Annotated in this window: 50 protein-coding genes, 3 tRNA genes and 1 pseudogene; 28 read left to right on the top strand and 26 right to left on the bottom strand. The window is 65.5% G+C overall.

Going from position 1 to position 51,126, the window contains the following annotated elements:
- The 3 genes and pseudogenes from EPN51_RS28380 to EPN51_RS28370 all read left to right on the top strand — a co-directional run.
- Positions 1 to 199 (top strand): annotated as a pseudogene (locus EPN51_RS28380) (thioredoxin-disulfide reductase); the annotation flags it as partial.
- Positions 196 to 549 (top strand): thioredoxin, encoded by a 354-nt coding sequence (gene trxA, locus EPN51_RS28375; protein WP_293049199.1) that lies wholly within the window; start codon positions 196 to 198, stop codon positions 547 to 549. The pseudogene EPN51_RS28380 and the gene trxA, both read left to right, overlap by 4 nt.
- Positions 550 to 681: 132 nt before the next feature.
- Positions 682 to 1,902, top strand: coding sequence for an N-acetylmuramoyl-L-alanine amidase (locus EPN51_RS28370; RefSeq protein ID WP_293049198.1), 1,221 nt, complete (start codon positions 682 to 684; stop codon positions 1,900 to 1,902).
- A gap of 7 nt (positions 1,903 to 1,909) precedes the next feature.
- On the opposite strand, the gene EPN51_RS28365 is transcribed toward EPN51_RS28370, so the two are convergent.
- The 9 genes from EPN51_RS28365 to rpmH all read right to left on the bottom strand — a co-directional run bounded on the left by EPN51_RS28365 (position 1,910) and on the right by rpmH (position 8,350).
- Positions 1,910 to 2,662 carry an acetyltransferase gene (locus EPN51_RS28365; RefSeq protein ID WP_293049197.1) on the bottom strand — a complete coding sequence of 251 codons (753 nt, stop codon included), beginning with the start codon at positions 2,660 to 2,662 and terminating at the stop codon, positions 1,910 to 1,912.
- A gap of 264 nt (positions 2,663 to 2,926) precedes the next feature.
- Positions 2,927 to 3,913, bottom strand: a complete 987-nt coding sequence (locus tag EPN51_RS28360) for a ParB/RepB/Spo0J family partition protein (protein WP_293049196.1) — start codon at positions 3,911 to 3,913, stop codon at positions 2,927 to 2,929.
- Between the two features lie 23 nt (positions 3,914 to 3,936).
- Entirely contained in the window at positions 3,937 to 4,950 is a 1,014-nt protein-coding gene (locus EPN51_RS28355; RefSeq protein WP_293049195.1) for a ParA family protein, read from the bottom strand.
- Positions 4,947 to 5,681 (bottom strand): 16S rRNA (guanine(527)-N(7))-methyltransferase RsmG, encoded by a 735-nt coding sequence (rsmG, locus tag EPN51_RS28350; RefSeq protein WP_293049194.1) that lies wholly within the window; start codon positions 5,679 to 5,681, stop codon positions 4,947 to 4,949. The genes EPN51_RS28355 and rsmG overlap by 4 nt, the downstream gene beginning before the upstream one ends.
- 78 nt (positions 5,682 to 5,759) lie before the next feature.
- The gene (locus EPN51_RS28345) at positions 5,760 to 6,326 is read right to left on the bottom strand and encodes a R3H domain-containing nucleic acid-binding protein (RefSeq protein ID WP_293049193.1); all 567 of its coding nucleotides are present in this window, start codon (positions 6,324 to 6,326) and stop codon (positions 5,760 to 5,762) included.
- An 82-nt stretch (positions 6,327 to 6,408) separates the two neighbouring features.
- Positions 6,409 to 7,497: a membrane protein insertase YidC gene (yidC, locus tag EPN51_RS28340; RefSeq protein ID WP_293049192.1), complete on the bottom strand. Its 1,089-nt coding sequence runs from the start codon at positions 7,495 to 7,497 to the stop codon at positions 6,409 to 6,411.
- A complete protein-coding gene (yidD, locus tag EPN51_RS28335; protein ID WP_293049203.1) occupies positions 7,481 to 7,828 on the bottom strand; it encodes a membrane protein insertion efficiency factor YidD in 348 nt (115 codons plus the stop codon). The genes yidC and yidD overlap by 17 nt, the downstream gene beginning before the upstream one ends.
- Positions 7,825 to 8,184 (bottom strand): ribonuclease P protein component, encoded by a 360-nt coding sequence (gene rnpA, locus EPN51_RS28330; protein WP_293049191.1) that lies wholly within the window; start codon positions 8,182 to 8,184, stop codon positions 7,825 to 7,827. The genes yidD and rnpA overlap by 4 nt, the downstream gene beginning before the upstream one ends.
- Before the next feature lie 22 nt (positions 8,185 to 8,206).
- A complete protein-coding gene (rpmH, locus tag EPN51_RS28325; protein ID WP_003874369.1) occupies positions 8,207 to 8,350 on the bottom strand; it encodes a 50S ribosomal protein L34 in 144 nt (47 codons plus the stop codon).
- 600 nt (positions 8,351 to 8,950) lie between these two features.
- On the opposite strand from rpmH, the gene dnaA reads away from it, so the two are divergent.
- The 9 genes from dnaA (at position 8,951) to EPN51_RS28280 (ending at position 20,201) form a co-directional block, all read left to right on the top strand.
- Positions 8,951 to 10,483: a chromosomal replication initiator protein DnaA gene (gene dnaA / locus EPN51_RS28320; protein ID WP_293049190.1), complete on the top strand. Its 1,533-nt coding sequence runs from the start codon at positions 8,951 to 8,953 to the stop codon at positions 10,481 to 10,483.
- Positions 10,484 to 11,018: 535 nt separating this feature from the next.
- On the top strand, positions 11,019 to 12,218 hold the full coding sequence (gene dnaN / locus EPN51_RS28315; RefSeq protein WP_293049189.1) for a DNA polymerase III subunit beta: 1,200 nt from the start codon (positions 11,019 to 11,021) through the stop codon (positions 12,216 to 12,218).
- Positions 12,219 to 13,376, top strand: coding sequence for a DNA replication/repair protein RecF (gene recF / locus EPN51_RS28310; RefSeq protein WP_293049188.1), 1,158 nt, complete (start codon positions 12,219 to 12,221; stop codon positions 13,374 to 13,376).
- Positions 13,373 to 13,936, top strand: coding sequence for a DUF721 family protein (locus tag EPN51_RS28305; protein ID WP_293049187.1), 564 nt, complete (start codon positions 13,373 to 13,375; stop codon positions 13,934 to 13,936). Before recF ends, EPN51_RS28305 begins: the two co-directional genes overlap by 4 nt.
- A gap of 257 nt (positions 13,937 to 14,193) precedes the next feature.
- Complete coding sequence (gene gyrB / locus EPN51_RS28300; protein ID WP_293049186.1) at positions 14,194 to 16,227, top strand: DNA topoisomerase (ATP-hydrolyzing) subunit B; 2,034 nt, start codon at positions 14,194 to 14,196, stop codon at positions 16,225 to 16,227.
- 52 nt (positions 16,228 to 16,279) lie between these two features.
- Entirely contained in the window at positions 16,280 to 18,799 is a 2,520-nt protein-coding gene (gyrA, locus tag EPN51_RS28295) for a DNA gyrase subunit A (RefSeq protein WP_293049185.1), read from the top strand.
- Between the two features lie 147 nt (positions 18,800 to 18,946).
- Positions 18,947 to 19,822: a DUF3566 domain-containing protein gene (locus tag EPN51_RS28290; RefSeq protein WP_293049184.1), complete on the top strand. Its 876-nt coding sequence runs from the start codon at positions 18,947 to 18,949 to the stop codon at positions 19,820 to 19,822.
- A 70-nt stretch (positions 19,823 to 19,892) separates the two neighbouring features.
- Positions 19,893 to 19,966: transfer RNA gene (locus EPN51_RS28285), tRNA-Ile, on the top strand.
- A gap of 162 nt (positions 19,967 to 20,128) precedes the next feature.
- Positions 20,129 to 20,201: transfer RNA gene (locus tag EPN51_RS28280), tRNA-Ala, on the top strand.
- A 25-nt stretch (positions 20,202 to 20,226) separates the two neighbouring features.
- Here EPN51_RS28280 and EPN51_RS28275 read toward each other — a convergent pair.
- Positions 20,227 to 20,790 carry a TetR/AcrR family transcriptional regulator gene (locus EPN51_RS28275; protein WP_293049183.1) on the bottom strand — a complete coding sequence of 188 codons (564 nt, stop codon included), beginning with the start codon at positions 20,788 to 20,790 and terminating at the stop codon, positions 20,227 to 20,229.
- Between the two features lie 196 nt (positions 20,791 to 20,986).
- Between EPN51_RS28275 and EPN51_RS28270 the strand changes: the two genes are divergently transcribed.
- On the top strand, positions 20,987 to 22,201 hold the full coding sequence (locus EPN51_RS28270; RefSeq protein WP_293049182.1) for a cytochrome P450: 1,215 nt from the start codon (positions 20,987 to 20,989) through the stop codon (positions 22,199 to 22,201).
- A gap of 2 nt (positions 22,202 to 22,203) precedes the next feature.
- On the opposite strand, the gene cwsA is transcribed toward EPN51_RS28270, so the two are convergent.
- The gene (gene cwsA, locus EPN51_RS28265; protein ID WP_293049181.1) at positions 22,204 to 22,638 is read right to left on the bottom strand and encodes a cell wall synthesis protein CwsA; all 435 of its coding nucleotides are present in this window, start codon (positions 22,636 to 22,638) and stop codon (positions 22,204 to 22,206) included.
- 172 nt (positions 22,639 to 22,810) lie between these two features.
- Between cwsA and EPN51_RS28260 the strand changes: the two genes are divergently transcribed.
- The gene (locus tag EPN51_RS28260; protein WP_293049180.1) at positions 22,811 to 23,359 is read left to right on the top strand and encodes a peptidylprolyl isomerase; all 549 of its coding nucleotides are present in this window, start codon (positions 22,811 to 22,813) and stop codon (positions 23,357 to 23,359) included.
- A gap of 22 nt (positions 23,360 to 23,381) precedes the next feature.
- Here the strand turns inward: EPN51_RS28260 and EPN51_RS28255 are convergent, their stop codons facing one another.
- Together EPN51_RS28255 and crgA are read right to left on the bottom strand one after the other, a co-directional pair.
- Positions 23,382 to 23,807 carry a PH domain-containing protein gene (locus EPN51_RS28255; RefSeq protein WP_293049179.1) on the bottom strand — a complete coding sequence of 142 codons (426 nt, stop codon included), beginning with the start codon at positions 23,805 to 23,807 and terminating at the stop codon, positions 23,382 to 23,384.
- A 155-nt stretch (positions 23,808 to 23,962) separates the two neighbouring features.
- Positions 23,963 to 24,244 carry a cell division protein CrgA gene (crgA, locus tag EPN51_RS28250; protein WP_067257170.1) on the bottom strand — a complete coding sequence of 94 codons (282 nt, stop codon included), beginning with the start codon at positions 24,242 to 24,244 and terminating at the stop codon, positions 23,963 to 23,965.
- Positions 24,245 to 24,374: 130 nt separating this feature from the next.
- On the opposite strand from crgA, the gene EPN51_RS28245 reads away from it, so the two are divergent.
- The gene (locus EPN51_RS28245; RefSeq protein WP_293049178.1) at positions 24,375 to 25,118 is read left to right on the top strand and encodes a DUF881 domain-containing protein; all 744 of its coding nucleotides are present in this window, start codon (positions 24,375 to 24,377) and stop codon (positions 25,116 to 25,118) included.
- Between the two features lie 48 nt (positions 25,119 to 25,166).
- Positions 25,167 to 25,853 carry an aminodeoxychorismate/anthranilate synthase component II gene (locus tag EPN51_RS28240; RefSeq protein ID WP_293049177.1) on the top strand — a complete coding sequence of 229 codons (687 nt, stop codon included), beginning with the start codon at positions 25,167 to 25,169 and terminating at the stop codon, positions 25,851 to 25,853.
- On the opposite strand, the gene pknB is transcribed toward EPN51_RS28240, so the two are convergent.
- The 7 genes from pknB to EPN51_RS28205 form a co-directional block, all read right to left on the bottom strand.
- On the bottom strand, positions 25,831 to 27,708 hold the full coding sequence (gene pknB, locus EPN51_RS28235; RefSeq protein WP_293049176.1) for a Stk1 family PASTA domain-containing Ser/Thr kinase: 1,878 nt from the start codon (positions 27,706 to 27,708) through the stop codon (positions 25,831 to 25,833). The two genes, EPN51_RS28240 and pknB, sit on opposite strands and share 23 nt — an antisense overlap.
- Positions 27,705 to 28,985 (bottom strand): serine/threonine-protein kinase, encoded by a 1,281-nt coding sequence (locus EPN51_RS28230; protein ID WP_293049175.1) that lies wholly within the window; start codon positions 28,983 to 28,985, stop codon positions 27,705 to 27,707. Before EPN51_RS28230 ends, pknB begins: the two co-directional genes overlap by 4 nt.
- A complete protein-coding gene (gene pbpA / locus EPN51_RS28225; protein WP_293049174.1) occupies positions 28,982 to 30,460 on the bottom strand; it encodes a D,D-transpeptidase PbpA in 1,479 nt (492 codons plus the stop codon). The genes EPN51_RS28230 and pbpA overlap by 4 nt, the downstream gene beginning before the upstream one ends.
- Positions 30,457 to 31,866, bottom strand: coding sequence for an FtsW/RodA/SpoVE family cell cycle protein (locus EPN51_RS28220; RefSeq protein WP_293049173.1), 1,410 nt, complete (start codon positions 31,864 to 31,866; stop codon positions 30,457 to 30,459). Before EPN51_RS28220 ends, pbpA begins: the two co-directional genes overlap by 4 nt.
- Positions 31,863 to 33,338 carry a protein phosphatase 2C domain-containing protein gene (locus EPN51_RS28215; RefSeq protein ID WP_293049172.1) on the bottom strand — a complete coding sequence of 492 codons (1,476 nt, stop codon included), beginning with the start codon at positions 33,336 to 33,338 and terminating at the stop codon, positions 31,863 to 31,865. The genes EPN51_RS28220 and EPN51_RS28215 overlap by 4 nt, the downstream gene beginning before the upstream one ends.
- Before the next feature lie 64 nt (positions 33,339 to 33,402).
- A complete protein-coding gene (locus tag EPN51_RS28210; RefSeq protein ID WP_293049171.1) occupies positions 33,403 to 33,870 on the bottom strand; it encodes an FHA domain-containing protein in 468 nt (155 codons plus the stop codon).
- A gap of 123 nt (positions 33,871 to 33,993) precedes the next feature.
- Positions 33,994 to 35,610 carry an FhaA domain-containing protein gene (locus tag EPN51_RS28205; RefSeq protein WP_293049170.1) on the bottom strand — a complete coding sequence of 539 codons (1,617 nt, stop codon included), beginning with the start codon at positions 35,608 to 35,610 and terminating at the stop codon, positions 33,994 to 33,996.
- 253 nt (positions 35,611 to 35,863) lie between these two features.
- Here EPN51_RS28205 and EPN51_RS28200 point away from each other — a divergent pair.
- A tRNA-Leu gene (locus tag EPN51_RS28200) sits at positions 35,864 to 35,946 on the top strand.
- Positions 35,947 to 36,028: 82 nt separating this feature from the next.
- Here the strand turns inward: EPN51_RS28200 and EPN51_RS28195 are convergent.
- Positions 36,029 to 36,388 (bottom strand): nuclear transport factor 2 family protein, encoded by a 360-nt coding sequence (locus EPN51_RS28195; RefSeq protein WP_293049169.1) that lies wholly within the window; start codon positions 36,386 to 36,388, stop codon positions 36,029 to 36,031.
- A gap of 250 nt (positions 36,389 to 36,638) precedes the next feature.
- On the opposite strand from EPN51_RS28195, the gene mbtM reads away from it, so the two are divergent.
- The 3 genes from mbtM to EPN51_RS28180 all read left to right on the top strand — a co-directional run bounded on the left by mbtM (position 36,639) and on the right by EPN51_RS28180 (position 40,930).
- Positions 36,639 to 38,201, top strand: a complete 1,563-nt coding sequence (mbtM, locus tag EPN51_RS28190; protein ID WP_293049168.1) for a long-chain-fatty acid--ACP ligase MbtM — start codon at positions 36,639 to 36,641, stop codon at positions 38,199 to 38,201.
- A gap of 438 nt (positions 38,202 to 38,639) precedes the next feature.
- A complete protein-coding gene (locus tag EPN51_RS28185) occupies positions 38,640 to 40,499 on the top strand; it encodes a hypothetical protein (protein ID WP_293049167.1) in 1,860 nt (619 codons plus the stop codon).
- Positions 40,496 to 40,930 carry a hypothetical protein gene (locus EPN51_RS28180; protein ID WP_293049166.1) on the top strand — a complete coding sequence of 145 codons (435 nt, stop codon included), beginning with the start codon at positions 40,496 to 40,498 and terminating at the stop codon, positions 40,928 to 40,930. The genes EPN51_RS28185 and EPN51_RS28180 overlap by 4 nt, the downstream gene beginning before the upstream one ends.
- Before the next feature lie 67 nt (positions 40,931 to 40,997).
- On the opposite strand, the gene EPN51_RS28175 is transcribed toward EPN51_RS28180, so the two are convergent.
- The 4 genes from EPN51_RS28175 to EPN51_RS28160 all read right to left on the bottom strand — a co-directional run bounded on the left by EPN51_RS28175 (position 40,998) and on the right by EPN51_RS28160 (position 44,267).
- Positions 40,998 to 41,327 (bottom strand): GNAT family N-acetyltransferase, encoded by a 330-nt coding sequence (locus EPN51_RS28175; protein ID WP_293049165.1) that lies wholly within the window; start codon positions 41,325 to 41,327, stop codon positions 40,998 to 41,000.
- Positions 41,324 to 42,310 carry a pirin family protein gene (locus tag EPN51_RS28170; RefSeq protein WP_293049164.1) on the bottom strand — a complete coding sequence of 329 codons (987 nt, stop codon included), beginning with the start codon at positions 42,308 to 42,310 and terminating at the stop codon, positions 41,324 to 41,326. Before EPN51_RS28170 ends, EPN51_RS28175 begins: the two co-directional genes overlap by 4 nt.
- Before the next feature lie 61 nt (positions 42,311 to 42,371).
- The gene (locus EPN51_RS28165) at positions 42,372 to 43,754 is read right to left on the bottom strand and encodes an acyl-CoA dehydrogenase family protein (RefSeq protein ID WP_293049163.1); all 1,383 of its coding nucleotides are present in this window, start codon (positions 43,752 to 43,754) and stop codon (positions 42,372 to 42,374) included.
- A gap of 96 nt (positions 43,755 to 43,850) precedes the next feature.
- Entirely contained in the window at positions 43,851 to 44,267 is a 417-nt protein-coding gene (locus EPN51_RS28160) for a WhiB family transcriptional regulator (protein WP_293049162.1), read from the bottom strand.
- A gap of 144 nt (positions 44,268 to 44,411) precedes the next feature.
- Here EPN51_RS28160 and EPN51_RS28155 point away from each other — a divergent pair, with 144 nt between their 5' ends.
- The 6 genes from EPN51_RS28155 (at position 44,412) to EPN51_RS28130 (ending at position 48,705) form a co-directional block, all read left to right on the top strand.
- On the top strand, positions 44,412 to 45,200 hold the full coding sequence (locus EPN51_RS28155; protein ID WP_293049202.1) for a helix-turn-helix transcriptional regulator: 789 nt from the start codon (positions 44,412 to 44,414) through the stop codon (positions 45,198 to 45,200).
- Positions 45,197 to 46,021, top strand: coding sequence for a C40 family peptidase (locus EPN51_RS28150; RefSeq protein ID WP_293049161.1), 825 nt, complete (start codon positions 45,197 to 45,199; stop codon positions 46,019 to 46,021). Before EPN51_RS28155 ends, EPN51_RS28150 begins: the two co-directional genes overlap by 4 nt.
- A 48-nt stretch (positions 46,022 to 46,069) precedes the next feature.
- Positions 46,070 to 46,432, top strand: coding sequence for a DUF4226 domain-containing protein (locus EPN51_RS28145; RefSeq protein WP_293049160.1), 363 nt, complete (start codon positions 46,070 to 46,072; stop codon positions 46,430 to 46,432).
- Between the two features lie 136 nt (positions 46,433 to 46,568).
- Entirely contained in the window at positions 46,569 to 48,029 is a 1,461-nt protein-coding gene (locus EPN51_RS28140) for a DUF4226 domain-containing protein (protein WP_293049201.1), read from the top strand.
- A 50-nt stretch (positions 48,030 to 48,079) separates the two neighbouring features.
- Positions 48,080 to 48,397, top strand: a complete 318-nt coding sequence (locus EPN51_RS28135) for an ESX-1 secretion-associated protein (RefSeq protein WP_293049159.1) — start codon at positions 48,080 to 48,082, stop codon at positions 48,395 to 48,397.
- Positions 48,394 to 48,705, top strand: a complete 312-nt coding sequence (locus tag EPN51_RS28130) for a DUF2694 family protein (RefSeq protein WP_293049158.1) — start codon at positions 48,394 to 48,396, stop codon at positions 48,703 to 48,705. Before EPN51_RS28135 ends, EPN51_RS28130 begins: the two co-directional genes overlap by 4 nt.
- A 34-nt stretch (positions 48,706 to 48,739) precedes the next feature.
- On the opposite strand, the gene EPN51_RS28125 is transcribed toward EPN51_RS28130, so the two are convergent.
- Positions 48,740 to 48,883, bottom strand: coding sequence for a hypothetical protein (locus tag EPN51_RS28125; protein ID WP_293049157.1), 144 nt, complete (start codon positions 48,881 to 48,883; stop codon positions 48,740 to 48,742).
- 79 nt (positions 48,884 to 48,962) lie between these two features.
- On the opposite strand from EPN51_RS28125, the gene EPN51_RS28120 reads away from it, so the two are divergent.
- Both EPN51_RS28120 and EPN51_RS28115 read left to right on the top strand, forming a co-directional pair.
- Positions 48,963 to 50,594, top strand: a complete 1,632-nt coding sequence (locus EPN51_RS28120) for a DUF5632 domain-containing protein (RefSeq protein ID WP_293049156.1) — start codon at positions 48,963 to 48,965, stop codon at positions 50,592 to 50,594.
- Positions 50,595 to 50,645: 51 nt separating this feature from the next.
- The gene (locus EPN51_RS28115; RefSeq protein ID WP_293049200.1) at positions 50,646 to 50,972 is read left to right on the top strand and encodes a DUF2710 family protein; all 327 of its coding nucleotides are present in this window, start codon (positions 50,646 to 50,648) and stop codon (positions 50,970 to 50,972) included.
- Positions 50,973 to 51,126 lie beyond the last annotated feature (154 nt).

The raw sequence follows: 51,126 nt of genomic DNA, 5'->3' as shown, positions 1-51,126 counted from the left end.
GATTGAGGGGGTATTCGCGGCGGGGGATTTGGTGGATCGCACCTATCGCCAGGCTGTGACCGCCGCCGGCAGCGGCTGCGCGGCCGCCATCGACGCCGAACGCTGGCTCGCCGACAATGAAGAGTCCAGCACCGCCGCACACGGCGATGCCACCGAATTTCCGGGCAGTACCGACACATTGATTGGAGCACCGCAATGACCGACGCCGAAAAGGCCGGGGCCACAATAGAAGTCTCTGACGCATCCTTCTCGACGGACGTGTTGTCCAGTAATAAGCCTGTGCTGGTTGACTTTTGGGCGACATGGTGTGGGCCCTGCAAGATGGTTGCGCCGGTCCTCGAAGAGATCGCCAGCGAGCGCGGCGATCACCTCACCGTCGCCAAGCTCGATGTCGACGCCAACCCGGAAACCGCCCAGAACTTCCAGGTGGTCTCGATCCCCACCATGATCCTGTTCAAAGACGGCCAGCCGGTGAAGCGAATCGTCGGCGCCAAGGGCAAGGCGGCACTACTGCGTGAGCTTTCCGACGCGGTTCCCAACCTCAGCTGACCTTCATTTGATTCACCGCACCACACCCAGCGCATAGCCTGGGGTTTTCCGAAATCCATGACGCGTCTGCGACAATACGGTTAGCTGTTGCCCATATGTGAGCCCGTCAGTTTGTCTCGGAGGACCCTCGGTATGTCGAGTCCGCGCCGCGAATACGGCGACGCGCTGCGCTGTGGTGACCGCAGCGCCGCTGTGACCGAGATCCGGGCCACGCTGGCCTCATTGGGAATGCTGGATGGCTCCGACGACGATCTCCGTACCGGGCGGCAGGTGGCCCTGGAACTCTTCGACGCCGAACTTGACCAGGCGGTTCGTGCCTTTCAACAGCATCGCGGCCTGCTCGTGGACGGCATTGTCGGGGAGGCCACCTACCGGGCGCTCAAAGAGGCGTCATACCGGCTCGGCGCGCGCACGTTATATCACCAATTCGGCGGCCCGCTGTTCGGTGACGACGTCGCCACGCTGCAGGCGCGGCTGCAGGATCTCGGCTTTTACACCGGCATGGTCGACGGTTACTTCGGGTTGCAGACCCACAACGCTTTGATGTCATATCAGCGTGAATGCGGGCTGTCCGCGGACGGTATCTGCGGGCCGGAAACATTGCGGTCCTTGTATTTTCTGAGTTCGCGGGTCACCGGCGGGTCACCCCACGCGCTTCGCGAAGAAGAGTTGGTTCGCCGCTCGGGTCCCAAACTGTCGGGCAAGCGGATCATCATCGATCCGGGCCGCGGCGGTGCGGACCACGGCCTGATCGTGCACGGTTCTTCGGGTCCGGTCAGCGAAGCAGATGTGTTGTGGGACTTGGCGAGCCGACTCGAGGGACGCATGGCCGCGATCGGGATGGAGACCTTCTTGTCGCGGCCGGTCAGCCGCAGCCTCCTCGACGCTGAACGCGCGGCCACCGCCAACAATGTCGGCGCCGACCTGATGATCAGCCTGCGCTGCGAGAATCAGCTCAGCGCCGCGGCCAACGGGGTGGCTTCCTTTCACTTCGGGAACTCGCATGGTTCGGTGTCCACCATCGGCCGTAATCTGGCCGACTTCATCCAGCGAGAAGTGGTGGCCCGCACCGGTTTACGTGACTGTCGTACGCACGGCCGGACGTGGGATCTGCTGCGTCTGACCCGGATGCCCACGGTCCAGGTCGACATCGGCTACATCACCAACCCGCGCGATCGCGCGATGTTGGTCTCAACCCAGACCCGCGACGCCATCGCCGAGGGAATCCTGGCCGCGGTCAAGCGCCTGTATCTGTTGGGCAAGAACGACCGGCCCACCGGGACATTCACTTTCGCCGAGTTACTGGCCCACGAATTGTCGGTGGAACGCACCAGCCAGCTGGGCGGTTCCTAACCACCCGCTAACCACCCGGGGTGGTCCCCGCCGCATTCCCTGCCGTCGACCCGGCCCCGACCGGCTGCTCCAGATGCGCGCTCTCCAGCAGACGCTCCAAGGCCGCCTCGACTTCGGCCTTCCATCCGAGACCCTTGTCAAGCTCGAGCCGCAGTCGCGGGAAGTACGTATGTGGTGCCACCACAACGAAACCCACGTCTTGCAAGAACTCCGCGTCCATCACACAACGGTCCACCGAGCAATCGCCGACGGCTTCCAACACCGCCCGCACATCGGGGCCGACCAGTCTCGGGTCCTGTAGTTCCGACACCGCCGGGGTGCGGCCGAACGCTTCGAGCGCCCGCACGCCGCGTCGAACCAACTCGTCGATGACCCGGGCGATCAAGCCGTGCGGTAGGTCGTCGGCGGCCGGTCCTGGCTCGATACCCATCGACGTCAACAGCACCGCGTCCGCGGAAACCGGCCCGGTCGGAAATCGCTGAGCACGCGGCACCGCCCGCGGTGGAGCGTAGAACACATAGCCCAGGCACGGCGGCTCGGCCTGACTTCGCTCGTCGGGGACCGCGGTGGCCACCTGTCCGCATGACCCCCACTCCAGCATCACCATCGACAACCACGCTTCCTTCTCGAATTCGGGGTCGGTGAGGTGATCCTGGTTGCCGAGGGTCGCCGGGTCGACCTCCCAGAAGACGCACCGGCGCGCGTGCTTGGGAAGCTGCTCGAATGCCTCGAGCCGCAGCGGCATGATTCGAGCGGACACTAGCCTCCTGCTCCTGTGCGGTACTGCAGCCATCTGCACCGGCAACCCCTCCAGGATAGGAGAGGTGGCCGCGATCGGGCCAGCGTTAACCTGGCCACGCGGGTTGGCGCACCCGGATCGCCGGCCCGGTGTGGTGGCGGCGCATCGATTTCCGAAAGTCGTTGCCACCCATACTGTTTCGTCGAACCGCAACACCGGGAGCCCGGAAATCTCCCACCGAACCGGCCCAATGTCACAGTGACGTAATTACACCGTGCCCCTAGATCATGCCTTGGGCGGCGTCATGACGTCGATGATTCGCTGTAGATCGTCCACCGAGCCGAACTCGACGACGATCTTGCCCTTACGTTTGCCCAGGCTGACCGTCACCCGCGTATCGAAGGCGGTCGAGAGTCGGTCAGCAACATCTTGCAGCCCGGGCATCTGCATCGGCTTGCGGCGCGGGGGCGCCGGCGTGGTCGTGCCGGCCCGGTTGGCCAACGTGACCGCCTCCTCGGTGGCCCGCACCGACAACCCCTCCGCCACGATGCGGGTGGCCAGTTCCTCCTGCGCCTCGGGACCGGCCTCCAGGGACAGGAGCGCACGAGCGTGGCCGGCGGACAGCACCCCGGCGGCCACGCGCCGCTGCACCGCGATCGGCAGCTTGAGCAACCGGATCATGTTGGTGATCAACGGCCGCGACCGTCCGATGCGGGCCGCCAGTTCATCGTGGGTGACACCGAACTCGTCGAGCAGCTGCTGGTAGGCGGCCGCCTCTTCCAACGGGTTCAGCTGCACCCGGTGGATGTTCTCCAACAGCGCGTCGCGCAGCAGATTGTCGTCGCCGGTCTCGCGCACGATCGCCGGGATGGTCGCCAGCCCCGCCTCTTGTGCCGCACGCCAGCGCCGCTCCCCCATCACGATCTGGTAGCGCGCAGCGGTTGCCGAATCCTTGACGGCCCGCACCACGATCGGCTGTAAGAGTCCGAACTCGCGGATGGAGTGCACCAGTTCGGCCAGCGCTTCCTCGTCGAAGACCTGCCGGGGTTGACGTGGGTTGCGCTCGATGTCGGCCGGTGCGATTTCGCGGTAGACCGCGCCCATCGACGAGGTGTCCTGCGGCGGCGGTCCCCCGATCAAAACGTCGGCGGCCGCGTCCCCCATCCTCGGGCCGAGGGTCGCCGGTCCGGAATCGCCCTCCGCGGGACCGGTAGGAATGAGCGAAGCCAGACCCCGGCCGAGGCCACCCTTTTTGCGTAACGGCTGCGTCATGGTCGTCCCTTCACGGATGGTGGTCAACCGCGCTCGGCGAGTTCGCGGCTCGCGTCAAGATAGCTCATGGCCCCGCGGGAACCGGGGTCGTAATCGATGATGGTCATGCTGTAGCCCGGTGCCTCGGAAACCTTCACGCTGCGCGGAATCACCGTCCGCAGCACCTTGCTCCCGAAATAGCGCCGTACCTCTTCGGCGACCTGATCCGCGAGCTTGGTGCGGCCGTCGTACATGGTCAGCACCACCGTGCTCACCTCGAGCTTCGGATTGAGGTGGGCCTTCACCATCTCGATGTTGCGCATCAACTGCGAGACACCCTCCAGGGCGTAGTACTCGCACTGGATCGGGATCAGGACTTCCGGTGCGGCGACGAGCGCGTTGATGGTCAGCAGGCCGAGCGAGGGTGGGCAGTCGATGAAGACGCAGTCGAAGTCGAGGCTGTCGAGATCGGCCAGCGCGGTGCGCAGCCGGTTCTCGCGCGCCACCATGCTCACCAACTCGATCTCGGCACCCGCCAGGTCGATCGTCGCCGGGATGCAGAACAGCCGGTCGTTGTGTGGACTCTGCCGCAGGGCGTCGCGCACGGAAACTTCGCCGAGCAGCACCTCGTACGACGACGGCGTCCCCGATTTGCGGTCGGTGATGCCGAGCGCCGTGCTCGCATTACCCTGCGGGTCGAGGTCGATGACCAGAGTCTTGAGCCCCTGCAGCGCGAGCGCGGCAGCCAGGTTGACCGCGGTGGTGGTCTTACCCACGCCGCCCTTCTGGTTCGCGACGGTGAAGACGCGGCGGCGGGCCGGACGGCGCAGCGGCGGATATGTGGTGTGTAGAACCCGCATGGCGCGTTCGGCGGCCGCCCCGATCGGGGTGTCGAATTCGGCCGCTGTTTCACGTGAAACATTCGGCTGCGCCACGGGCGGGGCCGGCGACGATTGGGGCGGTGGCGGTGCCGCGTGCGTCTCCACCGAGGCCGCGACGTCCGGCTCCGCAACGCCCCCCGAAGCCGGAGTCACCGGCCTATCTCCTGAAGAAGTCATCGGGTTGCGGCCTTCCCGGTCCGTGCCGACTTGTGGTGCGGCGGCTGTCCGCGTCGCGCTAAAACGACGGTTGCGGGGGGACGCAAATAGTTCGCGCCACATGTCACCACCCTGACATCAGCGGCGCCCGATGCTGTCATCACACGCCGGAACTCTTCAACTTCCTCGGCTGCCCGCTCCCCCTTGATGGCGAGCATTCGGCCGCCCGGGCGTAGCAACGGCATGCTCCACTTCGTCAGCTTGTCCAACGCCGCGACCGCTCGTGACACCGCCGCATCCCTCTCGCCGAACCGGTTGCGCACTCCCGGCTCTTCCGCACGGCCGCGGACCACCTCGACGGCTAACCCTAGTTCGTTGACGACCTCGTTGAGAAACTCGCTGCGGCGCAGGAGGGGTTCGAGCAGCACGACCTCGAGATCGGGCCGCGCGATCGCCAGGGGTATCCCCGGCAGACCTGCCCCACTCCCGATGTCGATGATGCGCTCGCCCGGGACGAGAAGCTCGGCGGCGGCGGCACTATTCAATATGTGGCGGTCCCAGATGCGGTCCACCTCCCGCGGCCCGAGCAGCCCGCGCTCCACACCCGCGCCGGCGAGCAGCGCGGCGTACCGTCGCGCGATACCGAGCCGCTCGCCGAAGACCTCCGTGGCCGAATCGGGCGCGGCACCGGGGTCCGAGCCCGAAGGCTCCCCCGCGGACTCGACCGAACCGACATGTTTCACGTGAAACATCCTCTAGTTGGCGTGTGCACTTTCAACCTTCGGACGCCCTTCGGACCAGACGAACTACACCGCTGTAACTCCGGGACGTCAGTCGTGCAGAACGACCACGCGGCGCGACGGCTCGACACCCTCGCTCTCGCTGTGGACCCCGGACACCGCCGCGACCGCGTCGTGGACGATCTTCCGCTCGAACGGCGTCATCGGCGCCAGCTCTTCGCGATCCCCCGATTCGAGCACCCGCCGCGCGACCTTGTCACCCAGCGCCGCCAACTCTTCGCGGCGGCGCCGGCGCCAACCCGCGACGTCGAGCATCAACCGGCTCCGCACTCCGGTCTTCTGGTGCACCGCCAGTCGGGTGAGTTCCTGCAGTGCGTCGAGCACCTCGCCGCCGCGGCCGACCAACTTGTTCAAGTCGTCGCTGCCATCGATGCTCACGATCGCGCGGCTCCCCTCAACGTCCAAGTCGATGTCACCGTCGAAGTCCAGCAGATCCAACAACTCCTCGAGGTAGTCCCCGGCGATCTCGCCCTCGGCGACCAACCGATCCTCCAGGTCGTCGGTTTCCTCGGCACCGCCCTGGACGGTGTCCTCGGCCGGCTCTGATGTCTCGAGTTCGGTATCAACGTCGCGCTCGGTGGTGTCGGCGTCTGTCATGTCTTTCTCTCCCTCATCCATGGGTCTGAGCCCGATTCGGGTCGCCCTACCCAGGGTCGCCCCGATAGCTTGTCCGCCCGTATCAGCGTTTGCGTTTCTTCGGTCGCGCACCGGGCCGCGGGGTCCGATTGCCCGGCCCATCGTTGGCTTCCGTCTCCTGCCCCTCGGCCACATCGGAATCCGTCTCCGCGGGACTGGACGCGTCGGCATCGGCCTTCGCCGAACCGTTCCCGCCCGGCGGCGCCGTCTTGGGGTTCCGCTTGGGCTTGGCGCCGGGCGCCGGCGCGTTGGCCGCCCGGCGCTCGATCGTTTCCTGCTTTTTCGCCTCGTCCTCTTTTTCGATCATCCCGAAGACGTAGTGCTGCTGACCGAAGGTCCAGATGTTGTTCGCGAACCAGTACAGGATGATCGCGAGCGGAAGGAACGGCCCACCGACGACCACGCCGAGCGGAAACACGTACAGCGCAAGCTTGTTCATCATCGCGGTCTGCGGGTTGGCCGCCGCCTCCGGGCTCTGCCTCGCCACCGACGCCCGACTGTTGAAGTACGTCGCGACGCCGGCCAGGATCATCACCGGGAGGCCAACGGCGATCACGGCGGGCCGGCTGAAGAAGGTGAACGCGTCCAAGCCCGTGCGCTGTGTCATGAAGGCGCCGATCGGTGCGCCGAACAAGTTGGCATCCAGGAAGTGCGCCACGTCCGTCGGGGTGAACACGTAGTTTCCGGTCATCCGGTTCTCGGCCACCGACAGATGCGGTTGGCCGAACCCGCCGGTGGTTCGGTTGAACGAGCGCAACACGTGATACAGACCGATGAACACCGGGATCTGCGCCAGCATGGGCAGGCAGCCGAGGATCGGATTGAAGCCGTGTTCGCGCTGCAGCTTCTGCATCTCGAGCGCCATCCGCTGGCGGTCCTTGCCGTACTTCTTCTGCAGCGCCTTGATCTGCGGTTGCAGCTCCTGCATCTGGCGCGTGGTGCGGATCTGTCGCACGAACGGCTTGTAAAGCAGCGCGCGCAGGCTGAAGACCAAGAACATCACCGACAGCGCCCAGGCGAAGAAGTTCGACGGCCCCAGCATGGAGGCGAACAACTTGTACCAAACCCACATGATCCACGACACCGGGTAGTAGACGAAGTCGAGGCTGAAGAAATCAAACAAAAGATTCACTCTCCCCTCGCGTCGCTCGGACCTCCCAAGCGTCGCTGGCATCTTGGCAATTCCCTTGGCATCCGGGACGATCCGGTATCGGATCCCATCCGCCCTCGTGCCATGGTCCGCACTTGGCGAGTCTGGCCGCAGCCAACCAGCTCCCCCGAATCAACCCGTACTCGTTCAGCGCATCGACCGCGTACTGGCTGCAGGTCGGAACGAAGCGACACGTCGCCGGACGTAGCGGCGACACCATATGCCGATAGAGCTGAATGAGGAAAATCAATCCCCGCGCTACAGACTTTCCCGCGGTGCGGGTGAACGCGCCGACCGAAGACCGTTCCGTCACGGTGCGATTCCCGCCGCCGGCATACGCCGCAAACACCGCCGCAACTCCTGCTCCAAACGGGCCGACGACGCGGTGCGGCTACTCGGCAGCGCCCGGATCACCAGGCGGTCGGACTGCTCGAGTTCGCCCAGAATCGCGCGGGCCACATGCCGCAGCCGACGGGCGACCCGGTGACGTTCCACGGCCGACCCGACGGGCTTACCGACAACCAGTCCGACGTGTGGCGCTGTCTCTCCGTCGCGGCCGTTATCCCGCCGGAAGTGAACGACGATGTCGGGCTGTGCCAGGCGAATCCCATGCTTCAGCGTCGCGTCGAACTCAATTGACCGCGTCATGCGGTTGCGTGCGGGAAGCACCGCCGAAAGACCTGACCCGCGATCAGGCAGATAGCGCGCGGCGGCCCTTGCGGCGCCGACCGGACACGATCGCGCGTCCGGCACGAGTGCGCATCCGCAAGCGGAAGCCGTGCACACGGGCTCGGCGCCGGTTGTTCGGCTGGAAGGTCCGCTTGCCCTTGGCCACGACGTTCTCCTCGTTGTTTGCCATCCGGCCGCTCAGACGTTTCGCTTCGGGCTCGTCTGCGTTCCGACCGGAGGTGGTCTTGCTGCTACTGGCCGGCGCGGTCCCCTGTGGTTCTGGGTCGCAGCCGTATCGCCGACTTTCGGGCGACTGTTTGAGGGTACTGACGAGCCTTCGCCTGGTCAAACCTGGCTTGTCACAACGCAGCCGCGCGGACCCGGTGCAAGATTTCTCATTCCGGCCACACTCCACGCCGGCGTGACTACGCTAACGAGCCGAAGCAAAGCCTCAATACCCTAAACGACCCGATTGGAATGCAGCAGAACGGTTGGCAGCCGCACGGAAAACTGTTAGCTTCTGCCCAAGTCGTTTTAGACTGAAGCAGCACTCGACAACGAAGCGAGGATGGTGGATCGACTAGCTGCCTAGACAACCTTCCAAGGTTTTCTTCCAGCGCGGAGATCGCGAGCCGTCGCGGGTAGGTTGTGGCTCGTATACGGTCATCCTGTCCACACCTGTGTATAACTATGTGGACAGCTGCTTTGTCGCCAACCGTGAGTTGCACTTCGACCCGGGACGTTCGAGAACCAGGGAGATGCGTCGTTGACCGATGACCCCGGTTCAGGCTTCACGACAGTGTGGAATGCGGTCGTTTCCGAGCTCAACGGTGACCCCACCGCAGACGGTGTCACCGCCAACCGCGCAACTCTGGTCACACCCCTCACCCCACAGCAAAGGGCCTGGCTGAATCTCGTCCGGCCGCTGACGATCGTCGAGGGATTTGCTCTGCTGTCGGTACCGAGCAGCTTCGTGCAAAACGAGATTGAACGTCATCTGCGCGCACCGATCACCGATGCGCTCAGCCGCCGGCTCGGACAGCAGATCCAATTGGGAGTCCGCATCGCTCCCCCACCCGACGATGTCGAGGACGCTCTCATCCCACCGGCGGAACCGTTCCCGGGATCCGACGCTTTCCCGGCCGACGACGCCACCATCGACACCGATGAGCCGTTCGGAACTGATCAGACCGTCGCCGACGCCCAGCCGGGCTGGCCGAATTACTTCACTGAGCGGCCGCACGCCATCGATCCCGCCGTCGCCGCCGGAACGAGCCTCAACCGCCGCTACACCTTCGACACTTTCGTCATCGGCGCCTCAAACCGGTTCGCGCATGCCGCGGCCCTGGCGATCGCCGAGGCACCGGCCCGCGCCTACAACCCCCTCTTCATCTGGGGAGAGTCCGGTCTCGGTAAGACCCACTTGCTGCACGCCGCCGGCAATTACGCGCAGCGGCTGTTCCCCGGGATGCGAGTCAAATACGTCTCCACCGAGGAATTCACCAACGACTTCATCAACTCGCTCCGCGACGACCGCAAGGTTGCCTTCAAGCGCAGCTATCGCGACGTCGACGTGCTGCTGGTCGATGACATTCAGTTCATCGAAGGCAAGGAAGGCATCCAGGAAGAGTTCTTCCACACCTTCAACACGTTGCACAACGCCAACAAGCAGATCGTCATCTCGTCTGACCGGCCGCCCAAACAGCTGGCCACCCTGGAAGACCGACTCAGGACGCGCTTCGAGTGGGGCCTGATCACCGACGTGCAGCCCCCGGAGCTGGAAACCCGGATCGCCATCTTGCGCAAAAAAGCTCAGATGGAGCGGCTGGCGGTCCCCGACGACGTCCTGGAACTCATCGCCAGCAGCATCGAGCGCAACATTCGCGAGCTCGAAGGCGCCCTGATCCGGGTGACCGCGTTCGCCTCGCTCAACAAAACCCCGATCGACAAGGCGCTGGCGGAAATCGTGCTTCGCGATTTGATCGCCGATGCCAGCACCATGCAAATCAGTGCGGCCACCATCATGGCCGCCACCGCCGAATACTTCGACACCACCGTGGAGGAACTCCGCGGCCCGGGCAAGACTCGAGCGCTGGCTCAATCACGCCAGATCGCTATGTATCTCTGCCGTGAGCTCACCGATCTGTCGTTGCCCAAGATCGGGCAGGCCTTCGGCCGTGACCACACCACGGTCATGTACGCGCAGCGCAAGATTTTGTCCGAGATGGCCGAGCGGCGTGAGGTTTTTGATCACGTCAAGGAGCTCACCACTCGCATCCGTCAGCGCTCCAAGCGCTGAATCCTGGGTTTTCGGGGCCATGCGCGTAATTTTTTTCGAGAAACTTCCCGCGCGTCCGTCACACCGGCCACACCCAGCGCATGTGCGCAGCCCTGTGCACAGAGTAATTAAACGCCGGTGTAGTACCGGTCGTTCCGTTCACACCCGCCGTTCGTCCCCATCGGACCAACACCTGACTCACAGCCGTCAACGCCACGATCCACACCGCGATCGTCGCGCTAGCTGCGCCGGGACGGAGCTGTCCCCAGAATGCACAGGCCTTAATACTGTTACTGAGATCTCTTCATCGGTTCTTCTTTGAAATATGGGCCTGGGGACGCTCGATGCACACCCGTCGTCGAACCCGCCTTCAGATCGGTTTGTCGGCCTTTGCGATTAGCTTTCAAGATGACTCCGGAGGATCTACGGTTGTTCTTCGACTGCCGTTTCGGGCGTCGTCGGCGCATCGCGTCACCGGCGTTCGTGGCGGGGCCCCGTGCTAGCGGGGGGAGGCTAGCCAAAATGGATTCGAAAACGCTGAAGGTGAAGGGACGCTATGGACGCGGCGACGACAACGGCTGGCCTCAGCGACTTGAAGTTTCGTTTGACGCGGGAGTCTTTCGCCGACGCGGTGTCGTGGGTGGCGAAGAACCTGCCGTCCAGACCCGCGGTGCCGGTGCTTTCCGGTGTGCTGCTGTCCGGGGCCGATGACGGCCTCACGATCTCCGGATTCGATTACGAGGTTTCCGCGGAAGCACAGGTGGCAGCCGAAATCGCTTCTCCCGGAAGTGTTTTGGTATCCGGGCGGCTGTTGTCAGACATCGTGCGGGCGCTGCCCAACAAGCCCATCGACTTCTACGTCGACGGCAATCGGGTGGCGCTGAACTGCGGAAACGCGAGGTTTTCGTTGCCGACGATGGCGGTCGAGGATTACCCGACGCTGCCCACCCTGCCGGACGAGACCGGGATGCTGCCCGCCGATCTGTTCGCGGAGGCGATCAGTCAGGTCGCCATCGCGGCCGGCCGCGACGACACGTTGCCGATGCTGACCGGGATCAGGGTGGAGATTTCGGGCGACACGGTGGTCTTGGCCGCCACCGACAGGTTCCGGCTGGCGGTTCGCGAGTTGACTTGGTCGGCGGCCGTACCGGACATCGAAGCCGCGGTCCTGGTGCCGGCCAAGACGCTGGCCGAAGCCGCTCGGACCGGCACCGACGGTTCCGAGGTCCGTTTGTCGTTGGGTGCGGGTGCGGGCGTCGGAAAAGACGGGTTGCTCGGCATCAGCGGGAACGGCAAGCGCAGCACCACACGCCTGCTTGACGCGGAATTCCCGAAGTTTCGCCAGCTGTTGCCGGCCGAGCACACGGCCGTCGCCACCATCAACGTGTCGGAATTGACCGAGGCCATCAAGCTGGTTGCGTTGGTCGCCGATCGGGGTGCCCAGGTGCGGATGGAATTCAGCGAGGGATCGCTGCGGCTGTCCGCGGGTGCCGATGACGTCGGCCGGGCCGAAGAAGACCTGGCGATCGATTTCGCCGGTGAGCCGTTGACGATCGCCTTCAATCCGACGTACCTGACTGACGGACTGGGATCGGTGCATTCCGAGCGGGTGTCGTTTGGTTTCACGACTCCGGGTAAGCCCGCGTTGTTGCGCCCGGCATTGGACGATGACAGTCACCCGACCGGCACGGGGCCCTTCAGCGCCCTACCGACCGATTACGTCTACCTGTTAATGCCTGTCCGGTTGCCTGGCTAGGTGTACGTCCGGCATTTAGGACTGCGCGACTTCCGGTCCTGGGCACAGGCCGACCTCGAATTGCAACCCGGTCGGACGGTCTTCATTGGTTCAAACGGTTTCGGTAAGACGAATCTGCTTGAGGCGCTGTGGTATTCGAGCACCTTGGGTTCACACCGGGTGGGAACGGACGCGCCGTTGATCCGGGGCGGCGCTGCTCGCGCGGTGGTCTCCACGATCGTGGTCAACGAGGGCAGGGAATGCGCTGTCGATCTGGAAATCGCTGCGGGGCGGGCGAATAAAGCGCGATTGAATCGTTCACCGGTGCGTAGCACCCGCGAGGTCATCGGCGTCCTGCGGGCGGTGCTTTTCGCTCCCGAGGACTTGGCATTGGTGCGCGGAGACCCGTCGGAGCGGCGGCGCTACCTCGACGACTTGGCGACGGTGCGGCGTCCTGCGGTCGCGGCGGTGCGCGCTGATTACGAAAAAGTTTTGCGGCAGCGGACCGCGCTGTTGAAATCCGTGTCCCGGGCGCGATACCGAGGCGATCAAAGCGCGCTGGACACGCTCGACGTATGGGACAGTCGCCTTGCCGAACACGGTGCCCAATTGATGGCCGCCCGTATCGATTTGGTGAATCAGTTGGCCCCGGAGGTGGAGAAGGCCTATCAGCTGTTGGCTCCGGGATCACGGGCGGCGTCCATCGCTTATCGATCCAGCCTGGGCGCCGCCGCCGCGGCGGATGTCGGCGGCGCGGACCGGGAATTCCTGGAGGCCGCCTTGTTGGCGGCATTGTCGGCGCGCCGCGATGCGGAGTTGGAGCGCGGCATGTGTTTGGTCGGCCCCCACCGCGACGACTTAGAATTGTGGCTGGGTGATCAACCGGCCAAAGGCTTTGCCAGCCACGGGGAGTCGTGGTCGTTCGCACTGGCATTGCGGCTGGCCGCGTACGAGTTGCTGCGCGCCGACGAAAGCGATCCTGTTTTGTTGCTCGACGATGTGTTCGCCGAACTTGACGCCGCGCGCCGCCGCGCGCTGGCCACGGTGGCCGAATCGGCCGAGCAGGTGTTGGTCACCGCGGCGGTGGTCGAAGACATTCCGGCGGGCTGGGACGTTCGACAGGTCTATGTCGACTTGCGTGACAGCGATTCGGGCCGGGTATCGGAGATGCGCGCATGACCGGCACGGGTGAAGGTCCGCGCCCCGACTCCAGCGGACCGTCGAGCGAGCTGACCGGGATCGACTTGGTCAGGCGCACCCTCGAAGAGGCCCGGGCGGCGGCGCGGGCCCAGGGCAAAGACGCGGGCCGAGGTCGGGCGGTGCCGCCCGCCTCCCGGCGGGTGGCGGGGCGGCGGCGCAGCTGGTCGGGGCCGGGACCCGACGTTCGCGACCCACAACCGTTGGGCAGGCTGGCGCGCGACCTGGCGAAGAAACGGGGGTGGTCCGCGCAAGTCGCCGAGGGCACCGTGCTGGGCAACTGGACGTCCGTGGTCGGCCACCAGATCGCCGACCATGCGGCCCCCACTGCCCTCAACGACGGCGTGCTGAGCGTGGCCGCCGAATCGACGGCGTGGGCCACCCAGTTGCGGATGATCCAGGCGCAGTTGTTGGCCAAGATCGCCGCGGCGGTCGGCAACGGAGTGGTGACCTCGTTGAAAATCACCGGCCCCACTGCCCCATCCTGGCGTAAGGGGCCGCGCCATATCGCCGGAAGGGGCCCGCGCGACACCTACGGTTAGGGCGCTTTGGCGGTACCTACTGATCCCCAGACAGGCCGCGATCCACAGGCCGCTCAAACCGGCCAGAATGACGTAGACACCCTTGATGCACGTCGGGACGCGGCGAGAATAGAAAAATCGTCCGCACGGCGCAGTTAGCTGGGTAGAAACGCGGCCAGAAAATCGGTACGGACGGTTAATGACGCTAGACTGGCTGTATGCGACTGTTGCGGTGACTGGAACCGCCCGCATGAAACCCCAAGGAGAGCATTCCGACCGTGGCTGCCCAGAAGAAGAAGGCGCAAGACGAGTATGGCGCTTCAGCGATCACCGTGCTCGAAGGCCTCGAGGCCGTCCGCAAACGTCCCGGCATGTACATCGGGTCCACCGGGGAGCGGGGTCTGCACCACCTCATCTGGGAGGTGGTCGACAACTCGGTCGACGAGGCGATGGCCGGTTATGCCAACAAGGTCGATGTGCGGATTCTCGACGACGGCAGTGTCGAGGTCGCCGACAACGGGCGCGGGATCCCGGTCGCGATGCACGCGACCGGCGCCCCCACCGTCGACGTGGTGATGACGCAACTTCACGCCGGCGGCAAGTTCGGCGGTGAGAACAGCGGTTACAACGTCAGTGGCGGTCTGCACGGCGTCGGCGTGTCGGTGGTCAACGCGCTGTCAAAGCGGCTCGAGGTGGACATCGCCCGCGACGGCCATGAGTGGTCGCAGTATTACGACCGCGCCGTGCCCGGAACCCTCAAACAGGGCGAGGCCACCAAGCGGACGGGCACCACGATCAGGTTCTGGGCCGACTCCGACATCTTCGAGACCACGGACTACGACTTCGAGACGGTCGCGCGCCGGTTGCAGGAAATGGCCTTCCTCAACAAGGGATTGACCATCAACCTGACCGACGAGCGGGTGACCAAGGAGGAGGTCGTCGACGAGGTCGTCAGCGATACCGCCGAGGCGCCCAAGTCGGCCCAGGAAAAAGAGGTGGAATCGACTGCGCCACACAAGGTCAAGCACCGCACGTTCCATTACCCCGGCGGCCTCGTCGACTTCGTCAAGCACATCAACCGGACCAAGAGCCCAATTCAGCAAAGCATTATCGATTTCGAAGGCAAGGGCACCGGTCACGAGGTCGAGATCGCGATGCAGTGGAACGGCGGATATTCGGAATCGGTCCACACGTTCGCTAATACAATCAACACCCACGAAGGCGGCACCCACGAGGAAGGCTTCCGCAGCGCGTTGACGTCGGTGGTGAACAAGTACGCCAAAGACAAGAAGCTGCTGAAAGAGAAAGACGCCAACCTGACCGGCGATGACATCCGGGAGGGCCTGGCCGCGGTGATCTCGGTCAAGGTCAGCGAACCGCAGTTCGAGGGCCAGACCAAGACCAAACTGGGAAACACCGAAGTCAAGTCGTTTGTACAGAAGGTCTGCAACGAACAACTGACGCACTGGTTCGAAGCCAACCCCGCGGATGCCAAAGTCGTTGTGAACAAGGCGGTGTCTTCGGCACAAGCGCGTATCGCCGCCCGCAAGGCGCGAGAGTTGGTGCGTCGCAAGAGCGCTACCGATATAGGTGGGCTACCCGGCAAGCTGGCCGACTGCCGGTCCACCGATCCGCGCAAATCGGAACTCTATGTGGTGGAGGGTGATTCGGCCGGTGGCTCGGCCAAGAGTGGCCGCGATTCGATGTTCCAGGCGATCCTTCCGTTGCGCGGCAAGATCATCAACGTCGAGAAGGCGCGTATCGACCGCGTCCTCAAAAACACTGAAGTCCAGGCGATCATCACGGCACTGGGCACCGGCATCCACGATGAATTCGACATCGCCAAACTGCGCTATCACAAGATCGTGCTGATGGCCGACGCCGACGTCGACGGCCAGCACATCTCGACGCTGCTGTTGACGCTGCTGTTCCGCTTCATGCGGCCACTCATCGAACACGGCCACGTGTTCTTGGCGCAGCCACCGCTGTACAAGTTGAAGTGGCAGCGCACCGATCCGGAGTTCGCCTATTCCGACCGTGAGCGCGACGGCCTGCTGGAGGCCGGGCAGAAGGCGGGCAAGAAGATCAACAAGGACGACGGTATTCAGCGCTACAAGGGTCTGGGTGAGATGGACGCCAAGGAATTGTGGGAAACCACAATGGACCCCACCGTCCGGGTGTTGCGCCAAGTCACGCTGGACGACGCCGCGGCTGCTGACGAACTGTTCTCCATCCTGATGGGCGAGGACGTTGAAGCCCGCCGCAGCTTTATCACCCGCAATGCCAAAGACGTTCGCTTCCTGGACGTCTGAGCGATCAGACCGGCCCCAGACTGGACCCTGCTGACCGACCAACGAGGAATACATGACTGACACCACGCTGCCGCCAGGTGACGACTCCGTCGACCGGATCCAACCGGTCGACATTCAGCAGGAGATGCAGCGCAGCTACATCGATTACGCGATGAGCGTCATCGTCGGCCGCGCGCTGCCCGAGGTGCGCGACGGTCTCAAGCCAGTGCACCGCCGGGTGCTCTACGCGATGTTCGACTCGGGATTCCGGCCCGACCGCGGCCACGCGAAATCAGCGCGTTCGGTTGCCGAGACGATGGGCAATTACCACCCGCACGGCGACTCGTCGATCTACGACACCCTGGTCCGGATGGCCCAGCCGTGGTCGCTGCGGTACCCCTTGGTCGACGGGCAGGGCAACTTCGGTTCGCCGGGCAACGACCCGCCAGCCGCGATGAGGTACACCGAAGCGCGGCTGACTCCGCTCGCGATGGAGATGTTGCGTGAAATCGACGAGGAGACAGTCGATTTCATCCCCAACTACGACGGGCGGGTGCAAGAGCCGACCGTTCTTCCCAGCCGGTTTCCCAACCTGCTGGCCAACGGCTCCGGCGGTATCGCGGTCGGCATGGCCACCAATATGCCGCCGCACAACCTGCGCGAGCTGGCCGAGGCGGTGTTCTGGTGCCTGGAGAATCACGACGCCGATGAAGAGGCCACCCTGGCCGCGGTGTGCGAGCGGGTCAAGGGACCGGACTTCCCCACCTACGGCCTGATCGTCGGCTCGCAAGGCATCCACGATGCCTACACCACCGGCCGCGGTTCGATCCGCATGCGCGGTGTCGTGGAGATCGAAGAGGACTCGCGGGGCCGCACCCTGCTGGTCATCACCGAGCTGCCCTATCAGGTCAACCACGACAACTTCATCACCTCGATCGCCGAGCAGGTCCGCGACGGCAAGCTCGCCGGCATCTCCAACATCGAGGACCAGTCCAGCGACCGCGTCGGTCTGCGCATCGTCGTCGAGATCAAACGCGACGCCGTCGCGAAGGTAGTGCTGAACAACCTCTACAAGCACACCCAGCTGCAGGCCAGCTTCGGCGCGAACATGCTGTCGATCGTCGACGGTGTCCCCCGCACGCTGCGCCTCGACCAGCTGATCCGCTACTACGTGGTGCATCAGTTGGACGTCATCGTGCGGCGCACCACCTACCGGTTGCGCAAAGCCAACGAACGCGCGCACATCTTGCGCGGTCTGGTCAAGGCGCTGGACGCGCTGGACGAGGTCATCGCGTTGATCCGGGCGTCACAGACTGTCGACATCGCCCGGGCCGGCCTGATCGAGCTGCTGGACATCGACGACATCCAGGCGCAGGCCATTCTGGATATGCAGCTGCGCCGGCTGGCCGCCCTGGAACGTCAACGCATCGTCGACGATCTGGCCAAGATCGAGGCCGAGATCGCCGACCTCGAGGACATCCTGGCAAAGCCCGAGCGGCAGCGCGCCATCGTGCACGACGAACTCGCGGAACTCGTCGAGAAGTACGGCGACGACAGGCGCACGCGCATCATCCCCGCCGACGGCGATGTCGCCGACGAGGATCTGATCGCCCGCGAAGAGGTCGTCGTCACCATCACCGAGACCGGCTATGCAAAGCGGACCAAGTCCGACCTCTACCGCAGCCAGAAGCGCGGCGGTAAGGGTGTGCAGGGAGCGGGCCTGAAGCAGGACGACATCGTCGCGCACTTCTTCGTGTGCTCGACTCATGACTGGATCCTGTTCTTCACCACCCAGGGCCGGGTCTATCGGGCCAAGGCCTACGACCTACCGGAGGCCTCGCGCACCGCGCGCGGTCAGCATGTCGCCAACCTGCTGGCCTTCCAACCCGAGGAACGCATCGCGCAGGTCATCCAGATCCGCGGTTACGAGGATGCGCCGTATCTGGTGCTGGCCACCAAAAACGGGCTGGTCAAAAAGTCCAAGCTGACCGACTTCGACTCCAACCGCTCGGGCGGAATCGTGGCGATCAACCTGCGCGACAACGATGAGCTCGTCGGGGCGGTGCTGTGCTCGGCCGAGGAGGACCTGCTCCTGGTCTCGGCCAACGGCCAGTCCATCAGGTTCTCGGCGACCGACGAGGCGCTGCGACCGATGGGACGCGCCACGTCCGGCGTGCAGGGCATGCGGTTCAACGAGGACGATCGACTGCTGTCGCTGAACGTGATCCAGGAAGGCACCTTCCTGCTGGTGGCCACGGCAGGTGGCTATGCCAAACGCACTGCGATCGAGGAGTACCCGGTGCAGGGCCGCGGCGGTAAGGGCGTTCTGACCGTTCAGTACGACCGTCGGCGCGGCAGGCTGGTCGGTGCGCTGATTGTCGACGACGAGAGCGAGCTCTACGCAATCACCTCCGGAGGCGGCGTGATCCGCACCGCGGCCCGCCAGGTCCGTAAGGCGGGGCGGCAGACCAAGGGCGTGCGCCTGATGAACCTGGGTGAAGAAAACACGCTGTTGGCCATTGCCCGCAACGCCGAGGAAAGCGCGGACGGAGCAGCCGAAGAAATCGGGGGTGCTGCGGAGTCGGACAGCTAGTTGGTACCGAGCCACTAGACTCGGCCCGATGACGATGCGGGCCGCGGCGCGGCCCGCGGAGGAATCGGGCATTTAGACTCAACCCGACCGGAGATGACGCGACTGCCACCGCCTGGGCGGCCAGGGTAGAAGACCTAAGGAGTCGGGGTGACTTCACCGAACGAGCCGGGCGCCCCCAAAAAGGGGGACGTCCCCAACGGGGATGGTTCGGCCGAGCGTGCCGGTGTGCGCCGCGCGGCGCCACCCGCACAGGGTGGCCGTGCCCAGGAGGCCGGGGACGGACCGCCGTGGCAGCGCGGCGGGGCCCGGCCCCAGCCGCCGCCTCCTCGCCAGAACGAGCCGCCCACCGAGAAGCGGCCATCGGGCCAGGCCGGCGGGGTTGAGGCCCGGCTGAACCGGTTCATCTCCGGCACCGCGGCGCCGGGAGCCGGTGCTACGGCGCATTCGAAAGACGCGGACGCCGGGCCGGCCCGCGGAGAGGGATCCCCCGCTGAGGCCTATGCCAGCGAACTGCCGGATCTGTCCGGCCCGCTGCCGCGCGGCCCGCACCGCAAGCCCGCACCCGAGCGGCCCGCGGAGAGCTCGTCGGGAGCCGGCCGGCCGGCAACCGCGGAAAGCCGGGAGAACCGCGACCGGGTGCAGGTGTCGCGGCGACCGCGAGGCCCGGTTCGTGCCAGCATGCAGATCCGCCGCGTTGATCCGTGGAGCACGTTGAAGGTGTCGCTGCTGCTTTCGGTGGCGTTGTTCTTCGTGTGGATGATCGCCGTCGCGTTCCTCTACCTCGTGCTCGGCGGCATGGGCGTGTGGTCGAAGTTGAACAGCAACGTCGGTGACTTGCTGAACAACACCAGCGGCAGCAGCGGCGAACTGGTGTCCAGCGGCACGATTTTCGGCGGCGCCATCTTGGTCGGCCTGGTCAACATCGTGCTGCTGACCGCGATGGCGACCATCGCCGCGTTCGTCTACAACCTGACCACCGATCTGATCGGCGGCATCGAGGTGACCCTGGCGGATCGCGACTAGCGTGGATGCTGCGCTTTTGGGAGTCGGGCGGCTATTGCGGTAATCTCGTCGCTCGGCCGTACGCGAGTACGGGCCTATAGCTCAGGCGGTTAGAGCGCTTCGCTGATAACGAAGAGGTCGGAGGTTCGAGTCCTCCTAGGCCCACAACCATGTGCCCGTCAAGACGTTGCGTACGACTCGCACTGCCACTGGGACTGATCGCCGTAGTGGCCTCGGTGGCGTGGTCACGACGTGGAGTCGAGGTCTGGCACGTGGCTGTGGATGACTCCGGTCAACCCCTGGGCCACACTGAGGGGTCACGATAGAGGGGCCTTAGCTCAGTTGGTAGAGCACCGCCTTTGCAAGGCGGGTGTCAGGGGTTCGATTCCCCTAGGCTCCACAGCCTGATCGCCGTTCTGCGCTGTCTAATGCGCGCCTCTCCCCGAGGCATACGACGAGCCGAGGAAGCGCTGCACCAGGGCACGTTCCGCGGTCGGGTCTTTGAGCGGCCAACCCCACAGCGACAGGAAGACGCGAATCAGCCACTGGGCGGCCAACGGATCATCATTGTCGGGCCCCAGCATCTCGGCGGCCAAGCGAGTCACGGTGGGCGAGCTGATCACCCAGTCGCTGACCGGGGCCGCGTGGATCGACCGCATGAGCTGGGCCAATGGGTCGGATCGCAGGCGTTGTAAGGCGATGATCGTGGCGGCCACGACCCGATCCGGCCCGCGAAGGTCCTTGATGGCTTCCCGTGTGGTGTCGACGATGTGAGCCGCGTGAATACCCACGACGGCGTCGCGGATGGTCGCCTTGCCGCCGGCGTGCCGGTAGATCGTCGCGGGCGAGCAGTGAACCCGGGCGGCCAGGGCCTCGATCGTGAACCCTTCGTATCCCCGACGAGCGATGAGATCGGCCGCCGCGGCGTAGATCCGCTCGGCGGCTTCGCTACGGCGATCGCGGCCCACCAACCAGTCATCACGTGGCATCCACCCATGCTCCCCTGTGCTGCGGCATGCGGAAATACCTCTCGCAGGTTGAGAAATTTCAGCCTGTTTCTCTCACGCGAACGTGCTGCTGGTGACCGGTCGACGCGGTCAGCTACCATCGCCGGCCATCGCGAGAGCTCCTCAACTTGTCCGCGATCTATTGACCCCGCGGCGAGCTGCCTCGAGCCTGAAATACGTGACGGTCTTGGACAGCGCGACCCGGTTCTTCGGTAGCGAGGCGATACAGGACCCCTACCCGCTGTATGACCGGATGCGCACCGAGGCACCCGTGCACCGGATCGGCGACTCCGTGTTCTACGCCGTGTGTGGTTGGGATGCGGTGCAAGAGGCCGTGGATCGGGTCGAGGATTTCTCGTCGAACCTCACGGCGACCATGGTCTTTCACGAGGACGGCACCGTCACCCCGTTCGACATGGGGCCGCCGGGCGCCCAGATGCACGCATTGGCCACCGCCGACGACCCTGTGCATGCGCTGCATCGCAAGATTCTGCTACCGCACCTGTCGGCCAAGCGCGTCCGGATCATCGAGGAATTCGCGGTCCAGACCGTCGACCGCCTCTGGGGACAGAACCTGCGCGACGGTCAGATCGAATGGATGAGCAGCATCGCCAATCGGGTGCCGATGATGGTGGTCTGCAAGCTCCTGGGTCTCCCCGATGACGACGTCGACAACCTCATTCGGCTCGGCTACGCCACCACCACACTGCTTGACGGGATCGTGACCCCCGAGCGTCTCGAACAAGCCGGGGCGGCGGCGATGGAACTGTCCGGCTATGTCCTGGAGTATTTTGAAAAGTCAAGCGTCAACGGTGAATACGGCCTGATCGCCGACTTGGCCGCGCGCTACGGCTCGGGTGAACTAGAGCAACTGCCGGCGCTGGGAATCATGCTCACGCTCTTCAGCGCCGCCGGCGAATCGACCGCGTCGCTGCTGGGCAGCGCGGCGTGGATCCTCGCCGATCGCCCGACGATTCAACGGCAGCTTCGCGAAAATCCGGAGTTACTAAGCGCTTTCATCGAAGAGACGCTGCGCTTCGAGCCACCTTTTCGGGGTCATTATCGGCACGTGTGGCGCGACACCACGCTTGCAGGTGTCGAGGTGCCGGCCGATTCGCATCTGCTGCTGCTGTGGGGAGCCGCCAACCGCGACCCGGCGCACTTCCAAGCCCCGAACGAATTTCGCCTCGACCGTGCCGCAGGCAAAAGTCACGTGAGCTTCGGCAAGGGCGTGCATTTCTGCGTGGGCGCCGCACTGGCACGCTTGGAAGCCCACATCGTGTTACGGATGCTGCTCGAGCGCACCACCTGGATCGGCGCGGCCGAGGTCGGCGAATGGCTGCCGAGCATTCTGGTTCGGCGCCGCGAACGCTTGCGCCTCACCGTGCAGTGAGCTCATGGTCGCGGCTGCACATCCACACTGGGCGGCCGCGACTGGGGCTCCTGAGGCTTCGCCCGCACTGAGCGCCGGACGAGGGTGAACGCCGCGGCGCCGCCCGCGAGGACCGCGACGGCCACCCCCACGATGAGCAATGGGCGCTTGCCGCGTCGCTGCGCTCGTCGCGCGTCCTGCAGAGCTTGGGGCAGGTTGGTGACCACTTCCTGCGCCGCGGCCAGTTCCTGGGCCAGGGCTTCTTGTGCCGCCGTGATGTCGCGGGCCAGGCGTCCCTCCTGATACCGGCGACGTAGCTGCGCGGTGGTCGACTGCGCGGACTGAACGCTCAGGCCGACCACTCCCCGGGTGACGTCCACCGGCCCGGTCGCCGAATAGGCCAGGCCTCGGGCCAGCCGCTGCCGCGGGGTCAGCCGGGATTCCGTCTTCGCGCTCATCTGCCGCCCTTCTATCCCGCTGGTGGAGCCTTCCGTGAAGCCAGCCCGACGGCCGGCCCGATATCTGAACAGACTGCCAGCATAGGGACGTCCGCGGTCGCCGTGTGCGTTCGCCGCGTTTTGGGCAGCGGTCCGCATTGGGTGACACCGCGTGCGGGCACGCCCACGCGTAGTGGCAGACTCTCTTGCCGTGACTAACAGCCCCTTTCAGACTGCTACCGCCACGCTCCACACCAACCGCGGCGACATCAAGGTCGCCTTGTTCGGAAACCACGCGCCCAAGACCGTCGCCAACTTCGTTGGCCTGGCGCAGGGCACCAAGGAGTACTCGACCCAGAACGCATCGGGAGGCTCCTCCGGCCCGTTCTACGACGGCGCGGTCTTTCACCGGGTGATTCGGAGCTTCATGATCCAGGGCGGCGACCCGACCGGGACCGGCCGCGGCGGTCCGGGCTACAAGTTCGCCGACGAGTTCCACCCCGAACTGCAATTCGACAAGCCCTACCTGCTGGCGATGGCGAACGCGGGCCCGGGCACCAACGGCTCGCAGTTCTTCATCACGGTCGACAAGACGCCGCACCTGAACCGGCGCCACACGATCTTCGGCGAAGTGACCGACCCGGAGTCGCAGAAGGTGGTTGACGCGATCGCGACGACGAGCACCGACGGCAACGACCGTCCCTCCGATGCGGTCGTCATCGAGTCGATCACCATCTCGTAACCAGTCCGCCCCCGCAGGCCGCTCAGCGCTGTGAACGGCCCGCGTAGCCGGCTGTCGTGAGCGTGTCGAGCACCTGTACCGGGTCCGTGCCAAGGTCCCAGCGGGAGAACAGCACCAGGTCGCCGTGGGCCTTTTCGACCTCCAGCAACCGCACTCTGCGTCCATAGCGGCGGAACTCCATGATGCGGATGATCTTGATGTCGGAATGCTGCAATACCTGCGTCCGGAACCAGCCGCGCAGCACCAGTCCTTCGGGTGTGATTGCCAGCTTCGGGCGCGCGCGCCAAGACATCCCCGCAAACAAGATCAGACCCACCGCGGCAACGCCCGCCAGAACACGCCCCGGCAGGTCTGTGATCAGGGTCACAGCGGCGATAGCCATCAGAACACCTGCGACTCCACAACCAGCGATTCCCGCCGTGTGCGGCTCCCATTGTGTTTGCTGCATGCGGTCCTTAGCCCCTCCCACCACTGTCGATGCAGTTATCCACAATCTCTATCAACAGTGGGGATAAATCACACGCGTGTGATTGGGTGGTTGGAAAGTTGCTGATGCGGTGACAAATTAGCCCAAAAATGAATTCATTCCGTTGGCTGCCGTGCTCAGTGCCAGCGCATCGTGAGCAACAACCCGGTGATCATGAAAGCGAACGCGATGGCGTAGTTCCAGGGACCTAGTTGTGCCATCCAATTGAGGGCGGCCGGCGCCTGCGTTCCGACCGCGGCCAATTGAAATACCATCAGCCAGACGAGCCCGATCAGCATGAGACCGATAAAGAGCGCGACGAACCACACGCTGGACGGCCCGACCTTGACTTTCACCGGGGTGCGGCTGACCGCGCTAACGGTGAAGTCGTTCTTCTTACGGACCTTGGACTTGGGCATGATTACCTCGCGGATTACCTCAACAACACGGTGAGCGGGACGGGGTGCAACGATAAACATCGGCAGCTGCACCTATAGCTTGGCTACGAGACTAACTCACCTGGGGCGGTGACCAGGAAATGGAGACTCGATGATCCAGACGCGCCGGTCGCCATGGCGCCTCGGCGTCCCGGTGGTTTGTGTGCTGGCCGGATTGCTGCTCGCCGCCACACACGGGGTATCCGGCGGCGCCGAGATCCGTGGCAGCGATGCCCCGCGGCTGGTGGACCTGGTCCGTGAGACCCAGTCGTCGGTGAACCGCCTCAACGCCGAACGGGAGGCCCTGGCGGGCAAGATCGACGCGGCGCACGGGCGCTCTTCGGACGCCGCATTGGCCGCGATGCTGCGGCGCTCCGCTCAGCTTGCCGGCGAGGCGGACATGAACGCGGTGCACGGCCCGGGTCTGGTGGTCACCCTTGAGGACGCGCAGCGCGACGCCAACGGCCGGTTCCCGCGCGATGCGTCCCCCGACGACTTGGTAGTGCACCAGCAAGACATCCAGGCCGTGCTCAACGCGTTGTGGAGCGCCGGCGCCGAGGCGATCCAGATGCAAGACCAACGGCTCATCGCCTCCTCGGTTCCCCGCTGTGTGGGTAATACGCTGCTGCTCAACGGGCGCACCTACAGCCCGCCTTACACGATCACCGCGATCGGTAACTCCGCAGCCATGCAAGCCGCCCTGGCCGCCGCTCCCCTGGTGATCCTTTACAAGCAGTACGTGGTCCGGTTCGGGCTCGGCTACCGCGAAGAGGTCAAGTCCGATGTGCAGATCGTCGGTCATTTCGAGCCCGACCGGCTGCATTTCGCGCAGCCCAACGGCTCGATCGGCTACTGAGGACGGCTGACCAGCAGCGCGCACGGCCCCGGGCGGTAACCTGGCACGATGCGGATCCTGGTTGTCGACAACTACGACAGCTTCGTGTTCAACCTGGTGCAGTACCTCGGCCAGCTGGGTGTGGACGCCGATGTCTGGCGCAATGACGACGCCCGGCTCTCCGACGAGACCGCCGCCGCGCGCCAGTTCCACGGCGTGTTGCTCAGTCCGGGGCCGGGCACCCCGGAGCGTGCGGGTGCTTCCATCGGGATGGTTCGCGCGTGTGCCGCCGAGAAAACTCCGTTACTCGGGGTCTGCCTCGGGCACCAGGCGATCGGCGTTGCGTTCGGCGCCACCGTCGACCGTGCACCCGAACTGCTGCACGGTAAGACCAGCAGCGTCCACCACACCAATATCGGTGTGCTGCAAGGGCTTCCGGATCCCTTCACGGCAACCCGCTATCACTCGCTGACCATCCTGCCCGAGTCGTTGCCCCCGGTGCTCGAGGTCACCGCCTACACCGACAGCGGCGTGATCATGGGGGTGCGGCATGCCGAATTGCCGATTCACGGCGTGCAGTTCCACCCGGAGTCGATCCTGACCGAGGGCGGCCATCGCATGCTGGCGAACTGGCTTGCCGATTGCGGGTTGGTGCGCAATGACACGCTGGTTCGTCGACTTGAGAATGACGTACACGCCGCGGTGCGGCCGTATTTCTCGGCCGATCCGGCGGCTACTGACCGAACTTCAGCGTGATGATCCCGTCCCGGTTCACCCCGGCGCCGACGGGCGGGTTCTGATACACCACCCGGTGGGACTGGGAGCCACCGGCGTCGACGTCGGCGCCCTTGTCCAGGATGCCCGTCCAGCCCAGCGCCCGTAGCCGCGGTTCGGCGTCCGTCCAGAACATCCCACTGAGGTCGGGCATGACGAACTGATTGCCCTTGGACACCTGCAGCTCGATCACCGAGTCCACCGGCACCATCTGTCCCTTGGGCGGATTGGTCCCGACGACCTCACCGGCCGGACGCGGGCTATCCACCTGGGCCTGGGTGACTTTGCTGAAGCCGTAGACGGTCAGGTTCCGCTGCGCGATGTCCACGGTTTGTCCCGCGATATCGGGAACCTGCTTGGTCTCCGGCCCGGAGCCGACGATGACGGCGATGACGTTGGTGATCGCCGACGTTTGGTTGGCCGGCGGGTTGGTCCCGATCACCTTGCCCAGCAGCTCCGGTGTGGACGGCGAATTGGCCTGCTTGAACTTGGTGAATCCCGCGGCTTTGAGCTTGGCGACCGCGTCGGTGTAACTCAGCGAGGAGACGTCGGGTACCTCGCGCTGTTCCGGGCCGGTGGAGACGTTGACGGTGATCTCATCGCCGGCACCGACGGAGGCGTTGGCGCTGGGGTCGGTGCCGATGACGTGATCGGGCGGGATGATCGAATCCGGCTTCTGCAGCGTGCGTGTTTTGAAGCCGCGGTTCTGCAGCGCCGCGATGGCATCGGCGGATACCTGCCCCCGCACGTCGGGCACCTGAACGTCACGGGCCCCGCCGCCGAAGGTGTTGAAGGCGATGACCACGACGATCGTCAGGACGGCCAGCGTGGCCACCGCGACGATCCAGCGACCGACCGAACCGACGGTGCGGTCCTCGCCGGCGTCGGCGAGAACCTGGCGAGGCAACGGATCGGTCCGTGGCGGGCCCGCGCTGCCGGCGGACGACAGCATCGAGCTTCGGTCCGCGTCGGTGAAAACCTTGGGCGCTTCGGGCTTTTCGCCGTTGTGCACCCGGATCAGGTCGGCGCGCATCTCCGCTGCGGTCTGATAGCGGTTCTCCGGATTTTTGGCGAGCGCCTTGAGGACAACGGCGTCGAGGTCGGCGGAGATGCCTTCGTGGCGCTGCGACGGCGGGACCGGGTCTTCACGGACATGTTGGTAGGCAACCGCGACCGGTGAGTCTCCGACGAAAGGCGGTTCGCCCGTGAGGATTTCGTACAGGACGCAACCCAACGAATACACGTCGGAACGGGCGTCGACGGTCTCGCCGCGGGCTTGCTCGGGCGACAGGTACTGCGCGGTTCCAATCACCGCGGCGGTCTGGGTGACGCTGTTGCCGCTGTCTGCGATCGCGCGGGCGATACCGAAATCCATCACCTTGACCGCATTGGTGGTGCTGATCATGATGTTGGCCGGCTTGACGTCGCGGTGGATGATGCCGTTCTGATGACTGAAGTTCAGCGCCTGGCACGCGTCGGCGATGATCTCGATCGCGCGCCGCGGCGGTAGCGGGCCGTCGGTGTGCACGATGTCGCGCAGGGTGACCCCGTCGACGTACTCCATGACGATGTAGGGCAGCGGCCCGGTGGGGGTCTCCGCCTCACCGGTGTCGTACACGGCGACGATGGACGGGTGATTCAACGCGGCGGCGTTTTGCGCCTCGCGCCGGAAGCGTAGGTAGAAGCTGGGATCGCGGGCCAGATCCGCGCGCAGCACCTTGACCGCGACGTCGCGATGCAAACGGACGTCGCGGGCCAGGTGAACCTCGGACATACCCCCGAAGCCGAGGATCTCGCCCACTTCGTAACGGTCGGACAGGTGCTGCGGGGTGGTCATTGCGATGTCTCGTGTCGGGCCGGTCCGGGGCGGAATCCAGCCGTCCCCATCGTGCCGTCATCGGGCCAAGTGAGCCGCACGCCGGGGTGGGTCGCGGAACCGCTCGGCGTGTTGGTCGGTGGCGGCGCCGAGGCCGGCGGGGTGCCGGTGTCGGTGACCGTCGGGGGTTGTTGCTGCTGATCCCCCCGGGAATTGATGACGATGAGCACCGCGATGATGATCGCCAGCGCGCCGAGCACCCCGGCGGCCCACAGCAGTGCCCGCTGCCCCGACGAGAAGGTGCGCCGGGCCGGGGGCGGACGGTGCCCGCCGGTGGTCGGGCGGGATCGCCGCGGCGCAGCGCTTCGAGGGGACACCGCGGCCGCCCTGGTCGTCGGGCTGGACGGAATCGCCGCGGGCGATGCCCGGCCCGGAGGCGGTGACTGGCTGGGGCGGGGAGGGCGACGACCGGCGCGCACCGCGGCCACGGCATCGGCGAACGGTCCCCCGCTGCGGTAACGCATCGCCGGATTCTTGACCAGCGTGATCTCGATGAGTTCTCGGACGTTGGGCGGCAGCTCCGGGGGCAGCGGCGGCGGAGGTTCCTTGATGTGCTTCATCGCCACCGTCAGCGCGCCGTCACCGGTAAACGGCCGCTTACCCGAAACAACCTCGTAGCCAACGACTCCCAGCGAATACACATCGCTGGACGGGGTGGCGTCGTGACCAAGGGCCTGTTCGGGCGCGATGTATTGGGCGGTCCCCATCACCATCCCGGTCTGGGTCACCGGGGCCGCGTCGACGGCCTTGGCGATACCGAAGTCGGTGATCTTCACCTGGCCGGTCGGGGTGATCAGGATGTTGCCCGGCTTGACGTCGCGGTGGACCAGACCGGCGGCGTGCGCGACCTGCAACGCGCGTCCGGTCTGCTCGAGCATGTCCAGTGCGTGCCGCAGCGACAGCCGGCCGGTGCGTTTGAGCACCGAGTTCAGCGGCTCGCCGTTGACCAGCTCCATCACCAGATAGGCGGTGCGGCCTTCCCCGTCCAGCTGGCTCTCGCCGTAGTCGTGGACCGCCGCGATCCCGGGGTGGTTGAGCATCGCCGTGGTCCGCGCTTCAGCGCGGAAGCGCTCGATGAACTCGGGGTCCTGGGAAAACTCCTGTTTGAGTACCTTGACCGCGACGCGGCGGCCCAGGCGGCTGTCCACCGCCTCCCAGACCTGACCCATGCCGCCGGTGGCGATCAGCCGCTGCAGGCGGTATCTGCCTGACAGCGTCACACCAACTCGCGGGCTCATGGTCCTCCCTGTAGCGCGGCCTGGATCACAGCCCGACCGATCGGCGCGGCGAGTGCACCCCCCGTCGCGGACAGGCGGTCGGCGCCATTCTCCACCAACACCGCCACGGCGACCTTCGGGGTCTGTGCGGGCGCGAAAGCGATGTACCACGCGTGCGGCGGTGTGTGCCGCGGATCGGTGCCATGCTCTGCGGTACCCGTCTTGGATGCGATCTGCACGCCGGGAATGGCCCCTTTCTGTTGTGCGACCTTCTCGGCGCCGACCATCAGCTCTGTCAGCTTAGCGGCGACCTGCGGCGACACCGCGCGCTGCTGCTCATAGGGTGCGGTGGTGCTGATGGTGGTCAGGTCCGGCCCCTTGAGGCTGTCGATGAGGTAGGGCTGCATCGTCACCCCGCCGTTCGCGATGGTCGCGGCGATCTCGGCGTTCTGCAAGGGTGTCATGGCGACATCCTTCTGGCCGATGCTCGACATTCCCAGGGCCGCGGCGTCCGGGATGATCCCGATGGTTGATTCCGCGACCTGCAGCGGGATGACGCTCGGGGTGGTGTCCAGGCCGAATGAGTGCGCCATGCTGCGCAGCGCGTCGGATCCGGTGAGGATGCCGAGTTGGACGAATGCGGTGTTGCAGGACAGGGCGAACGCCTGTTGCAAGGACACGGTCGGCTCGTTGCCACACGCCTGTCCACCGTAGTTCTCCAAAGTCGCGGTGCTATTGGGCAGTGGGATCGAGGGGGCGGCGGTCAGCTGTTCGCTGTCGGAGGCGCCGGCCTGCAGCGCGGCCGCGGTGGTGATGACCTTGAAGGTGGAGCCGGGTGGGTAGGTCTCCGAGATGGCGCGGTTGGTCATCGGGTTGTTGGGATCGTCGCGCAGCCGTTGCCAGGCCTGCGCCTGCACCTCGGGATCGTGCGACGACAGCTGATTGGGGTCATAGGACGGTGATGACACCATCGCCAAAATCTTGCCGGTGGCCGGCTCGAGTGCGACGACGGCGCCCTTGCACGGCGGGCCCCCGCAGCCCTGCTGCATCCCGTCCCAGGCGGCCTGCTGGACCCGCGGCTTGATCGTGGTGTCGACGTTGGCCCCGCGGGGGTCGCGACCGGTGAAGAAGTCGGCCAGCCGGCGTCCGAACAGCCTTTCGTCGGAGCCGTTCAACAGCGGGTCCTCGGCCCGTTCCAGACCAGTGCTGGAATAGCGCAACGAGTAAAACCCGGTGACCGGGACGTATGCGGCGGGGTTGGGATAGACCCGCAGGAACCGGAAGCGGTTATCGGTGGCGACGGAGTAGGCCAACAGCTGTCCGCCCGCCACAATCTGGCCGCGCTGGCGCGAGTACTCGTCGAGCAGGACCCGCTGATTGCGCGGGTCGACGCGCAGCGAGTCGGCCGCGAAGACCTGCGTCATCGTGGCATTGATCAACAGCAGCACGATCAACGCCATCACGGTCACCGAGATCCGGCGCAGGGAGGCGTTCATACTTTCTCGATCACCTCGGTGCCGGCGGCCGCGATCGGTGGATTGCGGCGCGCGGGGGTGCGCAACGGACGGCGGGCGCTGTGCGAGATACGCGCCAGGATGGCCAACAGCACATAGTTCGCCAGCAATGACGAACCGCCGTAAGACATCCACGGGGTGGTCAACCCGGTCAGCGGGATGAGCTGGGTTACCCCGCCGACGACGATGAATAGCTGAAGGGCCAGCGTCGAGGCCAAGCCCGCCGCCAGCAGCTTGCCGAAGCTATCCCGGGTGGCGATGGCCGTACGCATTCCTCGCACGATGACGATGGTGTACAGCATCAAGATGCTCGCCAGGCCCACCAACCCCAGCTCCTCGCCGAACGCCGCGATGATGAAGTCAGTGGACGCGGCCGGCACGGTGTCGGGTTGGCCATTGCCGAGCCCGGTGCCGAAGATCCCCCCGGTGGCAAAGCTGAACAGCGACTGCACAATCTGATAGCCGCTGCCGTCGGGGTCGGAGAACGGGTCCCACCACATCTGCACCCGGACCCGGACGTGGCGGAAAATGAAGTACGCGACAACGCTTCCCGCGGCGAACAGCACCAGGCCGATTCCCACCCAGCTGAAGCGTTGGGTGGCGAGGTAGACCACCACCAAAAATGATGTGTACAGCAATAGCGAAGTGCCAAGGTCCTTTTCGAAGGCCATCACGCCGACCGAGATCACCCAGGCCGCCAGCAGGGGCGCGAGGTCGCGGGGGCGAGGCAGGGTCAAGCCCATGAAGTGCTTGCCGACGCTGGTGAACAGGCCGCGTTTGGCGATCAGCACCGCGGAGAAGAAGATCAGGAGCAGGATCTTGGAGAATTCGGCGGGCTGAATTGAGAAGCCGGGCAAGCGAATCCAGATCTTGGCGCCGTTCTGTTCGGACAGCGATGCCGGCAACAGGGCGGGAATCACCAGGAAGATCAGACCGAAGAGTCCACATATGTAGCCGTAGCGCGCCAGTTGCCGATGGTCTTTCAAGAAGGTGACCACCAGGGCAAAGGTGACCACACCGACCAGGGTCCACAGCATCTGCTGGGTCGCACTGGGGTGGTGGCGGCCGCTGAGCTGGTCGGTCACCAGATCGAGCCGGTGAATCATCACCAGGCCAAGCCCGTTGAGCAATGCGACGATCGGCAACAGCAGCGGATCGGTATAGGGCGCGAAACGCCTGATGGCCATGTGTGCCGATCCGAACACGACGAGAAACACCAGCCCGTAGTTGATCGCGTTCCAGCGCAGATCGCGGGTTTGATTGGCCTCAACTATCAGCAGCGCGGTAACGGTGATCAACGAGGCGAAGCCCAGCAGCAACAACTCGGCGTTGCGCCGGGTAGGCAGAGGGGGCGTGACCGCGACCGGCGGCTGAAGCTGTGTTGTCATGCCACCGTCCGGCAGTCGATGCCCGGTTGGAGTGGGGGCCCGGGGAGAGCGGTCACCGTTTGCGACGTGGTGGTCGGACCTGCCGGTGATGAGTTCGCGGGGCCGTTGGAGGCGTTCGTGCTGGGTGGTGCTGGCGATGCGGTGGTGCTGGATTCGGGTGTTCCGCTGCCGGTGGACGGTGACCGGGGCGGCGAGGTGGCGCGTGGTGACGGGCAGATCGGCAGCAGGTATTCGGCCAACAATTGGCGCAGCTGCGATTCCGCTTGGTCCAGGCTGCCGCCCGGCAGTCCCGTTTGGACTTGGACCTGTCCGGGACGGCGCAGATCTTGCAGCGTCATCATCTGGCAATTGGGGTGGCCGGATTGCCCGTAGCTGACCAGGGACAGCTCGTTGTGGGTGTTGACGCAGCCCACCAGGTAGGGCCGTTGCAACGGAACACCCAGCAGGGTTCCCTGGATCCCGCGGACGATGGAGACCCGGCCGTTGTATTCGGCGACGTAGTAGTTGCGCTGGATGACCCACCACCCGACAGTGAAGCCCCCGAGAACCAGCAGTACCGCCAAGGCGGCGAAGACGATCATGTGCCGGCGGGACCACCGCGGCCGATGTGTCGTTTCCGGTTGCGGCGCAACGCGTTTGGCTGACTCTTCGCGAGGCCTGATCGCCGAGGCGCGCCCGGCCGAGGTGTTGGGCAGTGTCATTTGGTCCTCGTCGCCTGACACCGCGCCGGCGAGGATCGGCTGGGTTTGCCCGTAGTCGTAGTCGACGACGTCGGCGACCACGACGGTGACATTGTCCGGACCGCCGCCGCGCAGCGCCAGCTCGATGAGGCGGTACGCAGCCTCGGCGACGTCGGGAATTTGCAACGCCTCGAGGATGGTCTCGTCGCTCACCGGGTCCGACAACCCGTCGGAGCAAAGGAGATAGCGATCGCCGGTGCGCGCTTCCCGCATGGTCAGTGTCGGCTCGACCTCGTGACCGGTGAGCGCGCGCATGATCAACGATCGCTGCGGATGGCTGTGTGCCTCTTCCCGGGTGATACGGCCTTCGTCGACCAAGGTCTGCACGAACGTGTCATCCTTGGTGATTTGGCTCAGTTCGCCGTCGCGCAACATATAGCCACGCGAGTCGCCGATGTGCACCAATCCAATTCGGTCGCCCGCGAACAGGATTGCGGTAAGTGTGGTGCCCATCCCTTCAAGTTCGGGCTCCGCTTCGACCTGAGCGGCGATGGCCGCGTTGCCGGAGCGCACCGCGTTGTCGAGCTTGGCCAGCAGGTCGCCGCCGGGCTCGTCGTCATCAAGGTGGGCGAGTGCGGCGATCACCAACTGGGACGCCACCTCGCCGGCGGCGTGACCGCCCATGCCGTCGGCCAGAGCGAGGAGGCGGGCGCCGGCATAGACAGAGTCTTCGTTGTTGGCGCGCACCAGGCCGCGGTCACTCCGGGCGGCGTATCGCAGGACCAGGGTCACGGGCGCCACTCCTCGATCCCGGCCGGAAAACCTACCGAGCCAGCATCATCGTCATTGGCGCGGGTCACGGGCGCAACTCGATCGCCGTTTTGCCGATTCGAATCGGCGTTCCTATCGGAACTCGTACCGCAGTCGTCACTTTCGCCCTGTCAAGGTAAGTACCGTTGGTCGATCCTAGGTCTTCGACGTACCACTCCGAGCCGCGCTGCGATAGCCGGGCGTGCCGCGTCGAGGCGTAGTCGTCGGTGAGCACCAGGGTGGAGTCGTCAGCCCTTCCGATCAACACCGGCTGGCTGCTGAGCGTGATGCGCCCGCCCGCCAGCGCGCCTTCGGTCACCACCAGATAGCGGGCCGCGCGACGGTGTTGACGCGAAGGCAGCAGCGTGCCGCGCAGCGCCAAGCCCCGCCGCACCATGACAGCACCGGTGGGAGCATAGATATCGGTCCGCAGGATTCGCAGCACAGACCAGATGAATACCCATAGCAACATCAAAAATCCGGCGCGCGTCAGCTGCAGTACCAATCCCTGCATCTGGCGTCCTTTCCGTCCTAGCGTCGTATCCCCGGCGCCCGCGACTCCGAGCACATCGGCTACGCCACGATACTTGGACGGTTGTCGACACGGGGCGAAGCACGGCAGCGTTAGCCCAGTGACTTAGTGGATTCGGACGATGATTTCCGAGTGGCCCAAACGGATGACGTCGCCGTCGGCCAGCTGCCACTCCTGGACCGGCGCGTTGTTCACGGTGGTGCCGTTGGTGGAGTTCAGGTCTGACAGCAGCGCGACCTGTCCATCCCAGCGGATCTCCAGGTGACGCCGTGACACGCCGGTGTCGGGCAACCGGAACTGCGCGTCTTGCCCGCGGCCCACGATGTTGGAGCCCTCGCGCAGCTGATAGGTGCGGCCGCTGCCGTCGTCGAGCTGCAGGGTGATCGCGGTGCCGGTGGCGCCGTAGCCGCCCTGGCCGTAACCGCCGTAGCCACCCGCCTGTTGACCGTAGTCGGCCGGCTGCCCGTACTCCGCTTGCTGCCCGTACTCGGGCTGCTGGCCGTAGTCGTACTCGGGGCTGGCGGCCTCGGGGTAGCCCCCGGCCTGGCCTCCGTACGTCCCGCCCTGCGCGTGCTCGGCGTACTGGGTGTATTCGGCGGATCCGTAGTCCTGGCGACCGTATCCCGCGCCCTGCTGGTAGCCCTGGTCGTACCCACCGCCCTGCTCGGGGTAGGCGGGGCGCTGTTCTGGCGGGGCGTAGCCGCCCTCGTCCTGGCGGGCCGGCCCGCGACCGTAGTCGCCGTATCCGCCGCCGTAACCCTGCGGGCCAGCTCCTGGCTGGGCGCCGGGTGGGCCGTAACCGCCGCCCTGGCGGTACCCCTGGTCATAGCCTTGGCCGCCGCCATATCCGGCGGGCGCGGGAGGGCGCTGCTCATACGAAGGCGGGTAGCCGCCCTGCCCCGGTTCGGGGTAGCCGCGCTGATCCTGGTATCCCTGTTGCGGTGGGTAGCCGCCCTGCTCTTGCTCGGGGTGGCCGCGCTGGTCCTGGTATCCCTGTTGCGGTGGGTAGCCGCCCGGCCCCTGCTCGGGGTAGGCGCCTTGCTCGGGATAGCCACCCTGCTCGGGTTGGCGCGGCGGCGGGTATCCCTGTTGCGGTGGGTAGCCGCCCTGCTCAGGCGGATATCCTCCCCGCGGGTCGGGTGCACCCTGTGGGCCATCGTGCGCCTCGTCCTGGGGACGCCGGTACCGGTCGTCGTGGTACTCGTCACCGGGCCGCCCCGGCCCCTGATCCCCGCGGTAGCTCGAGTTGTCAGTCATGGGTGCTACTCCTCGTTCATCGCCGAACGCATTATTTGATTGTGGCCGGACGGGGTCTTCGACCGTCGGGCGGGGCTGGACATCGGGGTTGACAGCACCACGGGCGCGGTACTGGCCGGTACGCAGGTTCGACGACTGCCCAAACCGAACGACCACCTCACCATACGTTTGCCACCCCTGTTCGTGGATGTAGTCAGCCAAGTACCTCGCGAAAGAGCTCGACGTGAGATCCGGATCGGCGCTCACCTTCTCGAAGTCGTGCATACCGAGGGTAATGATGTATTCGTTGGGGGCCAAAAGGCGATTTCCGTGAAGCTTCTGGACTCCGTCGCGCGCTTCGCGGCATAACAGGGCTTCTACCTCCTGCGGGACGATCGATCCGCCGAATACGCGGGCGAAGGCGTTGTCCACCGTCGCCTCGAGCTTGCGCTCGATCCGCGCGACCAGCCCCCGTTGGCTACTCATGTCCTACCGTTCGCTTGCACTTGCCAGAAGGTATTGCCCGTGCGCGGCAAACGAATCGCCGGCGTGCTGATTCACTCCCGCATGGTATCGGGACATCGCGACGGTGCGGCACTCCCGAAATGGTGAGAACTGCGTCCCCGCAGCTCAGAGCCACGCCCGCGGTTAGGTGCTCGGCGCCGGAAGGCTTGCGGGCCCGCTGCGGCGGTTCGGGAATCGGGCCATTAGAGTGATATGGTCCATCGGTTGTTTTTCCGGGCGAGTGGCGGAATGGCAGACGCGCTGGCTTCAGGTGCCAGTGTCCTTCGGGACGTGGGGGTTCAAGTCCCCCTTCGCCCACATTGAGCGGTGCTACGAAAAGTCACGACCTCGCAAGAGGTCGTGACTTTTGTGTTCGAGGGCCGCGAGATCCGGCGTCCCCCTATGAGCCGGCACAGCCGTACGTTCCGTGGCCCTCGACAATCACGTCGTCCTTGAAGGTCAAGACCTCGTTGACCAGATCGTCGTTCTGATTGCGGTAGGTGATGACGATCGTGTTGACGCCTTGGTAGACGCCTTCGACGGTGAACCGAAGATCCGGAATGCGTTCAATAGCGGCGACCCAGTACCGCCGCAGCACCGCCTTGCCGCGCACCACCCCCTGCGTTTCCGGCAGGAGTTCGGCGGCCACGGGCGACGTGAACACGACGTCGTCGCGGAAGTCATCCAGGACGGCATCGACGTCGTGGGCGTTCCAGCGTTCTGCCCATCGTCTGGAGAAGGCGGCCGCATCGACGTTCATGGACGGCACTGTAGCGCGGGTGAATCGGCAGCCCAGCGATTTTCGTGCTCCCCGCTTGCTTCCGGTCACAGTTGGCGGCGAATGTCGAGAAAGTGGTGCCGCAGCTCGTGCGCGGTGTGTACCGCGACCCATGGACGCACAGTCGACGCCATTCGTCGGGCAGCTCATCACGCGGATGGCATGCGTACTCCAGCGGAGACCAGACGTCGGGCGCGAACGGGACCGCGCATCTCGGGGCCGGAGTCGGCGCATGAACGTTCTCGCGTCCGCCGTGCGCGACGCGATGACGCGATCGCCGCATGACTTGGTCGTCCTGGACAAAGAAACCGACCGCTGGATAACCCGCCCCTGGCCCGAGGTACACGGGACGGCCGAAAGCATCGCCACGCATTTGCTGCAGCAGGATCACCTTGGCGCCGTAGGCCTTGTCGGTGAACCGACCGTCGAGCTGGTCGCCGCCGTTCAGGGTGCGTGGCTGGCGGGTGCCGCCGTCTCGATTCTCCCCCGCCCCAGACGCGGTGCCGACCCGGCTGAATGGGCGCGCAGCACGCTGAATCGGTTCCGTGGAATCGGAGTCAGCACGGTATTCAGTCACGGAGCCACCCTGCGCACGTTGGGCGATGCGGAGTCGACCCTGTCGGTGTGTAGCCTTGCCGATGCCGCTCGCACCCCGGCGTCGAATAGGCCTCAGGGCCAGCCGGATTCGAATGCCGCGATCCTGCAGGGCACCGCCGGCTCGACTGGTGATCCCCGAACGGCGGTCTTGGCGCCGGGCGCCGTGCTGAACAACGTGCGCGGCCTCATCGAGCGGCTACAGCTCGACGGCGCCTCCGACCGGGCGTGTTCCTGGCTGCCGATCTACCACGACATGGGTTTGACCCTCTTGCTGACCGCTGTTCTGACTGGGGTGCCGCTATGGCAGGCGCCGACGGGTGCGTTCTCTGCGGCGCCGCTCCGCTGGGCGGATTGGCTTTCCGCCAGCGCGGCAACCTTCACCGCCGGCCCCAATTTCGGGTATTCCATCCTCGGTCGCTACGCGTCGCAAGTTCCGGACGTCGATTTGGGAGCGCTGCGGATTGCGATCAACGGCGGCGAACCCGTTGATTGCGAGGGGTTTCAGCGATTCGCCACGGGAATGGCCCCGTTTGGTTTGCAGGCGTCGGCGGCCATACCTGCGTACGGGATGGCCGAGTCGACCTGCGCCGTGACGATGCCCGCCTGCGGGGAGGGGTTGCGCATCGACGAGCGGACGGAATCGGGTGCACGCCAACAATATGCACTGTTGGGCCGCCCGATCTCCGGTATGGAATTGCGCATCAGCCCGACGGACCACGCATCGGATGATCGGGTCGGGGAAATAGAGATCCGTGGATCGTCGATGATGACGGAGTACTTCGGCGACGCGACCATCGAGCCCGATCGCGGTGCGCAGTGGTTCCGCACGGGAGACATCGGTTACCTGGTCGACGGCGCGCTGGTCATTTGCGGTCGCTCCAAAGAGGTCATCACGATTGCCGGCCGCAACATCTTTCCCACCGAAATCGAGCAAGTGGCCGCGCAAGTGGATGGTGTGCGGCACGGTGGCGTAGTTGCGGTCGGCTCCAAATCCGGTGCCGCCCAGTCTCGGCTGGTGATCGCCGCGGAATTCGCGGGGTCGGATCCCGATGTGGCCCGCAGCGCCGTCATCAAGCGGGTCATTTCGGTGTGCGGGGTGACGCCGGCCGATGTCGTATTGATGCCACCCGGATCATTACCGCGTACTTCGTCGGGCAAGCTGAGACGACTGGAGGTCCGCAGCCAACTACAAGCCTGAGGCCGAGCGCTATTAGGGCGCCGCCCGATTCAGGGAGTACGGCCCGGTTCATCCATTCGGCGGCCCGTTCCGCGTCTGCTCCGTCGGGATCAGCGACGCGAATGTTGTTCGAGGGCAGCGGTTCGGGTCCGGGTGGTGCCGGAACCTGCCGGACGGTCGCGGAGATATCGGTGAGTGCATGGGCGAGTGCAGCCCCGTGTGCCTGCAGTGGCCGGAAGCTTCGGGCGCACCACCGCGAAACAGCGACTAGCGACCCGATTCGGTTCGGCCGGCCAGCGCCTGAGTGTGCCGGTCATGCTCCGCTGATACGCAGTCTGCAATGAATTGACGGGTGCGTTCGCGCCAGTACCCTTATGAGCTAGCTCAGGGAGGGTGGCAAATGCTCGCAACACCGTCGCGGGGACTGACGTTTAGAGCTGCCCGGCTACGAGCGGTGCTGTGGGACTTCCGTATATAGATGAGCAGGCGCTGATCGCCGAGGCCGGTGGCGACCCCTGGGCGATCAATGCCAGCCTGCAGGCGGGCAGCCCATTGCAGATTTCCAATCTGGCCGGCGCCTTTCATCGCGCGGGCCGGTGCACGGCGGAGGCCGACAACGCGTTCCAGCAGGCCCGTACCCGCTTCGAGGCTGCCTGGAACCACCACGATGGCGGCCATCCGATCAACGACTCTGACGAAGTTCAGCGGGTCACGAAATCCCTAGGGGCGCAGTCCTTGCAACTGCCCAAGATCGGTGCGGACCTGGAGAACATTGCCGCGGCGTTGGCCGACGCGCAGAACGCCGGGGCCGCGCGGATCGCCACCTTGGATGCCCAGTTGACGAATATTTCGGACTTGGTTACCCAGGCCGTCGCCTTGTTGAACAACGACAAGAGCCTCAGCGCAGGCGAAAAGGACGCGCTGCACACCCTCATCAATACTTGCGAGGACGACGCCCTGCGTGACACCAAAGCCGCGCTCGCCGCGCTGCAATCGATCCGAAACGGCTACTCCGATGGGCTCCGGAATTCGCTGAATAGCCTTCACGCCGAGGGGTATGACGGCGCCCCACTTCACGGTGTCGACGGGGACGGCGTTGCTCCGCCGTCTCCCACCCAACAGGCCGCATTGGCTGAGCTTCGCCAAGTCACCAATCAGGCCGTCGTGGACCAAATGGCCAAGGTGCGCGCCGCGCAGGAGGCGCTCAACAAAGCTACGGCCGACCTCTATACCCATGGCCCGGGCTCGCCGGAAGGCGAGGCCGCCAGCGCCCGGCTGCCAAAGCTCAAGGCCGACCTTGCCCATGCTCTCGACGACCTGGGCAAGATTCCCGACTACAACAGCGTTGACCCGGCGTCGGTAAGCATCACCCCCGACGGGCATTTCATGTTCACCTACAACGTCAACGGGCAGCCCGTACAGGCCTTCGGCCAGCTCAGGAACGGCTCGGGTGAGTTCTTCGACCAAGCCACCGGCACGTACTACACCTTCAACGCCGGCAAGTTGACCGGCATGCGCACACCCGATCCGGGGCAGGTGGAAGCGACGTCCGAACCGCTGTTTACGGCCATCACCCTGGCGGTCGGGGCGCCAGAGCTCAAGGCGGGCGGTGAGGCGCTCGTTCACGGCGTGAAGATGCTTTTCAGCCGCGAAATGCTGGAGGGGCTGACGGCCGACAACGTGTTCCCCCGCGCACTCGCCGGAGCCGAGGAACACTTCCAAGCCGCCGAGCGGAACCTGGCTTCTCATGCCCCGCTGCCCGGAGAGCCGATCCCGGGCACCCACCCTCTTGAGCCACCGGTGGTTGAGCACACGCCGCCCGCCCCGCACGGCGACGTGCCCGTCGAACATGCGCCGGCCGGACCTCACGTGCCGGCGTTGCCCGATAGCCCGGCGCCCGTCGTGGTTGATCCAGCCCATCCGGAATTCCACCTTGATAACCCGCTCAACTACATGCCACCCGAGCTGCGAGCGATGTCCGAAGCACATCTGACCGGAAGTGGTGAAACTGTTCTGGGACCGTATAAAAACCCGTTTGGGGGGCCCTCGTACATCGACCTCGCCCAGCAGCGCGGCGCAAGCTACTTCGATATCGGAGACGCGTGGAACTCGTCCACACCCGTAGAGCAACTCGCAGCAAATCAGCATGTACTCGACATTGCAATCGCAAATCGGGACACTATTAGGTTGTCAACGTCCATCGATAGTGTTTTGGACAATACGTACACGGCCGCCGAACTCAAGTACCTGATGGAGCACGGATACCAAGCAGCGGATGGCTACACCTTAGTCCCGCCGAAGATCGGAGGTCAGCGTTGAAAACGCTTCTGGAATTTATTGTTCAATATGTCGGCGTTCTTTACCTCAATCCAAAATACAGAATTACAGACTCATCCAACCGAGGCCTCGCCGACATCGATGCATCGATCTCGTTCACCGGCGAGCAGCTCAGGTGGGATGTGATCAATGATCGCGGCATCATCTATTTCGCCGCCGCACCGGTCCTCTATTCGACCTCGGACGATTGGTTTTGGCTGTCACTAATTCGCCAGTACCTAGAAGGAGTCGACGACACAGGAGCAAGCGGCGCGATAGATCAGGCCAATTGGTTATCGGCGAACCTGAATCGAGTCGAGGAGATGTTCGCGGATCAATCGACTGCCTCACGTATTTGCGAGGAGCTGATTACCCTGCGCCGGTCGAATTCGTCCAAAAAATGGGGATGGCCGAAACCGGATGAAATCAGCTAGGCACAACGTCGATAACTTGTGTCGGCGTAACGGTTGTGCCGTTGCCCGCCTCTGACCTTGCGTGTGCCTAAGACTGCACCCACTGCTCAATCTCCGGAGTGACCGGGTCGGTGATGTCGTCGAACTCGGGGTGCTTCTTGAGCACCGTGCCGATCATCGAGCACACCGGAACAATGCGCTTGCCCTCATCGCGCGCCTCGTTGAGCGCTTCCTCGACGAGGATGGTCGCCAGGCCGCGCCCGCCATAGGCCGGATCGATTTCGGTGTGGTGGAAGACGCGTTGGTCCCCGCGGTCGACGAAATCGGCGAAGCCCACCGTCTTGCCCTCGACGGCGATCGTGTACTTGCCGTCCTGGAGGCTCACCATGGTTTCCGCGCCGGTCTTATCCGTTGTCATTTGTGCTTCCCTTTCTTTTGCGGTGTCGGTCGTGGACGCAACCGAGTGGTCGGCAGCGGCGGGGCGGGCAATCGGGCGAGCGCTCCACGGTATCCGTGCACATCGCCGAACCAGTCGTCGCCGTCCTCCCACAGTCGGCGGTAGTTGACGATGTCCTCGTGGCTTCGTCCCACGAAGTTCCACCACATCACCAAGTCTTCGGCGAACGGGGTGCCGCCGAGCAACAGCACCCGCGCGGGCCGCTCCCCCACGTTGCGCACGTGCAGTTGCGAGCGGCCCGGATTCAGGTACGCCAGATCGGCGATCGCCAGGGCTTCCCCGTCCACGTGGACGGCACCCGAATCACAGAGCACTCCGTGTTCGAAGGTGGGGTCGACGGCGATGTCCAGGCCGGCCCCGGCGTCGAGGTCGAGCTGAGCGCCCAGCAACGGAGTGAATGTCGGCGCCGGCGAACGACTTCCGGCCAGCTCGCCGAGGAATACGCGCGCCTCGGCGCCCGGCAGCGAGACCGGCGCGGGCGCGTAGTGCGCAAAGCCTCGCCCGGTGTCGCGGTCGGAAGCGGGCAGCGCCACCCAGAGCTGGACGCCGTGCAAGAAGGACCCCGAGTCAACCGACACTTCGGAATGGCAAATGCCGGCGCCCGCGGTCATCAGGTTCAGCTCGCCGGGCCGTACGACCGCACGTACGCCGGCACTGTCGCGGTGCTCCACTTCTCCACCGAACAACCAGCTGACGGTTTGTAGTCCCGTATGCGGGTGTGGCGGGACGTCCATCCGCGCGGCAACCGGACCGTAGTGGTCGATGAAGCACCACGCACCGATCAGCGAGCGTTGTCGCTGCGGCAGCGTGCGTTGGACCCGGATCGCCCTGGGACCGCCCAGGGGGACCTCTCGCGGATGCAGCACCTCCACCATGGGCGAGTCGCCCAGATGTTGGGAAGCAGCACAGGCGACTTCGGCCGGCGCGGCTTCGAGGTTGCTCATCGTTCACCCTCCGTCGCGGGCCCACCAAGAGCGCCGTCATCCGCGACCGTACCCGGCCGACTCACTTTCCCGGAGGCCGCAGCACCTTCATGGCCAGCCGCATGACCGGCCCGGGCACACGATCCTGCATCGACAGGGCGGCTTCGGCGGCACGGGATCGCAGCAGGGTGCCGCGCCCGAAGACCCGGTTCAACGCTCCCCCGGACGGCTCGAGCACCACATGCAGCGGCGGCGTACCTACGGCGGCCCCCAGCGCGTTGGAGATGACCATCCGCTGGATCTCGCTGGTTCCTTCAAAGATGGTGTACAGCTTGGCATCCCGATACCACTTCTCTACCGGGTGATCGGTGATATAGCCCCAGCCACCCATCGTTTGGATGGCGCGCTCGGTGGCCTTGACCGCTACCTCGCTGGCGGCCATCTTCGACATCGAGCCCTCCCCCCGTTCAAACGGAACGTTGTTCGCCGCCATCCACGAGGCGCGCCAGGTGAGCAGCCGAGCCGCGTCGATCTGGGTGGCCAGTTCCGCCAGCGGGAACGCGATGCCCTGGTTGTCGATGATGGGCCCGCCGAACGCCTCACGCTCGGTGGCATACGCGGTCGCGTACTCCAACGCCGCGCGGGCGATCCCGATGGCCTGGGCGGCGACCATGGGCCGGGTCTGCTCGAAGGTGCCCAACGTCGCTGAGCCGGACTGTTTTCCACCCGCCACTGCCTCTCGCGCCTTGGCGAGTTTGTGTTCGAGCTTTTCCTCCCCGCCGAGCAGATTGGCACCCGGCACACGCACACCTTCGAAGAGCAACTCGGCGGTATGGGAGGCTCGGCACCCCAGCTTGTCGAGCTTCCGCAGCAGCTTCAGCCCGGGCGTGCCGCCGGGCACCACGAATAGCGCCTGACCCCGATGGCCGAGTTCCTCGTCGACCACCGCGTTGACGACGTGCACATTGGCGATGCCGCCGTTGCCGATCCACATTTTGTGGCCGTCGATGATCCAGTCGTCACCGTCGCGGCGCGCGCGGGTGCGCAGGTTTCGCACATCGCTACCGCCTTGGGGCTCGGAGATCGCGAGAGCGGCGAGCTTGAGATCGCCTGGTGTGCCGAAACATTCGGGCGCCCAGTCCAGCATCTGTTCCGGGGATGCGGCCTGGCCGATCGCCGACAGCGCCAACGCCGGCATGACGATGGCCAGCCCTATCCCGGCGCAGCCCCAGAACAGTTCCTCCATGAACATGGGCAGCGAGATACCGGTCGGATCACCGATCAGGTCGCGATAGAACAGCGGGCTGTAGAAACCTTGCTCGGCCGCCTCCTCGAGCACCGGCCAGGGAAACTCCTGTCGCTGGTCGTAGTCGAGCGCGACTGGGCGTATTACGGATTCGGCGAACTCATGCGTGCGTCGGGCCAGATCGTGTTGTGCCGCCGTCGGGGTCAGGTCGAACGTCATGGGGTGCGCCTTCAAGGTCGACAGACTGGTCTTGCCGACCCCGACTACCCCGTTGGCTGCTGCAACAAACTGCCGAGCTGGGATTTCGGCGAAATGTCAGGCAGCCGAACGAGGCCCGACCTGGGCGAGCGGCAGATGCAATACGACCGCGGCCACCGCGACCGCCTCGTGTTCGTGCCGTGCGAGCAGCGCCGCATTCTCGGGCAGCTGGCGGGAGTTGATCTCGCCAGAAGCAATGCGCCGCAGAACGTCGTGGGCGTGGGCGAGCTGGTCGCGCTTGCGGTACTGACCGCCCGGCAGCTTCACCCCCGCCCACACGCCGTACTCCTCGCGGTGCGCGATGGCATGTTGGGCGCAGCGGCGCTGTTGCGCCAGTGGGCAGCGGCGCAGGCATTGAAGGCGAGCCTCGGTGGCCGACCGCTCGTATGCGCGGGCCTTCGCCGCGCCGTCACCACCGTCGTCGTCGGGGTAGCCGAACCAAAGCTCAGGGTTGGCTGCGCAGGGGTGTCCCATGTCGGTCTCCTTGTTGAACGCGAAACGTAGGTGAAATCGTATATGGCGACGGGTCCATCACGCAAGAGAAACGGCGATAGAAACGTATATATGCATATCCGGGACCGTGGCTGTGTAATATCCGGCCCATGGCCGGAGCGTGTGGTGAGCCGTGAATCGGCCGGTGCGGCGATCCGCGCGTTGCGGGAATCGCGGGATTGGTCACTAGCGGACCTCGCCGCCGCGACCGGGGTCAGCATCATGGGCCTGAGCTTTTTGGAACGCGGCGCCCGTAAACCACACAAAAGCACAGTTCAGAGGATTGAAAACGGGCTCGGCCTGCCGCCGGGCACTTACTCGCGGCTATTGGTGGCCGCGGATCCGGACGCCGAGTTGGCCCGCCTGATGGCCGCGCAGCCGCCCGTCGCCATGCCGGCGCGGCGCACCGGACCGGTGGTGGTCGACCGTCATAGCGACACCGAAGTGCTGGAAGGCTACGCCGAAGCCCAGCTCGATGCCCTCAAATCCGTCATCGATCGACTGCCGGCGACAACATCAAACGAATATGAGACGTATATTCTGTCTGTGATCGCTCAGTGCGTGAAAGCGGAGATGCTCGCCGCCAGCTCCTGGCGGGTCGCGGTGAACGCGGGCGCCGATTCGACCGACCGGCTGATGGAGCATCTGCAAGCCCTGGAAGCGACCCGCACGGCCCTGTTGAAGCGGATGCCCACCAGCCTGAGCGCGCGCTTCGACCGGGCCTGCGCGCAGTCGTCATTGCCGGAGACGATCATCGCCGCGCTGGTCGGCGTCGACGTCGACGAGATGTGGGACATCCGCAATCGTGGGGTCATTTCGCCGGGTGCCCTCCCCCGTGTGCGGGCCTTCACCGAGGCGGCCGAGTCGACGAGCCAAGAACGGGCGAACCAAGACAGCGTCGAGGGGGCGCAGTGAGCCAGACCGAGGTCGAAGCGTTGAGCCGCGCACATCAACTTTTCGCCGGCAGCACGATGCCGTCATCCCTGGATGCGGACACCGGGCACTACCGCAGCCTGTTGCGGCGGGCCGCCCGGCTGAACGACGGATCGGCCGGCGGCGGCTACCGACTCGCGGTGGACCACAGCCGGCAACGCCTCACGTCGGCGGCCGGCACCGACGCCGCGGTCACGAACCTGCTCGCCAGCGCCCACCGAGACCGGGCGCAGGCCGGCGACCTGACCCAAAGCGTCCTCGACGCGGCCCGGGCCGATGCCACGGTGCCCTGGTCGACCCCGTTGGCACAGCGAGAGGCGATGCGCCGGCGCGCGGCGCGACTGCGTACGCAACGGGCCCACGTCCTATCGGCGAGGTCGCGCGCGCGACGGCACCATGCGGCACTGCTGGCATTGCGGTACCGGCTCCGGTATGTGCGCGGTCTCGCGTTACTGGGCCTACCGAACGACCGTGCCGTACTTGCGGTGCGGGCCGCGTTGTCACGACTAGGTCGGCCATACGTGTGGGGCGCGACCGGCCCCGACCAATTCGACTGTTCCGGGCTGGTTCAGTGGAGCTACGCGCGGGCCGGTATTCACTTGGACCGCACCACATATCAGCAGATCAACGATGGCATCCCCGTACCCCGTTCCCAGGTGCGGCCGGGTGATCTGATCTTTCCGCACGCCGGACACGTCCAGCTCGCCATCGGCAACAACCTGGTCGTCGAGGCGCCCTACCCGGGCGCGTCGGTGCGAATAAGCCGGCTGGGCAACAGCGTTGCGATACGTCGACCGATATGACACGCCAAGATCGCCCGGCCATGCGGGCGCGACGAGAAGGGTGAGTCGATGCCGGAACAACCCGGGCCCTCGTTAGAGGCCGTTGAGGCGCGGCGATCGACGCTGGCGAGCCAGCACGGCGCCGCGTCCGACGCCGACCGTGTGCTCACCGACGTGCTCACCACTGCTCACGCCGCAGCGCGCGAGAGCGTCCGCCGGCTGGACGCCATCGCCGAGCAGATCGATTACGCCGTCGTGCAGCAAGCGGCCCTCGCCGTGGATACGCCCATGGGCGCGCGCGAGTTTCAGAAGTTTCTGCTGGACAAACAACGTGAGATCGCCACGGTTGTGGCCGGGGCTCGCGAACTCGCTCAGGCGAAAAGGGCTGTGTTGGCGAACCTTCGGACGCAGTACACCACCGGTAGCGGTTGACAAGGACTAGTCCACAACCATGCAGCTCAGTGAATTGTCGACAGGAACGCCCCTGAGTACCGTCGCCGGACATGGAGGGGTCGCGCTACTTCCCGCAGCAGGGTCCGCTGCGGTCGCAGTGCTGCCCGCCGGGCTGATGTCGGCCTACGACGATCTCCTCGCCGCGGTCAAATACGTTCGAGACCGCACCGGCGATCCGAACGCGTGGCAGACGGGGTTGGCGCCGGCCGAGGTGTCCGCTGTGATCACCCCGACGACGCGCCCCGACCAACTCGAGGCGATCCTGCGCAAGATCCGCCAACAGCATGCTGCCGTATTCGGCGAGGTAGCACCGGGCAGCCCGCCCACCGGGCGATCAGTCGAAGGAACCGCCACACCGCCCGATCGCGAATCGGGTGCCGCCGCGGACGCCATCGCCAGCGCCGAAGCCGCTCTGGCACAGCAGAACTCGGCGAGCTCGCAATTGGATATGCAAGTGGTTTCGGCCATCCTGAACGCCCACCTGAGTGCGGTCGACGGCGGGGAAGCGCTCACCAAGTTGCAACAGGAAACCGAAGCCGCCGTACGGATGAGATCAGACCTGGACACCCCGGCGGGGGCGCGCGATTTCCAACGGTTTCTCATCGGGAAGCTCAGGGATATTCGCGCGGTGGTCCTGAATGCGAGCCTGGACGACACGTCGAAGTCGGCGTTGATGGCCGCATGGACGTCGCTCTATGACGCGTCCAAGAACGAACCGAACCGGCCCGGTGAACACCCTCCGGCGCCGGTGTCCGTTGGTGATGCGCCCGCGGTCGGCACCACCGATCAGGGGAGCGACGGTATCGATTCCGACTGGGATCCGCTGCTGGACTCGTTGTTGGCCGACGATGACGAGTTGCTGCCCGGGGACATATCGGGGCCGGGTCCGATGGGGGGCGCCCCCCTCGCGCCGGCGTCGGAAACGCCGATGGCGCCCGCGTTGCCCAACTTTGGTGGTGGGCCACTCCCGGGTCTGGGCGCCATGCCCGCCTCCATGGCGGGTTGGGAAGCGCCCGGCGGCCTTCCGCTTTCGGGGTTGCGGGGTGGCGACGGAATCGATCCGGCGACGCAGGATTTGGCCGACGAAGACGTACCGGACGCCCAGGAGGACCCGAGCGCGAACGGCCCCGGCGACGAGAACAACGACCCGCAGGGTGTGTCATCCGGTGAGCCTCCGGTCGGCCCGACACCGGTGACGTTGCCCGACGGCGAAACTGTGACCGCGGCCAGCCCCCAGTTGGCTGCGGCGATCCAGGCCGCGGTCGGCGGGACACCGATCGCGGAGGCCTTCCAACAACAGGGAATGACTCTTCCCCCACCGGGAACGGCGGTGGTCAACCCCATCGATGCCGTACAGGTGACTCCGGGCGATGTCGGTATGTTCACGGATCGTCACGCCCTTGCCCTCGGACCTGGCAAGGCGCTTCTCGACGGCCAAATTCAACACATCGGCACCGTGAGCGGGCCGAGCTTCCTAGGCTGGGAGCATCCGCCGGCGGCGGCCGCGACCGTGACCACGCCGGCTAAGCCTGAACCACCGACACCTACCCGGCCGGCGACCTCGTCGACCACCTGACAAAAATGAAGTCGCCGGTACGTACGGCGGTCGTAACCAGGAGATTGCGGATGGCAGATTCGATTCATGTGGTGCCCGGGCACTTACGTCAGGCCGCCGCGCATCACCAGGACACGTCGGAGTACTTGCGCACCGTTCCGTCGTCGCACGCCGCGATTCAGGAGAGCCTCGATTCGCTCGGACCGATCTTTGGTGAACTTCGCGATGCCGGCCGCGAACTGCTTGAGCTGCGACGCCAGTGCTATGAGCAGCAGGCTGCCGACCACGCCGATTTGGCCGACCAATTGACCGTATCGGCGACGATGTGGGAACAGCACGAGCAGGAGGCTGCACGCAAGTTCGGCGACATCGTCGACCGCGGTCGATGACCGACGCGAATCCCGCTTTCGACACTGTTCATCCGAGTGGGCACATCCTCGTTCGCTCTTGCCGCGGCGGATACATGCACAGCGTCGCGCTGAGCGAAGAGGCGATGGAAACCGACGCCGAGACGCTGGCGCAGGGCATCCTGCTCACCGCCGATGTGTCGTGCCTCAAGGCATTGCTGGAGATTCGCGACGAGATCGTCGCGGCCGGACACACTCCTTCCGCCGAGGTTCCGACCCCGCGGGACCTTGATGCGGCCATTGAGAAGTTGCTGGCGCACAAACTGCGTCGCCGCAACGGCGTGCGCTGACCAGCCCGGACGGATCCTCAGCTGAGCCGCCCGCCTAGCGCAGCCACGGCTCAGCTGCGCGGGGATCGGGAGCGATACCGGTGGGCGGTTCTACGGGATTGGGGCCGAACAACTCTCGCGCGCGGGCGAGCAAGGCGCGCACCTCGTCGAGTTGCTGCTGCAGTGCAGATTCAGCCATGTCCCCACGGTACCCAGGCCTTTGCGGGCGCACAATTCACTGACCGCACAAGTCGCCGCGCTGCCGGTACGCTTAGCCAGTGGCGATCTTCGGTCGGATGACGGCGCGTCAGCGCCTCCGGAGAGCTACCCGGGAATCACTGACGATTCCGGCTTTCAGCTCTCCCATCGACTGCACCCCCTGGGTGACAGGCGGGCTGTGGCCTGCCGAATTGTCGCCGGTCGCTGTCGAGACCGCCACTCTCGCAGAGTATCTCAAGGCAGACCTGCGGCGAATTGCCAACGGCGCCAACGATGAACTCAAGGTGCTCAAGCGGGCGGGAATGACCGATCATGCCCGGCAGGCAGCCGAGGCGCGAATCATCGACGAAGCCCGTGCCCGTGCCGTGCGCCGCGTCGAATCGACGATTCGCTACCTGCATACGGTGCAGAACGGCACCCAAGCCCCCGCTGCTCCCCCACCGGCCCCGGAGCCCTCCGGTGCAGACCTGGAAAAGACGCAAGTGCTACCTGCGATCCGCGAGGTCAACCGCGTCGCCCAGGCGCCCGCGCGGAACGCACCCGAGCCACCCGAGGAACCGGTCAGAAGGCGTCGCCGCCGCGTGGCCGAACCGGTCGCTCGTCCGGACGAGCCGCAGGCGCGGCAGGCACCCACCCCCGATGACGAGGCGGCCGGGACTGCCGATCTATCGCATTTCGGAGAGACGCAGGTCATTCCGGCGGTTACCGAGGAGGAGCCGGTCGTCGAGGCGCGGGCCGACGGTGCGCTGGAACCGGCCGACGAGCCCGTCGGCAGCGGCCGCCACCACGCTGTTGTAGACGAGCCGGTCGCTGACCGCGATGAGCCGGCTGCCCCCGAGCAGCAAGCCACCGCCGATGAGGAGTCGGCCGGGACTGCCGACCTGTCCGATCTCGGAGAGACGCAGGTCATTCCGGTGGTTACCGACGAGGCGCCGGTCGTCGAGGCGCCGGTCGACAGCGCGCCGGCGCCCGTTGACGAACCCGTCGAGGTCGAACACCGTCAAACACCAGCGGACGAGCCGGTGACCGCGCAGGAGCACACCGAAAAGCTAGTAGCTCCAACAGGATTCGATAACCAACGACTGAACCGGCTCCTCGAATTTGTGGTCCGGCAAGAGCCACGGTTGAATTGGGCGATCGGGGATCGCGCTGACGGGACGACGGTATTGGTCACCGACCTCGCCCACGGATGGATTCCTTCTGGCATCAGCCTTCCGGCAGGAGTGCGGTTGTTGGAACCCGAGCGACGCAGTGGCAGGGTCGCCGCGCTGATCGGCGAAACCGCGCGCATCGTCACTTACACTCCCGGTGATTCGCTGCGTCGCTCGGCTGACTTCGCTGCGACACGATCGTCTGTGGAGGCACGCCAGCTGCCTGCGATCGATGACCTGGCAACAGTGCTGAGCAAGGCCACCCATGGGCGGGCCGATCTGCCCAAGATCGTGGCGCGGCTGGCGGATGCCGCGGCCGCGGGCACGATGGTCGTTGATCAGGAGGTCGACGTGCTGCGGGTGCATCTCGACACGGCCCGCTATCAGCTCCTGGTTCAGTATCCGAACATCAATCCGGCGCTGCTGCTCAAGTGCCTGTTGATGGCCGCCACCGAAGGCATTGCCAGCGGGGACGCGGTGTCGGCCAATTACCACTTCGCCTGGTATCACAAGCTCGCCGCGTCGACGCCCGCCAGCTGAGCCGAGAACCCCGCGCGTATGAATTGACGCTGGTCGGAGGGGTCGACGATACTGTCCCTCGTGTCGGGTTCGGGCAGTCGCGCGAATCTCAGCGATAAGGATCTCGTCGAGTCGGTTCTTCGGGAACTGAGCGAGGCGGCCGACAAGTGGGAAGCCCTTGTGGCGCAGGCCGAGGCTGTGACCTACAGCGTCGACCTGGGCGACATCTCCGCTGTTGCGAATTCCGACGGTCGGTTGATCAGACTGACGTTGCACCCCGGGGTGATGACCGGGTATGGCCACGGCGAATTGGCCGGCAGGCTGAACCTGGCGATCACAGCGCTGCGAGAAGAGGCGGAGGTCGAGAACCGGGCGAGTTACGGCGGCGCCCTGCACTGACGGCGCTTACGCGCTCATCGCCCGGGGCTTGGTTACGGGCCCCGGCTCTCTTCGCGCGCTTACGCGCTCATCGCCCGGGGCTTGGTTGACGGGCCCCGGCTCTCTTCGCGCGCTTACGCGCTCATCGCCCGGGGCTTGGTTGACGGGCCCCGGC

The organism is Mycobacterium sp. (assembly GCF_004298145.1).
Classification (GTDB): Bacteria; Actinomycetota; Actinomycetes; order Mycobacteriales; family Mycobacteriaceae; genus Mycobacterium.
This window is presented reverse-complemented; position numbering and strand designations above follow the sequence as displayed.

Bases quoted from the DNA above. Each gene is read 5' to 3' on its own strand.
- trxA (WP_293049199.1), top strand. From the start codon at position 196: ATGACCGACGCCGAAAAGGCCGGGGCCACAATAGAAGTCTCTGACGCA.
- EPN51_RS28370 (WP_293049198.1), top strand. From the start codon at position 682: ATGTCGAGTCCGCGCCGCGAATACGGCGACGCGCTGCGCTGTGGTGAC.
- EPN51_RS28360 (WP_293049196.1), bottom strand. From the start codon at position 3,913: ATGACGCAGCCGTTACGCAAAAAGGGTGGCCTCGGCCGGGGTCTGGCT.
- EPN51_RS28355 (WP_293049195.1), bottom strand. From the start codon at position 4,950: ATGACTTCTTCAGGAGATAGGCCGGTGACTCCGGCTTCGGGGGGCGTT.
- rsmG (WP_293049194.1), bottom strand. From the start codon at position 5,681: ATGTTTCACGTGAAACATGTCGGTTCGGTCGAGTCCGCGGGGGAGCCT.
- EPN51_RS28345 (WP_293049193.1), bottom strand. From the start codon at position 6,326: ATGACAGACGCCGACACCACCGAGCGCGACGTTGATACCGAACTCGAG.
- dnaN (WP_293049189.1), top strand. From the start codon at position 11,019: ATGGACGCGGCGACGACAACGGCTGGCCTCAGCGACTTGAAGTTTCGT.
- EPN51_RS28305 (WP_293049187.1), top strand. From the start codon at position 13,373: ATGACCGGCACGGGTGAAGGTCCGCGCCCCGACTCCAGCGGACCGTCG.
- gyrA (WP_293049185.1), top strand. From the start codon at position 16,280: ATGACTGACACCACGCTGCCGCCAGGTGACGACTCCGTCGACCGGATC.
- EPN51_RS28275 (WP_293049183.1), bottom strand. From the start codon at position 20,790: ATGCCACGTGATGACTGGTTGGTGGGCCGCGATCGCCGTAGCGAAGCC.
- cwsA (WP_293049181.1), bottom strand. From the start codon at position 22,638: ATGAGCGCGAAGACGGAATCCCGGCTGACCCCGCGGCAGCGGCTGGCC.
- EPN51_RS28255 (WP_293049179.1), bottom strand. From the start codon at position 23,807: ATGCAGCAAACACAATGGGAGCCGCACACGGCGGGAATCGCTGGTTGT.
- crgA (WP_067257170.1), bottom strand. From the start codon at position 24,244: ATGCCCAAGTCCAAGGTCCGTAAGAAGAACGACTTCACCGTTAGCGCG.
- EPN51_RS28245 (WP_293049178.1), top strand. From the start codon at position 24,375: ATGATCCAGACGCGCCGGTCGCCATGGCGCCTCGGCGTCCCGGTGGTT.
- EPN51_RS28240 (WP_293049177.1), top strand. From the start codon at position 25,167: ATGCGGATCCTGGTTGTCGACAACTACGACAGCTTCGTGTTCAACCTG.
- pknB (WP_293049176.1), bottom strand. From the start codon at position 27,708: ATGACCACCCCGCAGCACCTGTCCGACCGTTACGAAGTGGGCGAGATC.
- EPN51_RS28230 (WP_293049175.1), bottom strand. From the start codon at position 28,985: ATGAGCCCGCGAGTTGGTGTGACGCTGTCAGGCAGATACCGCCTGCAG.
- pbpA (WP_293049174.1), bottom strand. From the start codon at position 30,460: ATGAACGCCTCCCTGCGCCGGATCTCGGTGACCGTGATGGCGTTGATC.
- EPN51_RS28220 (WP_293049173.1), bottom strand. From the start codon at position 31,866: ATGACAACACAGCTTCAGCCGCCGGTCGCGGTCACGCCCCCTCTGCCT.
- EPN51_RS28210 (WP_293049171.1), bottom strand. From the start codon at position 33,870: ATGCAGGGATTGGTACTGCAGCTGACGCGCGCCGGATTTTTGATGTTG.
- EPN51_RS28205 (WP_293049170.1), bottom strand. From the start codon at position 35,610: ATGAGTAGCCAACGGGGGCTGGTCGCGCGGATCGAGCGCAAGCTCGAG.
- EPN51_RS28195 (WP_293049169.1), bottom strand. From the start codon at position 36,388: ATGAACGTCGATGCGGCCGCCTTCTCCAGACGATGGGCAGAACGCTGG.
- mbtM (WP_293049168.1), top strand. From the start codon at position 36,639: ATGAACGTTCTCGCGTCCGCCGTGCGCGACGCGATGACGCGATCGCCG.
- EPN51_RS28175 (WP_293049165.1), bottom strand. From the start codon at position 41,327: ATGACAACGGATAAGACCGGCGCGGAAACCATGGTGAGCCTCCAGGAC.
- EPN51_RS28170 (WP_293049164.1), bottom strand. From the start codon at position 42,310: ATGAGCAACCTCGAAGCCGCGCCGGCCGAAGTCGCCTGTGCTGCTTCC.
- EPN51_RS28165 (WP_293049163.1), bottom strand. From the start codon at position 43,754: ATGACGTTCGACCTGACCCCGACGGCGGCACAACACGATCTGGCCCGA.
- EPN51_RS28160 (WP_293049162.1), bottom strand. From the start codon at position 44,267: ATGGGACACCCCTGCGCAGCCAACCCTGAGCTTTGGTTCGGCTACCCC.
- EPN51_RS28145 (WP_293049160.1), top strand. From the start codon at position 46,070: ATGCCGGAACAACCCGGGCCCTCGTTAGAGGCCGTTGAGGCGCGGCGA.
- EPN51_RS28140 (WP_293049201.1), top strand. From the start codon at position 46,569: ATGTCGGCCTACGACGATCTCCTCGCCGCGGTCAAATACGTTCGAGAC.
- EPN51_RS28135 (WP_293049159.1), top strand. From the start codon at position 48,080: ATGGCAGATTCGATTCATGTGGTGCCCGGGCACTTACGTCAGGCCGCC.
- EPN51_RS28130 (WP_293049158.1), top strand. From the start codon at position 48,394: ATGACCGACGCGAATCCCGCTTTCGACACTGTTCATCCGAGTGGGCAC.
- EPN51_RS28125 (WP_293049157.1), bottom strand. From the start codon at position 48,883: ATGGCTGAATCTGCACTGCAGCAGCAACTCGACGAGGTGCGCGCCTTG.